Genomic DNA, 56,328 nt, shown 5'->3' on the forward strand with positions numbered 1-56,328 from the left:
CCAACACCTGATCGGTCAGGCCGGTTTCCACCACATGGCCCGATTTCATCACCATCAACCGGTCCGCCAACAGGCGCACAACGGCCAGATCGTGGGTCACGATAATGGCGCTCAGCCCCATCTGACGCACCAGGCCGCGCAGCAGGTCCAAGAGGCGCGCCTGAACCGAAACATCAAGGCCCCCGGTCGGCTCGTCCATGAACACAAGGCGCGGGCCCGTCACAAGGTTGCGGGCGATCTGCAACCGCTGCTGCATGCCGCCGGAAAAGGCGCTGGGGCGGTCATCCACCCGGTCCTCGGCGATCTCGACCCGGTCCAGCCAATCGACGGCCTTGCCGCGAATGTCGCCGTAGTGGCGCGCGCCCACGGCCATCAGCCGCTCGCCCACATTGCCGCCGGCGCTGACGCCCATGCGCAGCCCGTCGCGCGGGTTCTGGTGCACAAAGGCCCAGTCGGTGCGGCCGAGCATCCGGCGTTCCGGCTCGGACATCGACACGGTGTCCTTCATACCCTCGGCGCGGGTGTCGAACATCACCCGGCCGCCATCGGGCTCTAGTTGTCCGGCCAGACAGTTCAGCAGCGTCGACTTGCCCGAGCCACTTTCCCCTACGATCCCCATCACCTCGCCCGGATAAAGCGTGAACGACACATCGGCACAGCCGATCCGCCCGCCGTAGAACTTGTTTATGTTTTCGACTTTCAAAAGAGGTGTCATGCTGCGTTATCCTCCAAAGGCACACCCTGCAGGCCGACATGACCTTGGGCACGCCGCGTGGCGCAATAATCGGTGTCGGAACACACATACATCCGGGTGCCCTGATCATCGGTGATGACCTCGTCCAGATAGCTGTCGGACGCGCCGCAAAGCGCGCAGCTGTGATTGGCCTTGGTGGCTTCGAACGGGTGGTCCTCGAAATCGAGGCTGACCACGTCTGTATAGGGCGGCAGCGCATAGATGCGTTGTTCGCGCCCGGCGCCGAACAGCTGAATGGCGGCCATCTCCATCTTGGGGTTGTCGAATTTCGGGATCGGCGACGGGTCCATCACGTAACGCCCCTGCACCTTCACCGGATAGGCATAGGACGTGGCGATCTGACCGTGGCGCGCGATGTCTTCGTACAGCTTCACATGCATCAGCCCGTATTCCTCGAGGCTGTGCATCTTGCGCGTTTCGGTCTCGCGCGGCTCCAAAAACCGCAGCGGTTCCGGGATCGGCACCTGGTAGACAAGGATCTGCCCCTCGGCAAGCTCCGTCTCGGGGATGCGGTGGCGGGTCTGGATCAATGTGGCGTCGGTTGTATCCTCGGTTACAGCGACGTCTGCGGTGCGCTGAAAGAACTTGCGGATCGACACCGCGTTGGTGGTGTCATCGGCGCCCTGATCGATCACCTTCAGCCGGTCATCCGGCGTCAGGCACGCGGCCGAGACCTGTACCCCGCCTGTGCCCCAGCCATAGGGCATGGGCATCTCGCGGCTGGCAAAGGGTACCTGATAGCCGGGGATCGCCAAGCCTTTCAACAGCGCCCGGCGGATCATCCGCTTGGTCTGCTCGTCCAGATACGCAAAATTATATTGACCAGATTGCGTCATTTTCCCGCCCTATTCATCTGCCAAACACGTCCCAAGTTGCGTGAGGAGTGCATTCTATGGATCTGTTTTCCACCATTACTTTCGATCAACTCGCCTATTCGGCCCTTGCCGTTCTTCTGATCCGCGAAGCCATGGTCGTGCTGTTGCCCGCTCACCTTGTGGACTCCGGCGACAATTAAGCCCATCACTCGGCCGCCTCTCTGGCGGCTTTGGCCTCCATCGCTTCGGTCCGCAACTTCCGCACCAGCTCCAGCTCGGCCTGGAAATCCACGTAATGGGGCAGCTTGATATGCTCCAAAAACCCCGTGGCCTGAATGTTGTCGCAGTGGCTGAGCACAAACTCTTCGTCCTGCGCCGGAGCGCCGACATTGTCTTCGCCCAACTCTTCCACCCGCAACGCCCGGTCCACCAGCGCCATCGAGATCGCCTTGCGCTCCAGATGTCCGAAGGTCAGGCCATAGCCGCGGGTAAACTGCGGCGGTTCGGTCTTTGAGCCGGCAAACTGGTTCACCGTCTCGCATTCGGTCACGGTGATCTCGCCGATATCAATGGCAAAGCCCAGCTCGGGGATGTCCATTTCCACCGCCACCTGGCCGACGCGCAGTTCACCGACAAAGGCGTGGTTGCGGCCATAGCCGCGCTGCGTTGAATAGGCCATCGACAGCACAAAGCCCTCGTCGCCGCGTGTCAGCGATTGCAGGCGCAGCGGGCGGTTGGCCGGAAATTCCAGCGGCTCGCGCGTCAGGTCGGGCGGGGTATCTTCGCCGTCGGGCGTGTCCTCGGTCTGGATCAAGCCGTCGCGGTTCAGGATCGCGGTGATATGCGGCGTGGCAGCGTCGGGCGCTTCGGCGGTTGCGGCCTGAGGCAACTCGCCATCGGCGGCCAGTTTGAAATCCAGCAGACGGTGCGTGTAATCGAAGGTCGGGCCCAGAACCTGCCCGCCCGGCGCGTCCTTGAACGTGGCCGAGATCCGCCGGTCGCACCGCATGTCGCCGGTTTCAATCGGGCTTGAATGGCCAATGCGCGGCAGCGTCGTGCGATAGGCGCGGATCAGAAAAATCGCCTCGATCAGATCACCGCGCGATTGCTTGATCGCCAGCGCGGCCAGATCGGCGTCGTAAAGCGAGCCCTCGGCCATCACCCGGTTCACCGCCAGCGTCATCTGCTCGCGGATCTGCGCCACGCTCAGCTCGGCCACCGACGGGTCGCCTCGGCGTTCCTCGGCCAGCCAGTCGTGGGCGTTTTCAATGGCGCGCTCACCACCCTTGACAGCAACATACATCAGGCACCCTCCACCAGCGTTGTGCGCGGCAGGGCCGCAACCTGCGACCCGGCGCAAAAGAAGAAATCCAGACCCAGCGGGAACATGGATTGATTTGCCTGAAAGGCAGCTGTGTCCGGCAACTGGAACTGGCGCGTGTCCTTGATCCCCGGCCCGCGCAGGGTTGCACCAGAATTCGACAGCTCGGGCATCTCGATAATCAGTGTTGCGGAACGATCCGGATACTCGGGCTCGCCAATGGCAAAGCGCACCGTCGGTTGCAGGGCCGACCAACCACCAATTGCAAACATTGCCTTTTCTGCTGATACGATCGGAGCGCCCGTATGGAACGTGATCCAATCGCGAATATCCTGGTTGTCATGCGTCGGCGCCAGAAAGACCGGTGTTTCGCTATCTGCCAGCGTCAGCAACAGCGTGCCGGCAGCAACAGACATCGGCGCGGGCGGCTCTGCTCCGGACAGTTCGGCAATCTTGCCCGGCTCGGCCATAACCGTCAGCGCTGCACGAAAGGCATGGGCTGCATCGATTGGGGCATCTGTAAAACCACCGGTCAGCGACGTTTCCTGCATCGGTCAGTCCTCCCCTCGGGCCAAAGTGAAGAAGTCCACCTTCGTTGCCGCGGCTTTTGCCGCACGGGTGTTGCGCCGTGTTGTCATGTCGGCCGCAAGCGGCGTCAAAACACTTGCGCGTATGTCAGCAGCCCGCTCGGTCTGCAAAAGCGCATCCACCAACGCAACATTACGTGCGTGGTCCTTGTCCCGCCCTTGCACATAGGCATGACCCACAACACCGCTTTCTTCCAGTTTCAGAGTGCAGCGCGTGATCGTCATTTCACCCATGTTAAACGCTGCGCCGGTGCCACCTGCTCGGCCGCGCACCATGACACCGCCAATCTCGGGCGCACGCAGCCAGCTGAAACTGGGCGCCGCACCCAACGCGTCCACCAACGTTGAAAGTACGCCCTTGGGCGACTTGGCCAGAAGGCTCATCCATTCTTGTCGTGTGTCGATTTTGATCATCTAGACTTCTTGCCGATTTGTCGGTTTAACTATACAACTAGACAAATATTAGCGAATCCACCCTGAGTCGGACAAGCCCCCAGAACGTGAAACTTTGGTGACACATGGCCAACACACCGCTTTGGAAATCTATCGCGATGTCTTTGACCAGCGAGATTGCGAACGGGCATTACAAGCCGGGCGACCGGCTGCCGACCGAGGCAGAATTGTCACGGCGATTTCAGGTTAACCGCCACACGGTGCGCCGCGCATTGCAGGACATGAACGAAAGCGGGCTGGTGCATTCCCGGCGCGGCGCGGGCGTGTTTGTTGCCTCCACCCCCACCGACTACCCGCTGGGGCGTCGTGTGAGGTTTTCGCAGAATATCGCTCAAGCTGGGAAATCTTCCTGGCGCGAAATCTTGCTGCTGGAAAAGCGCGCGCCAAACCGGGCCGAGGCCGAAGCGCTGGAACTTGCAGAAGGAGACCTCGTGCATGTGGCAGAGACGTTGGCCATGCAGCAAGACACGCCAATTGCCTTGTCGCGGCACGTTTTTTCCGCTGAGCGCTTTCCGGATATCCTGCAAAATATCGAAGCAACGGGATCCATTACACAGGCACTTAAGCGCTCAGGTGTAGCAGATTATACCCGCGCCCATACGCGACTGACGGCAAAATCCGCCTCGGCGGCGCAAGCCACGCGCCTGCGCATCCGCGAGGGCGATCCGATTTTACGCACGACTGGCGTGAATATTGATTCTAAAAATCAACCTATAGAATATGGCCGCACTTGGTTTGTCGGCGACCGCATCAGCCTGATTGTTTCGCCAGAATAGGCATTTAAGGCCGAAACTGTCATAAACGCGATACAGAATAGCTTTATCCACAGCAAAAACCCGTATTCAGGTTTCGAGCAGAGCTATGGTTCAGTTTCTCAGCCCTTTGCGCTTTACAGGCGCAAAAATCCTTCGTGACGGCGCGCTTCAACAGCGCTCGCTGTCCGTGGCCGACGGCCGCATCACCAAGGGCCCCCTGCCCGAGGTAGATCTGTCCGGCTACCTGATCCTGCCCGGTATCATTGACCTGCACGGCGACGCATTCGAACGGCATGTCGCGCCGCGACCCACCGCTCCGTTTGACCTGAGCATCGGACTGACATCGACTGACCGCGACGCCGCGACAAACGGTGTTACAACCGCATGGCTGGCACAAAGCTGGTCCTGGGAAGGTGGACACCGTGGCCCGGACCACGCCGAGGCTGTTATGGGGGCGCTGGCCACCTATCGCAGGCATGCCCTGACAGATTTGCGTTTGCAGGTGCGATGCGAAACGCACCTTGTGGACAGCGGCCCGCGTTTGCTGGCGGCCATACGCCAACACGGAATCGACTATGTGGTGTTTAACAACCACTTGGACGAAGCGGTCGAACTGGCGCGCGAAAAACCCGAAAACCTGTACCTGTGGGCCAAGCAAGCTGGCCGCACGCCAGAAGAGCATATGGAGCTCGTCAACGCTGCCCATGCGCGCGCAGGTGATGTGCCACGTCACCTGTGCGATCTGGCCGAAAGCTTTGATACGCTGGGTGTCGTCTATGGCAGCCACGACGATCCTGATGGAGAAACGCGCGAGCGATACTCTATGATCGGGGCGCGAATTGCCGAGTTTCCGACCTCGCGTCGCGCCGCCGCCGCAGCCAAAGCAATGAACGATCCCGTTCTGATGGGCGCGCCCAACGTGGTACGTGGTGGCTCGCAATCGGGCAATGTGGCCGCGATTGACCTCATCTCGCAGGGTCTGTGTGACGCGTTGGTTTCCGACTACTACTATCCCGCCCTTTCGAACGCCGCCTGGTATCTGGTGGATCATGGTTATCTTGACCTGCCCAAAGCCTGGGCTCTGATCTCAGAAAAACCCGCCGAAATCCTGCGTCTGCCGGATCGCGGTCGCCTGGACTATGGCAAGCGGGCCGACCTTTGCGTGGTGAACGAGGAAACGCGTCAGATTGAAATGACAATCTCGGCCGGGCGGCTCAGCTTCCTTGCCGGCGAAGCCGCACATCGGTTTGCCGGACGGATCGCAACCTTGGAAATGGCTGCAGAATAACGCTTTTCCTCGCGCTCGTCACATGCCCGTTACCAAGGTGGGCTAGACAAATCACAAGGTTGTTGTGCCCCTGGGGGTGACCGGATATTTCAAAAGATCGGGGGATGGTTGCCATCCCCTTTTTTGATTCCCGCTTCAGCTTTCGTAGCGGCGCAAAAACTCTTCGGCAGGCAGGCTGCGGAATTCCGGCAGGGCAATGCGCAACTGATCATGCGACCAGTCCCACCAAGCAAGGTCAATCAAACGCTGGGCAATCTCACGCGGCTGCCGTTCGCGCATCGGTTTGGCGGGCAATCCCGTGACAATCGTGTAATCAGGGACGTCCTTTGTGACCACCGCACCGGCGGCCACAACGGCCCCGTGGCCGATAGTCACTTCGGGCCGGATGATGGCGCCGTGGCCGATCCAGGTGTCGTGGCCGATTGTGGTGCGGCGCGAACGGCGATGGTTAAAGAAGCTGTCATCGTGGTCAACATCGTCCCAGTAATCCGAGGACCGATACAGGAAATGGTGCAGCGACGCGGTGTGCAGCGGGTGATCGGTGGGGCCGATGCGGGTGAAGCTGGCGATATTGGCGAACTTGCCGATGGTGGTGTTGGCAATGTCGGCATATTGGTCGCAATAGCTGTAATCGCCAAACGCCGAATAGGCCACGCGCGCGCCTTTGCCGATCTCGACATAGGCACCGCAGGTGGTCTCGGTCAGGCTGACATCGGGGTGCAGAAACGGGGTTTCGGCCGACAGGCGGGGCATGGGTGGGGCTCCTTCGTCCGCCGAAGGGGTCAGCCTTCGGCGGAGATTTCTTCTAGAACGCGAAAGGGCTTAATGGCCCGATTCATCGCCTTTGATCAGGCGGCGGCGCAGCCAGCCCGACACCTGGTCCATCAGCATCACCATCAGCACGACCAGAACGATGTAATAGGTGACCTCTTCCCAGTCTTTCTGGGTGATGATGGCCTGCGTCAGCAACAGCCCGATACCACCGCCGGTAATGGCGCCGATGATCGTGGCCGAGCGGGTGTTGGATTCCAGGAAATACAGCACCTGGCTGAGCAGCACCGGCGTGATCTGCGGGATAACCCCAAAGCGGAAGCGCTGTGCGGGGCGCGCACCGGTCGACTGCAGACCTTCGATCTGCTTGTTGTCGACATTTTCCAGCGCCTCCGAGAACATCTTGCCGAAGGTGCCGGTGTCGGTGATCAGCATCGCCAGCGCGCCGGTCAGCGGCCCAAGGCCAAAGGCGCGGGTCAGGATGATCGTCCAGATCAGGCTGTCGACCCCGCGGATGAAGTCAAAGACGCGGCGGATGGCAAAGCGCACGGCCAGAACCTTGGCAAAGTTCTTGGCGGCCAGAACCGACAGCGGCAGCGCCACCACGGCGGCGCCGAACGTGCCAAGGAACGCCATCAGGATGGTCTCGAAAATCGCCCAGGCCACGTCTTTGTGCAGCCACATCGGGTTGTTCCAGAAATCGCTGAGGATCGCGCCGGCCTCGCCGCTGAAGGCTTTGCCCATCAGCGCGCCGAAACCCAGCCCGTGATAGGGGCTGTCGAGGGTGAAGAAGAACAGCTCCCACCCGGTGAAATAGCGGAAGACCTCGGTCTTGTTGCGGGTGACGGTCAGGCGGCCGGCCTCGGTCTCGATCGCCACGCGGTTCTTCGAGGCGTTGATCCAATTCGGCAGGCGGCCTTCGGGGAAGGTCGCGTTCACGCCCGACGACCGTTTCGGCGTCGCAGTGACAAGACCATAGCCGGGGATATCGTACGAGATCGTTTCGGGGCCGTAGATGACCACATGGCCATCGCCCAGCTCGATCACCGTTTCTTCGCCCAAACTCACCCATTCAGGCGCCGTGCCTTCGGGATAGCGGCCCTTTTTCTCGCCCTCGATGGCGACGCCAACCTCGCCGTTGCGGTTGTCACGGGTCACGTGCACCTTGTGGCTGTACATGTCGGTGACCAAGCTTTTCGCGTTCTGGGCACTGGCCTTTTCGACCAGAGCGGGCACGTCGAACGCAAAGAAGACATAGACCAGATAGGCCAGAACCAAGGCCGGCAGGCCGAAATTCCACATACGCTTGCGCAGGAACAATTTGTCGGCAGCGGTGTAATGTGCGCTGAGATCGGCCATCTTAGTGCCCCCCTGCCGACCCGTGGGTCAGCTTGTTGCGGAAGTGGCTGGACACCTGATCCACCACCACGATGGTGAGAAACAGCAGCAGGAAAATCGCGCCGGCTTCGTCAAACTTGCCCTGCCCCCAGCTGATGGCGTTTTTCAGCTCGTAGCCCAGACCGCCAGCACCCACAAAGCCCAGAATGGCCGAGGCGCGGATGTTGATCTCGAACCGCAGCAAGGCATAGCTCAGCCAGTTCGGCGCGACCTGCGGCACCACGCCCAGCATCATGCGTTGCGTCCAGTTGGCGCCAACCGACGACAACCCGTCCACCGGTTTCAGGTCGGCGTTTTCGTTAACCTCGGAAAACAGTTTGCCCAGCGCACCGGTGGTGTGAAAGGCAATCGCGATCATCGCCGGAACCGGGCCACCGCCCAGCACAAAGATCAGGATCAGCGCAATCACGATCTCGGGGATCGCGCGCATGATGTCCATGACACGGCGGAAAAAGAAGATCATGCGCGGCCAGCGTGCCAAGCCGCGGGTCGACAGCAGCGACAGCATAATCGCCAGCAAAGCGCCGATCAGCGTCGATACGCCGGCAATGTTGATCGTCTCGACCAGCGCCGGAAAGAATGTCTTGAAATGCGCGGGCAGCTCGGCGGCTTTCTCCGCGGCCTCGCCCACCACTTCGGAAGGGTAGTCAAAAAAGTTCTTCAGCCCGCCCCAGAAGGATCCGCCATTGCGGTCCGCGGCCAAGTTGAAGCCGGACACCATGACCAGCACAAAGACCAGCAGGGTCACCCCGGAATAAAGCTGCCGTTGGCGCAGTTGCGCCATATAGCCCTGTTGGACCTGGCCCACAGAAGGTGGGTTTGCCCCTGTCGATTGGGTGATATCTGCCATTTTACTGCCCGGAAAATAAGAAACGCGGGCCCCTGAGCGGGACCCGCGCAAAATCAGCGAAGCTTAGTTCGACTTTGCTTTACGTGCTTCGATAACCGAAACGTAAGCGTCGTGGGTGATCGGGTCGAAGCCCAGCGATTCACCAGCAGCAACGCCATAGGCGCAATCGGCGTCGGCTTCGTGCAGGCCGTCAACCAGGGCGATCATTTTCTCTTTTACGTCAGCCGGCAGCGACTTACGCAGAACGATCGGACCTTCGGGGATCGGCTTCGACTTCCAGATCTGAACCAGGTCGTTCATGTCAACCAGGCCAGCGTCAACAGCGCGACGCAGAGCGCCCGAGTTGTAGCCGTCTTCCCAGTCACCCTGACCGTCGGCCCAGGTTACGCCGCCGTCGATGTCACCGTTGTTTACAGCAACGATGGTCTGCTCGTGGCCACCGGTGAATTTAACTTCACCAAAGTAGTCACCCGATTCCATGGTGATGCCGTCTTTGTACTGCGGGATCTCGATCGAGGGGATCAGGTAGCCCGAGGTCGAGTTGGGGTCGCCAAAGCCGAACACTTTGCCGGCCATTGCGTCGATCGAGTCGATGCCGCTGTCTTTGCGGGCAAAACCGATCGAGTGGTAGCCATACGAACCGTCCAGGTTGATCTTAACCAGTACCGGCTCAACAGCGTCGGGGTTCTGCAGGAAGGTCGCAGCATAGGACGACGCGCCCAGCCATGCCATGTCCAGCGTGCCGCCAACCAGGCCTTGGATAACACCGGCATAGTCGGCCGGAGCGAACAGCTTGGTTTCAACACCCAGCGTTTCTTCGGTGTAAGCGCGCAGGCACTCGTTGTTGTTCAGACGGTCCTGAGCGTTTTCGCCGCCCAGCAGACCGATGCGGAACTCGGTGATGGCGTGGCCGTCGGCAAATGCCGGGGCGGCCAGTGCAGTGGTTGCCAGTGCGGCAGCGATCAATTTTTTCATCGTCTCTCTCTCCAGGTTGGTTATGGCCCCGGAGATTTCTCCCCCCGAGGCTGATGAAAACTCGTGGGGTCAGGCGGGCACGCCTTCCAGCGCGTCGATCGAGGTGGACGTTGCCGCCTCGGAGAACGACGCGTCGGCACCGTAGATGTCGCGTGCTGCGCCGGTTGTCAGCTGATCGGGCGTGCCGTCAAACACGATGCGCCCGTCGCGCATGCCGATCACCCGGTCGCAATAGCGCCGCGCGGTGTCCAACGTGTGCAGGTTGGCGATGACCATGCGGCCGTCTTCCTCGTGGATACGGCGCAGCGCATCCATCACCACCTGCGCGTTCATCGGGTCCAGCGAGGCAATCGGCTCGTCCGCCAGAATGATCTTGGGGTCCTGCATCAGGGCGCGGGCAATCGCGACGCGCTGCTGCTGACCGCCCGACAGGGCTTCGGCCCGCTTCGGCGCCTGCTCGGCGATGCCAAGCCGATCGAGGATCTCGATGGCCATGTGAATGTCTGACTGCGGGAACAGGTTGAACATCGTCGCAACAGTCGAACGCTTGTTCAGCGTGCCGTGCAGAACGTTCGACACCACGTCCATGCGCGGGACAAGGTTGAACTGCTGAAAGATCATCGCGCAGTCCGACTGCCACGCGCGCTTGGCCGCGCCCTTCAGCTGCAAGATATCGCGACCATCAAACTTCAGAACACCAGATGTGGCATCGGTCAGACGGTTCATCATACGCAGGAATGTCGATTTGCCGGCACCCGACCGACCGATGATCCCGATCATTGCCGGTCTTTCGACGGTGAAGGTGGCACTGTCCACCGCATTATTTTGCCCGAAGGTTTTCGTGACGTTCTCGACGCTCAGCAGCATTTGATCCCCATCTCGCAGTCAAATGGCGGATATCGGGTGGCTGCGACGAGTTTGTTGCAGTTTATTGAAGCTTTTGTAACGCCGCGCAGCAGCGGAACCAAAATACCACCGTGCATTTCCGGGTGAAATCTGCATGCTGCTGGGCAAAGCTATTTTGGGGATTTCATGGGCAAATCAACTCCAAATCCGACCGATGCGCGTGCCTTTCGCGACGCGCTTGGCCGCTATGCCACCGGGGTTACCGTGGTGACAACGTTTACCAAGAACGGGCCCTTGGCCATGACCGCCAACAGCTTTGCTTCGGTCTCCATGGATCCGCCTCTGGTGCTTTGGTCCCCCGCCAAAAGCAGCAGCCGCCATGATGATTTTGCCGAGGCTGCGCATTTCTGCATCCACGTGCTGGCGGAATGCCAATCCGAACTTGCAGCACGGTTTGCTCGCGACGGGCGAGATTTCCCACGGGATGCTATACAACCCGGCGACGCGCCAGCCCCCGTTCTGCGAAACTGCAGCGCCCGGTTCGAGTGTATCCGGCACGCCGTGTATCCGGGTGGCGACCATTCGATTATCCTGGGTCGTGTAGAGCGATTGGATGCGTCAACCATGCCACCATTGGTCTTTTTGGGCGGCCGATATGGGTGCTTTGCCTGAGATTCGCTCGACGATTTTCGCGCCAGGGCGGATAAGATTTTCTTCATCCAAACCGATTTGGATGCGGGTTTACTTCGGCGAACTGGCCCGTTCGCGCTGTTTCGCTCAAAAATGACGCGAAAATTTCGATTTTGGACCGGTTGGCCAAAAATTATCGCCAATTTCCACCATGAAGCTTGCGAAATTTTGAACTGTGCCTATAGGCTGAGTGCGGGAGAAATGCTTTCCGGCGCATGTTAGCGCCCCAAATGGGATGCCGTATCGCGGTTTTTGGGGCCAAAATGCCGGCAGAATGGACACAAAGTCTATACGGGCGAAACTGCGGTTTCGACGCGCGGAGAAGTATTGCCTTCCAAAACGACAGTTGGAGGACAAAATGACCATTCAAATCCGCTCGGCCACGTCGCGTCTGCTGCTTGGCAGCGCCGTTGCCCTTGCCCTGGGCGCCGGCGCCGTTTCGGCCGACACCATCCGCTTCTGGACCACCGAAGAACAGCCCGAACGCCTGGCCAAACAGCAAGAGATGGCCGCGCAGTTCCAGGCCGCCACCGGTACCGAGGTCGAAGTGATCCCGGTCACCGAAAGCGATCTGGGGACACGCGCCACCGCCGCCTTTGCCGCCGGCGACCTGCCCGACGTGATCTATCATTCGCTGCAATACGCCCTGCCCTGGGCCGAAGCCGGCATTCTGGACACCGAAGCGGCCACCGAAGTGGTTGAAGAGCTAGGCGAAGGCACTTTTGCACCTGGCGCCGTTGCCATGGCGGCCTTTGACGACGGTGTCGCCTCGGTACCGGTTGATGGCTGGACGCAGATGGTTGTCTATCGCAAAGACCTCTTTGATGCCGAAGGTTTGGCGGCCCCCACGACCTATGCCGCGGTGGAAGCGGCCCTAGCCAAACTGCACAACCCGCCAGAGATGTACGGCTTTGTTGCCGCCACCAAGATCGACGAGAACTTCATGAGCCAGGTTCTGGAACATGTGTTCCTGGCCAATGGTGTGTCGCCGGTTGGTGCCGATGGCTTCAAACCGCTGGAAGTCGGCCCAACCACCGAAGTTCTGGACTTCTACAAAGCCGTTGCAAAAGCGTCGCCTCCGGGTGAGCTGTACTGGAAGCAATCGCGCGAGCTGTATTTTGCCGGCAAGGCCGCTATGATCATCTGGTCGCCCTTCATTCTGGACGAACTGGCCGGTCTGCGCGACAGTGCCCCGCCCACCATCAACGATGACCCGACCAGCCGCGACCTTGCGGCCGCCACGGGTATCGTGACCAACTTTGCCGGCCCGTCGAACGCGGATGGCGCTGCATGGGGTGACGTGCGTTACTTTGGCATCACGTCGGATGCCGACACCGACGCGGCGATCGATTTCGTCAAGTTCTCGATGGACGAAGGCTATACCCAGACCCTGTCGATCGCGCCCGAGGGCAAGTTCCCGGTCCGCAAAGGCACCGCGGATGACGCCGACAAGTTCACCGAAGCCTGGTCGAAGCTGGACGTGGGTGTGGACCGCAAGGCGCCGCTGAGCGAGCTTTATGCGCCCGAGATGATCGGCGAGATCGTCGGTGGTCTGGACGTGGCCCAGCGCTGGGGCGTTGCCGAGGGGCAGCTGTCGCTGGCCTCGAAGATCATCAACGCGCAGGTGATCAACAAGCTGGTGCGCGAGTATATCGACGGGGCCCGTGATGCGGCCGCTACCGTCGAAGCGCTGAACGAAGAGCTTGCCAAGATCAACTGATTGAGCAGCCGTTCAACTCAGTGATGGCCGGGGCGGTCCCTTCATCGCCCCGGCACTTTTGGCCCACGGAGCCCAAGAATGACCAATCCCATGCCGCCCAAAGGAACCGGCCCGCTCGCAAAACGCGAGGCTCGGCTGGCCTGGGGGATGCTGCTGCCCACCATCACGATTGTGTCTCTGGTGGTCATCCTGCCCCTGCTTTCGATTTTCTGGATCAGCTTCAAGCCGGTTGAACTGGCCGACCTTCGTGCCCCGACCCCGGTGGTACGCGAAGCGTTGCGCGGTCGTCCAAAGGTGGATGGCGACGCGGCCACGATCCGGTACCGGATACGCAACTCCAGCCAAGAACGCCCGATCACCGGGATTACTTTGGCCGACACGTTACCACCGGACCTGACAATCAACACGGTTGACGAACGTTGTACGTTAACGAGGCTGGACCTGTTTTGTGACCTGGGCGACTTTGAAGGCGGTCGCCGCGATGACGTGCTAATCGACGTCACGGTGACCCAAGCCTTTTTGGATGCCGACCCCGATCTGGGTGACACAGAGGCCGTTCTGACCGGCAGGTCGCAATCCATCCTTACCAGCGGCACCTTTACCCTGAAGAATTTCGCACGGATCTTCGACAGCTCCGAGTTCTTCGACGTGCTCTACGCCACGTTGTTTTATACCGTGGTCGGCACAATCGGCGCACTTGTGGTTGGGTTGTTCGCCGCCATGTTGCTGAACAAAAGCTTTGCCGGTCAGGGCATTTTGCGGGGGCTTTACCTTTTCCCCTATGTTGCGCCGGTGATTGCCGTGGCCTTCACCTGGGTCACGCTGTTTGATCCGTTCTCGGGCTCGGCCAATGCGTTGTTGATCCAGATGGGCGTGTCCGACGGCCCGATCAACTTTTTTGGCCAACGCCCGCAGGCGCTGATCATGGTGACGGTGTTCGAGATCTGGCGTTATTTCCCGCTGTCCTTCCTGTTCATCCTTGCCCGCATGCAGTCGATCGACACCGATATGTACGAGGCGGCCGACATGGACGGCGCCTCGCCCTTCCAGAAATTCTGGTACCTGTCGCTGCCGCAGCTTTTGGGCATTCTCAGCGTGCTGTTTCTGCTGCGCTTTATCTGGACGTTCAACAAGTTCGACGACATCTTCCTGCTGACCGGCGGCAATGCGGGCACGCGAGTGTTGACGGTCGACGTTTATGACCAGGCCTTTGCGATTTCGAATATCGGGGCGGGCGCGGCCGTGGCGGTGGTGATCTTTTGCTGCTTGCTCGGCTTCTCGGTCCTGTTCTTCAAGTATATCAGTCGGGAGGAAGGGCTGTGAGCGTATTGCGATACGGATATGTAACCGCGCCGGCCCTCGGCGCCTTGTGGGCCTTTGTGATGGCAGTGACGGTGGCGGTGTCGCTGTCCTTTGCCACGGGGCTGCCGGTGCGCCCGGTCTTTCTGGGTTCGGTGGTTCTGGGGGTGGTTGTGGCGCTGGTACAGGTTTACCTGGCCAACCGTTTGGCCAGCATTGGTGCTGGGATCGTCTTGGCGGTGTTGCTGTCCCTCGTAGGGCTTGGGGCGATCACCGGCGATGGTCCGGTTTTGCTGGGCGCCATTTTGACAGGGCTTGTGACAGGATGGCCCATGACACTGATCCTGAAAGACATCCCCGCCGCGGCCTTGACTCGGCACGAGTTTGAAGAGGCCGTAATCCGCTTTTTGACCGGGTTCGGTTACATCTTCTTCACCGCCATCGTGATCATCCCGTTCTATGTGATGGTGATGACCAGCCTGAAATCGCAACAGGCACTGCTGCAAAACCCGCTGGATTTCTCGATCCAGCTATCCAAGGGCGCCGATCTGTTCCGGTCATATTTCGAGCTGTTCGCCGATTTCAACTTTGGCACCTACCTGTGGACATCCTTCATGGTCTCGGTCCTGACCGTGGCCATCACGCTGGCCTTTTCGGTACCGGGCGCTTACGCGGTGGCACGGCTGCGGTTCAAGGGGCGGGCTGCATTTTCGCGGTCGATCCTGCTGATCTACATGGTGCCGATGATCGTTCTGGCCCTGCCGATCTACATCGCCTTTTCGATGACCGGCCTGCGCAACACCATTTTTGGCATCGTGCTGATCTATCCGGTCACCACGATCCCGGTGGCTTTGTACATGTTACAGGGCTATTTCCGCGGCCTTCCGGGCGAGGTGGAAGAGGCCGGCCTGATGGATGGTCTCAGCCGCCTTGCGGTGATCTGGAAGATCACCCTGCCGCTGTCGCTGCCGGCCATGGCCTCGGTATCGCTTTATGTCTTCATGATCGCCTGGAACGAGTTCCTGTTGGCCTTCATGCTGCTGGACGACCCGTCGAAGTTTACCCTGACGCGCGGGGTGGCGATGTTGAACTCGTCCGAGATCCCGCGTCAGCACCTGATGGCGGGCGCGGTGATCGCCACATTGCCGATCATGGTGCTGTTCCTGGGGCTGGAGCGGTTCATGACCAAGGGCCTGACGGCGGGGTCGGTGAAGGGATGAGCGATCTGGATGCCCAGGCCCGCGACATCCTGCGCGGCAATGACAAGGGGGGCTATACCGTGCCCACGCACGGGCTTTACCCCTATCAATGGAACTGGGACAGCGTGTTCGCGGCCTGGGGCTTTGCGGTGGATGACCTGCCGCGCGCCTGGGCCGAGATCGAGACGCTGCTGGCCGGGCAATGGGACAATGGCATGGTGCCGCATATCCTGTTCCACCAGGTGGATCCCAGCTATTTCCCCGGCCCCGACGTGTGGCAGGGCACCGGGCCGGTGCCGTCTTCGGGGATCTCGCAGCCGCCGATTGCCGCGACATTTGTGCGCCAGATCGCGGCGCTGGACGCCGCGAATGGGGCGGCGAAGATGCGGGCGCTTTTCCCTGCGTTGCTGAAATGGCACCGCTGGTTTTACCAATGGCGGTCCGAAGATGGCGCGATTGTCGTCACCCACCCGTGGGAGACCGGCCGTGATAACTCGCCGGATTGGGATCCGCCCTTTGCCGCGATCGACCCGGTGGGGATCGACACCTATCAACGGCGCGATACCGGCCATGTGAACCAGGACGAACGGCCCCGGAAATACGAATACGACCGGTACCTTTACCTGGTCAAACTGGGCGCCGACAGCGGCTGGGACGAGCGCTATTTGCGGCAGGTCACCCCCTTTCGCGTGGCCGACCCCACGATGAGTTTCACCCTGCTGCGCGCCAATCGCGACCTGTTGGCCATGGCCGCCGAACTGGGCGAGCCAACCGACGAGATTGCCACCTGGATTGCCGCGCAAGAGGCCGGCGCGCAGACCTTGTGGAACCCCGACATCGCCGCCTACGATACATGCGACCTTCGCAGCGGTGCGTTTGGCGGCGGAGTGTCAAGCGCGGCATTCTTGTGTTGGTACGCGGGCATCCATGACGACCGGATGCTGGGCCATCTGGAGCGGATCATGTCTGCGGAAACCTATGGCATTGCCTCATATGACCCAGATCATGCGGCCTATGAGCCCAAGCGGTATTGGCGCGGACCGGTCTGGGCGATGATGAACATGTTGATCGCCATGGGCCTGCACGAAGCCGGGCACACAGCGCATGCAGATGCTATCCGTGCGAACACCGCCCGGATGATCACCGAAAATGGCTTTGCCGAATATTTTGATCCGCGCGATGGCGCCCCGGCCGGCGGCCGCTCGTTCACATGGACGGCGGCGGTCTGGCTGGGCTGGGCCTCGCCAACAACAGGGAGGGACCGATGGGCAGCATCGATCTGAAATCCGTAGAGAAATGGTATGGCGAGGTGCAGGTGATCAAGGGGATCGACCTGCAGATCGAAGATGGCGAGTTCATCATCTTCGTTGGCCCGTCGGGCTGCGGCAAGTCGACCCTTTTGCGGATGATCGGCGGGTTAGAGGAAACCTCGCGCGGGGCGATTGTAATCGATGGCAAGGATGTCACCGCGCAACCTCCGGCCAAGCGCGGGCTGACGATGGTGTTTCAAAGCTATGCGCTTTATCCCCACATGTCGGTGCGCGACAATATGGGGTTCTCGCTGAAAACCGCCGGCGCGCCCGAGGCCGAGATCCGCGAGAAGGTGGATGCCGCCGCCAAGGTGCTGAAGCTGGAACCGTTCCTCGAACGCCGCCCCAAGGCCCTGTCGGGCGGCCAGCGTCAGCGCGTGGCCATTGGCCGGTCGATCGTGCGCGACCCCACCGCGTTCCTGTTTGACGAGCCGCTGTCGAACCTCGACGCGGCGCTGCGCGTCGAGATGCGGTACGAGATCGCCAAGCTGCACCAGTCGCTGGAAACCACGATGATCTATGTGACCCATGACCAGGTCGAGGCGATGACGCTGGCTGACCGGATTGTGGTGCTGGATGGCGGCCACATCGCGCAGGTTGGCTCGCCGCGCGAGCTGTATCAGAACCCCGCCAACCTGTTCGTGGCGCAGTTCATCGGCTCGCCCAAGATGAACGTGATGCCCTGCGGGGCTGAAGGTGCGAATTTCACGCTGGATGGCGGCCGCGGCGGTGCGCATGGCAAATCCGGTACACCGACGCAGCTTGGTATCCGGCCCGAACACATTGCCCTGACCGCGCCGGGCAGCGGCAATATCGACGGCACGGTGGACGTGGTGGAGTATCTGGGTGCCGACACCTTTCTGATTGTCGACTGCGCCGCACAAGGCCAGATCACCGTGCGCCTGACCGGCGACAAACCGCACGAGCCGGGTGAAAAGATCGGGCTGCAATTTGCACCCGAGCATCTGCATTTCTTCGGGGGTGACGGTCAGGCGCTTTAGGCGTCAGACCAGCCCCCAAAGGTCAGCCTCGGCGAACCAACTTTGGTCGCCGAGGGCACTCGCGACCGCGTCGCGTCCGGCAATCACTTCGATTACCTCGATCCCGACCGCAGTGATGCCCAGTGCTGCAAGCTCGCCCATCGACACGCTGTCCCCCACAAGGGCTGCCGTGGCCTCGTCCAGCACAAGGTACAGCGTATCGGTGCCGTCACCGCCGATGAACAGATCGCTGTCGGTGCCTGTTCCGCCGATAAGGCTGTTTTGTTGAAAGACAAAAATGTCATCATCTGCGCCACCAAAGGCCAGATCGCTGCCCAGCCCATCGATGATCACATCCTCGCCATCTTGTCCGGCCAGCACATCGTTGCCGCTGCCACCCGACACAATGTCGTTCCCGTTGCCGGCATAGACCTCGTCATCGCCGGACCCGGCGGCCAACAGGTCGTTCCCGTTCAGCCCAACAAGCTCGTCCTCACCCGAACCTCCAAACAATGTGTCGGCCAGACCGCTGCCAAAGATCAGGTCGCTGCCACCAAGACCAAAGGCCAGCGTGCTGCCGCTGGCCACCACGAACGAGCCCAGATCGTCGCCCTGGACCACAGTGTCAACTTGGCCCTGAACCTCTAAGAATTTGGCCATCACTCCATGCAGGGCGGTTGACGGATGGATGTCGTCGTAAAACGCCACCTGATCGGCGTCGAATTCGTCCAGAATTGCACCATCTTCGGCCGTCAGCTCGGCCGTCAACGGGGCAAGGAAACCAAAGCTTTCAGGATCGTCCTGCAAGGCCTGCACCAACGGGTCCAAACTGATCAGCTCAACCGCGCCTCCGAATGCAGGCACCCAGTTTTCAAGGATCGTATTGTGGATTGAAAAGACCAGCTCGGCCAGGAACAGCTCGTTCGGTGCCAGCCCACTGGACGAAGGAAAGAACGAAGCAGGCGGAAGGGCGATGATCTGTACCGCGCCCACGCCGGCCTGAATCAGTTCATTTGCCGCCGACAGGATGGCACCCGTGGTGGCCGACAGACGTGCCAGCACTTCCGGCAGCGCAGAGGCAGGGTTCGACGGGTCGATCCCGGAATAGTCGTTCCCCCCCGCCAACAAGACCGCTGTAAAGTCGTTCAGAGGCAGATGCCCCTGGTCGGCCACAAACCGATCCACCTGCGCGCCAATATTGATGTCGAAATCCAGTGCCGGGTCGGTGATCGGTACCAAAAGATCATCTTCAAATCCGGAACTGATCACCAGATCTTCAATTGTCAGCGTTCCCGCCGCCTCGGCCCCGGCGATGGCATAGTTGAACACCGTGTCGGGCGCCAGAAGGTCAGCAAGGTATTCAGCAAAGACTTCGCCGTCGCTGACGCTTTGCGTCGGGCCCGCAATCGCGTCGCGCAGGTCGTCAGATATCAATCCGGCGCCCAAAGCAAAAAGATTGCCGGGATCGGACAAACTGTCCCCAAAGAACACAAGGGACGACGATCCGGGGGAAATAGGCATGATAACTCCTGACGCTACACGCGCTGCAGTTTGCCCACGACAAGGTGACAATGCAACGACGCGCCGCGATTTACTCGGGACCCGCCGCGCCTATACTGCGCAAAAAGAACGGGAGATTTGCGATGAAAGACGGTCACGGCCCTTCGCTGGCCAGCTTTAGCTGGGACGATCCGCTATTGTTGGACAGCCAACTGACCGAAGACGAGCGGATGCTGCGCGATGCTGCGCACGCCTATGCGCAGGACAAGCTGCAACCGCGTGTAACCCAAGCCTATCGCGACGAGGCGACCGACCCTGCCATTTTCGCCGAAATGGGCGAAATGGGCCTGTTGGGCGCCACCATCCCCGAGGAATTTGGCGGCCTTGGCGCGGGATACGTGGCCTATGGGCTGATCGCGCGCGAGGTGGAGCGGGTTGATAGCGGCTATCGGTCGATGATGTCAGTGCAAAGCTCGTTGGTGATGTACCCGATCCACGCCTACGGCAGCGACGACCAGCGGCGCAAATACCTGCCCGATCTGGCATCGGGCCGCAAGATCGGCTGCTTTGGGCTGACGGAACCCGACGCGGGCTCGGACCCTGCCGGGATGAAGACCACGGCGCGCGAGACGGCAGATGGCTATGTGTTGAACGGAGCCAAGATGTGGATCACCAACGCCCCCATCGCTGATATCTTCGTGGTCTGGGCCAAGTCCGAGGCCCATGGCGGCAAGATCCGCGGTTTTGTGCTGGAAAAAGGCACCCCGGGCCTGAGCGCGCCCAAGATCGAGGGTAAGCTGAGCCTGCGCGCCTCGGTCACCGGCGAAATCGTAATGCGCGAGGTGGCGGTGGGCAAAGACGCGCTGTTGCCGGGGGTTGAGGGGCTGAAAGGCCCGTTTGGCTGCCTGAACCGGGCGAGGTACGGCATTGCCTGGGGCAGCATGGGCGCGGCCGAGTTCTGCTGGCACGCGGCCCGCCAATACGGCTTGGACCGGCATCAATTTGGCCGCCCGCTGGCGCAGACGCAGCTGTTTCAGAAAAAGCTGGCCGACATGCAGACCGAGATCACGCTGGGCCTGCACGCCGCGTTGCAGGTGGGCCGGATGATGGAGGATGGCCGCGCCGCGCCCGAAATGATCAGCCTGATCAAACGCAACAATTGCGGCAAGGCGCTGGAGGTGGCCCGCGCCGCGCGTGACATGCATGGCGGCAATGGCATTTCAGACGAGTTTCAGATCATGCGCCACATGTGCAACCTGGAAACGGTGAACACCTACGAGGGCACCCATGACGTCCACGCCCTTATCCTTGGCCGGGCGCAAACAGGCCTGCAAGCCTTTGCCTGAACTAAGAAAAGGCCCCGCATTCTTGTGCGGGGCCTTGTTGGCTTAGTAGCTGTAATAGCCCGAATTGTAGTAGTAACCGCCGGACCGTCCTGCATCGTGGTTCAGCAGGGCCAGAACCGGCGTTCCCGGGCGCACGCTTTCTTCGGCCCGTTGATGCGCAAGGCGGATATCCTGTTGCGACGTCTCCCCGAAACGGAAGCACAAAAGGGCAACATCAGCGTGCCGAGCCACATACTGCGCATCGACCACGGAATTAAGCGGCGACGTATCGATGATGATCACGTCCATCGCTTTGCGCGCGCTGTTCAGCATCTCGGCAAATTTGGACGACATCAACAATTGGTCCGTCGGCACATCACTGCGGCCTCGTCCGACAATGACACCAACTTTCGACAAAGGATCGGCAACGTAGAATTCCCCGATGTCAGAATGCTCGTCCTCGCTTTTGAGGTACTCCAGCAATCCCCGTTCGGGCTGAACGTCAATGAAGCTGTGGATCGAGGGTTTGCGAAGGTCGCCATCGATCAAAAGGACCGACTTGCCCATCTGCGCATAGGACCGCGCAAGGGCCAAAGAAGTGGTCGACTTGCCTTCCGCTGGGTTGGCCGACGCCACCAGGATCACGAGGCTGTCGCGGTCTTCTGCGCTGATTGCCTGTTCAATGGCCATTCGAATGCGGCGAAACGCTTCGGAATAGGCGGACAACGGCGATGTCACAATCGTATCGGCAATCGTCGAAAGCTCGCGTTTGCGCCGAATGGCCGGGACAGAACCGACAACTTGCGCCGGAAGGATATTGGCAAGCTGTGTCGCCGAAATCACGCCACCGACATAGAACTCGTTCAAAAGCGCCAGGCCAACGCCGACACCCACTGATGCAAACAGGGCAATGGCAAGCAATGTTTTGGTGTTCGGAAACGACGGGCGGCTGGCCTTTAGGGCTTCGGACACGATACGCGAATCTGCAACCTGCACCAACGCCTCGGCATCCAGATCGCGAAGACGGGACAGAACGTTGGTGTATTGGCGTTGCGCGATATCGGCTTCTTGCCGCAGTCCGTACAACTGAGCCAGCGTTGTGGAAGAAAGGTCGCTGGAAACAACTTCGTTACGCAGCTGCTCTCGCAGAGCATCCCCCTGCGCATCTATCCCGTCGACATCTGCACGCAACGATGACAATTGCGAAGTCGCACCAGCTTCGATCGAGTTTTCCAGGCGGGCAAGCTGCGCTTGCAGATCCAGTGCCTGCTGGCTGCCGGACGCAGCAGTGGAAACGCTGGCAACCAATGCCTCGCGTTGTTGCACAAGGGCGGCCAATGCTTCGTCTTCAAGGCTGTTCGCCAATGTCGACCAGTCCCGCGACGTCAACGCATCCTGAGACGCAGAAATCACCAGTTCCGCCTGACTGCGTGCTGCCTCGGACTGCAAAAGTTGATCTTGCAGCGTCAGCAGCCGGGCATTCCCGGTCTCGGACTGCAACCTGTCGATGTTTGCACCGATATAGCTGTCGAAAGAGTCATTTGTATTTGCCAGCGTTTCCCGTGCCGAATTCACTTGGGCAAATAGCAAGTCGCGCGCGCTCTCGACGCTTCGCGTTTTCGACGCGATCTGCAAATCGATATAAACCTGCGCCATGGTATTAGCGATTGTTGCCGCACGTTCAGGGTTCTTGGACGTGACCGTAATTGAAATCAGGTAGGTCAAACCGCGACGCCGAACCTCGGTTGCCCGCGAAAGCCGCTGCAACGTCCCGTTCAGCAGGGCCTCGCTGTTTTGCACGGTCGACAGAGGCAACCCCAGCGCGGCGCGAACCTTGTCACCCATGCTGACTTGCGGGCCAAATTCAGGATCTGTGACCAAAGACAACGTGCGAACCGTTTCCAGCAGAACCGGGCCCGAACGTGCAATCTCAACTTCACTTTCAACCCGCGAGCTTTCGCTGGCGCTTTGCAGCCGTTCAGCATCACCCGGATTAAGCAGGTTCTTTTGCGTTGGATCAACCAGCAGCAGAACCGTTGAACGGTATTCAGGCTGAAGCTGGAACAACACTACCAGCGCGGCCCCCACGCCCAACAAAACAGTAAATAAAATCAAGCGGATACGGCGCCGCAATACGGACAGAAGATCGCGCAAATTAAGGGTATCTTGCGGTGGAATATTAACGTCAGTCATAAGAAATTCTTCCAATCATCTGCGCCGCCGTGTTTCACACCATTTCTTTCACGTCAACCGCTGTGGCACCCTCTGGGGCATTCCCATTTGCAACAAAAATGCGCTCAATACCATGAATGCCTAATTTCACGGCAGATAACCTTCCCGTTGCATACGCTCCGGTGTCAATGGCAATGCGTGATGACGACTCTGTGACATCTCCGACAGGTACATGACCATGCACGCAAACCCAGTCGCTGTCATGCGTATCCAGCTTGGACGGGTCCGACCACATAAAGTCCTTAGCGGTCTGGTTTTCCATAGGTTTTTTAGGATCGAAACCAGCGTGACAAAAGACATACCGGTCAACCGTCAGGCAGACCGGAAGCGATTCAAGAAAAGCCCGGTGACTTGGCGGAAATATGGATGCGACCAGATTTTTCAGCCGCTTCGAATCATTGCTAACGATGGCATCCTCAACCGCACCGTATGAAGCAAGGGTTTCGCGGCCGCCATGCGCAAGCCAGGCCATATTGCCGCGCGGGTCGTCCAGAAACCGCAGCATCATGTCCTCGTGGTTTCCGCGCAGCACGATCCGGGTCACGTTCGGGCGTGTTGGTGACATTAGATGGTCGATCAACTGAGCGGAATGCGGTCCACGGTCGACGATGTCGCCAATCAACAGGATCATCGCAGGGTGGTCAGATCGCAGCGCATCGATATCGGCAAGGATCGCGTCTTCCAGCGCTTTGTATTCCGACAAACACCCATGCACATCGCCAATGGCATAGGTCAGCTTTGGCAGTGTTTGCAGGTTCAGGCGTTTCGCGGCGACAGATGACGGTGCCGATTGCCCCCCGGCGCTGCTTTTCCGAAACCAAGGAAATCGCATCTTCAGTCCTCGTCCATGCGGCGGCGGCGGTCCGCGCTGGCAATCGCCATGACCAACAGGAACAGGAACATATTCGCCTGGATCTCCAACGGGAAATCGACCGCGGAACTGATCAGCATCAGAACTCCAACACCAACACCCGCTGCAGACACCGCAAAATGTGTCCGCGCCTGCCAGGCACGCACTGCAGACCGCCAAATCAGCACCGCCCCTGCGATAATTGGAAGCGATCCAAACAAGATCCCGGCTTCCAACCAAAGCGACAAGTACGAGTTGTGCGCGTAGTCCCAAACCAAAGCTGTGGTCAAAGGTGGTCGGTGGAACAATTCGAACGCAGGATAAAAGCTGTCCAAACCGAAGCCGGTGATTGGGCGTTCGCCGATCATTCCCAGAACCTGCTGCCATAAAACAAGGCGACCGTTCTGCTCGTCACCAATGTCCAGCGACCTTTCCAGAACTCCTGCGCCGCTAAGGGCGAACAATGGCATGGCAACCAACACGACAACCAAAAACGCCTCGGCCGCGGCAAGGACTGCCCGGCGCCCCTGGCGCACCCGCATAATGCCCAATACCGTAACCGAGCCCAGGAATGCAGCGGCCAACCCCATGCGCGATTGCGTGGCCAAAATGGTAACAATCAACAAAGCAATGCCAACAACAGGCACCAAAATCTCGACCAAGGACGCACGAGGATTTCGGGTTGAACCTGCCTTGCGCACACGCGGCACATTTACAAGGTCAGCGACAATCGCGGTGCCCAATACAACCCCGACGCCCAGGAATGCCGCAAAGTTGTTGCGGTTGATGAAGGTGCCGGTTGCAACGCCCTGATAGGCTGTCTTCTCTCCCCACCAATGGATGTCGCCCAGAATTCGTAATGCAACCATTGCCCACAGCGCGTGCAGGCAAATGCCCCAGAACAATAGACGAGTCATGAACTCCACCCGGTCGTTCCTGCCGGCAACTTCCAGAGCCAGCACAAACAAAGCAAGATACCCAAGCTGACGTATCGCACCCAGCAAACTTGCATCGGCCATGACACTGATAGAACTCGGCGTTCCACCGCCGGGCAAACCGGCTGCCAAGCCAATTGGCAACGTCTGGAACAAAACCCACAGCAAGTAGACGCCACAAAGCAACGGGGCCAAACGGTGTCGCGGACGGGTAACCTGTAAAACGCGGTCTGGTTCGATACGCGCCATGATCGCAACATGCGCGGCAAGCATCACGAACAGCATTCCGGACCAAAAGGCCCAAAAAATAGGAACGTTAGACCCGGCCGGAATTGCCGAGGCCAAGGCTAAGGCAACCAGCAATACTCCAAAGACGTTGTTCAGTTTCCGCGCCAGTTTGGAGGGCCCGGCCGATCCATCACTTTGAACTTCTCCAACCTCGATTTCTTCGAATTCAAGTTTAGGCTGGGGCGCCACCTTTTTGGGGGTGCCAAATTCGATGCCGCCATTCCGATTTGCGTCGTTCATTCTTATTGCCCGTCTTTAAGCTGCTTGCGCACTGCGGAAAGAAATCTGCGCTGCATGTCTTCCGGCGTTTCAAGCATGGCCATGCTTATGGCCTCCCGCCATTCGGGAAAGCGGCGATAATCTTTGGCAAGTAAAGTGCGGTGATCGCGGGAAAGGTTCATGACCCGAAAGTCAGCCGCGATTACCTCTGCTAAACCGGGCACGTCCTCAGGCGCGCCATATCTAACAGAAGTACGCACACGCCATGCAGCCTGCCACCCTTCGAATCGAGTTCTCTCCTGCGATTCACGCATAAGCTGCACAAATGCCGCAGTATCGCCAATTTCACCTTCTGATTGCGCCGCGACGAGCTTTGCCAGGCCATAGCTGGGGCTGCGTTCGGCGAATCTCGTGGCCAGGTTTCGGCAATTTTCCGCCAAGTTGACGCGATAGGCCGCCGGGAAAAGCGCCAAGGACTGTTGCCCAGAAGCCTCAAGACAAGCTTTCAGAAGGTAAGATTTTCCACGTTCAGACCACGGAAGATTCTCGGTATTCATGTCTGTTTGCATTTCGCGCGCGGCGACACGCGGCGGCAACAACTGCATGCCAAAGGCGTTCAACTCTGGCGGGACCCGTGAAAAAGCCAATAATGACAACAGCATCAAGATGCCCGCCAAACCATATCGAGGAATCTGCACGCGGCACCTCACAAAGCGATTGCGAATTCAGCGGTGACCGTATGTGGCGCCGCAAAATTTCGCAAGCATTGCTGCAAGTGCAAAAAAAGTCACAAATCCGGCTCGGCCATGCAGCAAAATACGTTGATCTGCGGGGAAAGCTGTGAGAGGTTCCGTTCAACCGCAAAACCTTTTGAGGATCATTATTATGCAGTTTGCAAAAGTAGTTGTCGCTTCTGCTGCGCTCGCTATGACAGTGGGCAGCGTTCCGGCCTTCGCACAATCCGTTAACCTCGCCGCGATCCGCGCACAGTGCGTCAGCGCCGATGCCTGTAAACAAGCCGTTGCTGCAGCAATTCAGGCTTTGAAAGACGCTGGCGCACCGCAAAGCGTAATCAACGAAGCCGTTGGTGAAATCGCAGCCGAAGTTATCGAAATTGCTCAAGAGACCGATGTACTGGACGTCGTAGACGTGGTCGAAGTACTTGAGGAAGTGCAAGAAGAGTCGACTTACGAAGACCAGATTGAAGAGATCGCTGAGATCATCGAGGAAATCGAAGAAGAAGGTCTGGACGAAGTCGAAACTGACGATATCGAAGACTCGGGTTCGAGCGAAGCTGGCTAAGCCAGTCTTCTAACGACAGAATTTGAAAAGCCGGCGCGATCGCGTCGGCTTTTTGCGTTTTTTGGCAGTCTGACCGGAATAGCGCCTTAAACGTCCAGCGCCGCTTGCGCCGCAACAGCATCAAGCCCCTCGTAACCAGCCGGCCCGATCACAACGAAATTTGATTCGTCGCCCCCCCAGGACACAAGGTCAAAGTCCGTGACACTGGCATTGGCCATTTGGGGATGCGGAGTTTCAGACCGGATGAAGCACAAAGCCACTACATTGCCTTCCGCATCGGTGTACATCAACTGCCCCACCGGTTTGCCCGCGGCCGCCAACAGCCTTCCGCCCCGAAATGTCAGGCCCTGCGCCTGCAGGTCAGGAATGGTGATGTTGGTTTGTACGACATTGTTCAGCCACGACTGCAGGTGATCGGCATCACTTGCCGGGACCTCCACCAGGTGGCGGTTTTGTGCGGCATAGATTCCGTGATAGCTCATCACGTCACCCAGCCAACCAGCCAGTTGCACCGTTTCCGGCCCACGGTCCCGCGCCAAGATATCTTCACGCCCTGCGAAATACCCGCCGCCCAGCCCCAGCACCAGGAACACGGCGCTTGCCGCAACCAATCCTGACACCCCGCGTTTCGGCGCCCGAAACTCGTTTGCAATCGGCACAGGAGCCGCGTTCTTAATAGCAGCAGCCAACTCCAGCGGGACCGGATCCGTCAACATGTCGTCGAACCCGACATTGGCCATGGCGTCGGCCTCCATCAGCATTTCCAGCTTGCTGCGCAAGTCCGCGTCATCGGAAAGCCTTCGCTCAATCTCGGCGGCTTCGATGTCGGACAATTCGCCGTCCAGGTAGGCGCTCAATTTTTCTTCGATTTCGCTCACGACGCCTCGCTTTCCAACGCGGAAATCCGCGCGCTCAGCATCTTGCGTGCCCTATGGACGCGACTCATTACCGTGCCAACGGGAATATTCAACAGCTCAGCCGCCTCGGCATAACTGTACCCCTCTACCGACACAACCAGCAAAACTGCGGCCAGATCTTCGGGCAAACCAGACACGGCTTTTCTGACGTCTGCCGCCAAAACGCGCGCTTCGCCGGTTTCTTGAGTAACCAGCTCGGTCGCCTCGTCGGCGGGTACGGTTCCCTGCCCCATGCGCACCTTGCGCTTGCGCAGTTCACTGTACCAAAGGTTGCGCGTGATCCGGAACATCCACCGGTCCAACGGATGGGACGGATCATACAGCTCGGCCCGGCTGATGGCACGAATGCAGGCATCCTGCACAAGGTCATCTGCCTCGGACGCAGTCCCCGTCAACGTTCTTGCGAATCGCCGCAATCGCGGCAGAAGCGAAATCAATTCCTGCGAAAGATCGTGTTCAGCCGTCACGACATCCTCTTTCTGCCCCAAATTGCTTTCTCCGGTTCGGCATGGCGCATCAGACACCATAGGATCCAGAAGCAAACCCATTTCAAAATTGCTTTGGCGCCCCATTGCTGGGGCACGCCGATGAATAGCCCGAACACTAGGGGGCAGTTGTCCAACAACGCAAGTATCCAACAGGCAATTCTTTGCCCAATTGGTTAAATTCCGGCCATTAATTGCCGGTAGTTCAAAGGTTGCCGGATGGCAAAGGGTTTCCGCGCGCATTTCGTTTCTTACCTGGGACATCGTTACACTCATAGAAACTACGCCCAATTAGGCACATTATTCCCGCGCAAGGAATTTTTTTGAACATTTCCTCAAAAAACCTGGCCGGGGGTTGTTCCCCGGGCGGTTCGGCTTCACAAATCCCGAAGGGAGAATTGGGGAAAATCGTCATGGGAATGGGACCGGCACGGGAATTGGCCACGAAACTGTTTCATGCGGCTATCGATCGGGCCGATCCGTATGCGGCGGTAAAGGGTCAGTTGGCGCGCGAGAACAGGGACGTCGTTGGGCGCAACATCGTCATTGCCATTGGCAAGGCCGCAATCCCCATGATGCGTGCCGCGCTGGAAACCGTGCCGGAGCCACGAACCGCTCTGGTCGTGACAAACCCCGAAAACATCTGCGATATCCCCGGAGTGACGGTTCTTGCCGGTGCGCACCCGGTTCCCGACGAATCGAGTCAGGCCGCAGGTCGCGCCATTGTCGACCTTCTCAGCAAAGCCGGGCCAGATGACCACGTAACGGCCCTGATATCCGGCGGCGGCTCTGCCTTGGCGGTTGCGCCCGTGACCGGTGTAAGCCTTCAGAACAAGGCCGATATCAACGCGGCTTTGCTGGCTGGTGGAATTGAAATCAACGAGATGAACCTGGTGCGTCAGCAGTTGTCGGACCTCAAGGGCGGCGGTTTTCTACGTCACGCGTCACCTGCCAAAGTAACAGCATACCTGCTGTCTGACGTTATTGGCGACGACATGCGTGCGATTGCTTCCGGGCCCACTGTTGCGCCGATTGGCACGCGTGCCGATGCGGTAAAAACACTGAAAGACCACGGTATTTGGGATCAGGTACCCGTTTCAGTGCAAAAACACCTTTCTAAACCCAATACGCCAACAACGCACCTTGCCGCGACCAATACGATCGTCGGCAGCAACCGACTGAGCCTCGAAGCGATGTTGGCGGCCGTCCCTGAAGACTGGAACGCCACGATCGCGACAGACACCTTGGTTGGCGATGTTGGGGATGCCGCTGAATTTGTCCTAAACGCAGGACATACCGCGCCCCCAGGCCCGCAAGTCCTGATCTTTGGCGGCGAAACCACCGTAAAGCTGGGCGGAACAGGGCGAGGTGGCCGCAATCAGGAACTTGCACTGCGCGTTGCCTTGGGCGCAGATGGTCGATTGCGCGATGGGTGGACCTTTCTGTCCGGTGGGACCGATGGGCGGGATGGCCCTACCGACGCAGCCGGCGGGCTTGTCGACGCGAATACAATGGGCAGAATGCAGACCAACGGTGCCGACCCCCAGGCTCTTCTACAAAACAATGACAGCTACGCCGCGCTAAGCGCATCCGGGGATCTGTTGGTGATCGGTGGAACGGGAACAAACGTTGCCGATGTGCAGGTGTTGATCCTGCCCTAAACGCAATACAGGCGTCGGCGAATTTTTCTTTTCTACTGAATTATTTAGGAGCCCCCGACAACAAATCGCCGATACGTGAATTCAAGAATTTTTTTCTTTTCTGCAGCGCAGCTAATACTATTGTTGGGACAAGTCACAACCCTTGCTCGAATCCGAGCAACGCAATAACCAAAGACCGTATTCAGATGCTTAGCTTTGCCATCTTTTGCCGACACAAGGACGTCACCATGAAACCAATGCACCTGCTTTCTCTTGCCATCGCTTCGGCAACGGCATTGCCGGCTCAGGCTGAAACCGTGACGGTTGCACCCGGCGATACCCTGGCAACGATTTCGCGAACCATCTATGGTCAGATCAACTACTGGCGCCGAATTTGCGACGAAAACTTCGATCAGCTTCTGGGAGATTGCGACCGTATCAAAGTTGGCATGGTTCTGGCCCTGCCGCCCGACTTGACGCCGCTAGCTCCGTCAGTTGCCGCCGTCGTCCCGCCGGCCAACCCTAATAAGGTCGACGAAGCACCGGCAGTTGAACCCGTTGCAGCAGAGCCCGCGACAAGTGAACCCGACGTAGCCGCTTCACAGTCTCAAGCGATTTGGGCTTGGGCGGATGAAAGGTTCAATAGCGTAGAAGGCTTTGAATTCTCCGCTGACGATCAGGGCGTGTCGATGTCTGGCTACGTTGAGAAAGCCAAATCGTCAGGTCGGCCCGGTATCTGGGTCAGACTGCCAGACGCGATCGAGCAAACGGTTTCCGGAAAAACCGTTGAAATCATTGTGGAATTCAGCAACGCGCCCACAGCACCGATTGCGGTCGCGTACTCTACCAACGATGTTGGGAACAGCAAATGGCGGCAGTTGCTGGGCAATGGCGAGACCTCGGGAAGTTTCGTCTACGAAGTACCGCCTGTGAAGAACGGGAAAGGTGACTTCATCGGTTTCCTACCGAACGTCACGGAGACCGGCCAAACAGTGGTACTGACCAGCCTTGAAGTTGCGCTGAAAAACTGACTAACCAACTGATTACAAACAAAAACAGGGGCCGTTTGGCCCCTGTTTCCGTTGAGCGGTGGTCTGAAGCTTACTTCAGGCCTTCGTTGTTGCCGTCGTCTTCGGAATAGATCGTTGCAAAGATGGCGGCTGCGCGGTCGCTGCCTTTGGTCGAAACAGCGCCCAGCAGGCCGTCGTTGTTGCTGTCATCCTGTGCTTCGATCACGGCGAAAACGGCGTCAGCAGCAGCCGAACCTTTGGTCGAAACAGAAGTCAGCAAGCCTTTGTTATTGCTGCCATCCTGGGCTTCGATCGTGGCGAAAACGTCGGCGGCCGAAGGGGCGGCAAAAGCCGGAGCAGCTGCAGCAAGGATCAGGGCGGTGGCGGTTGCGAATTTGGTCATTTTAGTCTCCATCTGATTTTGGTCTCGCGGGTCTTTCCCGCTTGGATGAGAGACATTTGGGGTGGGGTGTTCCGTTCTTCAATGCGCGGAAGGTGGAATTTCATCGTTTTTCTGCGCACATGTGCACACATACCCGTGAGCCCGTGTGACATTGAAACGTAACCCATTGGAAAGGAACCAAAACTTGCAACTCTTCTTGCAACTTTCCACCGGCGGAATCCGCGAAGTTTAAACTTCTGCCGCCCCGCGCAGCCGCAAATCACAAGTTTTCCGTCCAAAAAGGACCCCCGCAACACAGCACCAACCCGAGCGCAAAGCCGCAAGGCGCCGCGCGAGACATCACTCGCGCCACAAGGCGCACATTTGGGTTACGGTCTGGGCGCGATCATGCGGCTTCGCCGGGAAGGAATTCCATACGATGCCCACTCTCTGGTCTCACACGCATGCAAGACCTGACATCATAATTGCTGCCGGTTCCCTCGTTCCTCGACGATCAGGACCGGTTCAGAGATGAAAGACCCTTGTCCAGCATACTGTTCAACTGAATCTGGTCCGCTTCAGACAACCCCTCGACCAGCCGTTTTTGCACAACAACATGGTCGGTTATGGCCGCGTCGATCTTTTCGATGCCGCGCGGTGTCAGTTTGACATGAACGCTGCGCTTGTCTTCCGGATTTGGAACGCGGGCCACCAGGCCGTCCTTTTCAAGCTGGTCGATGCGGTTGGTCATTGTGCCAGAGGTGACCATCATCGTAGCCAGCAGCTGATTGGGCGACAACGCGTGTGGGGGCCCCGAGCGCAAGAGCGTCGCCAACACATCGAAACTGGCCGCGTTCATCCCGTGCCGGGCAAAGGTCTTGCCCATCTCTTCGCGATAGATGGTTGCCAACCGGACCACCCGGCCAATCAAACCCATTGGCCTTGTGTCGATGTCGGGCCGCTGCCTGGCCCATTGCGCGCGGATATCTTCGATGTCGAACATGTCACGATTTTGGAGTCGAAACTATCTTGACGTCAAGCTAAATGCACCTATCTCGACGTCAAGATAAAAATGGAGACCCCAATGTCACGCCCCTATGATCTTGTCATCACCGCGTTGGCCCCGCTTGTCTGGGGCAGCAGCTATATTGTCACCACGCAATTCCTTCCCAACCTTGACCCGCTGACCGTTTCGGTCTTGCGCGCCTTGCCCGCCGGCCTTCTGCTGATGGTCCTGGTGCGGCAGCTGCCCCGGGGTCATTGGGTATGGAAGATGTTTGTGCTGGGTGCCCTCAACTTTGCGATCTTCTGGTCGCTTCTGTTCTTTTCGGCCTATCGGCTGCCCGGTGGGGTTGCCGCCGTCATGGGCGCGTTGCAGCCCTTTGTTGTGATCTTTGCATCCCGGCTGTTGCTGGACGCGCCCATCCGCCCCCTTTCGCTGGCTGCAGTTGCGGCAGGCATTGTCGGGGTGGCCCTTCTGGTTCTGACACCCGCGGCAAAGCTGGACATGTGGGGCGTTTTGGCCGGGATTGGCGGGTCGGCCTCTATGGCGCTTGGCACCGTTCTGAGCCGCAAGTGGCAGCCGCCGGTCTCGGCGCTGACCTTCACCAGTTGGCAGCTGACCGCCGGTGGGTTGCTGTTGGTACCCTTTGCCATCTTCGCCCCGACCGATTGGTCGACGATCAGCGGTACAAATATTCTGGGCCTTGCCTATCTGGGGCTTATCGGTGCCGCCCTGACCTACATTATCTGGCTGCGCGGCATTCGTTTGATCCAACCCACGGCGGTTTCGATACTGGGTGTTCTGAGCCCGTTGAGCGCGACGCTGCTGGGCTGGTTTGTTCTGAACGAAACGCTGAGCGTGGCGCAAACCGCCGGGATGGTTGTGGTGCTTGGCAGTGTCCTTGTGGGCCAATACGCGCTGCGGTCGAAGCCGGCCGCGACAGCAGCGCCCACGGGGCTGCAAAAAGCCTAGATCGCCGGCACAGGGCAAACAAAAGGGGCGCCCAAACGGACGCCCCTTTTCAATGCAATAGGATGCCGGGTTAGTCGATCATCGTCAGCAGTTTGTCCAGCGAGGCCTTCGCATCGCCGTAGAACATGCGCGTGTTCTCTTTGAAGAACAGCGGGTTTTCGATGCCCGAATAGCCGGTGCCCTGACCACGCTTGGACACAAACACCTGTTTCGCCTTCCAGCACTCCAGCACCGGCATGCCGGCGATGGGGCTGTTGGGGTCTTCCTGGGCCGCGGGGTTCACGATGTCGTTCGACCCGATCACGATGGCGACGTCCGTTTCGGGGAAGTCCTCGTTGATCTCGTCCATCTCCATCACGATGTCATAGGGCACCTTGGCCTCGGCCAAGAGCACGTTCATGTGGCCCGGCAGACGACCAGCAACCGGGTGGATGGCAAACCGCACCTCTTTGCCCTTGGCGCGCAGGCGGCGGGTCAGTTCGGCCACGTTCTGCTGTGCCTGCGCCACGGCCATGCCGTAGCCGGGGATGATGATGACGCTGTCGGCATCTTCGAGCGATGCGGCAACGCCGTCAGCCTCGATCGCGATCTGCTCGCCCTCAACCTCCATCGCGGGACCGGTGGAGCCGCCAAAGCCGCCCAGGATCACGCTGACGAAATGCCGGTTCATCGCCTTACACATGATGTAAGACAGGATCGCCCCCGACGAGCCCACCAGCGCGCCCACAACGATCAGCAGATCGTTGCCGAGGCTGAAACCGATGGCCGCCGCCGCCCAGCCGGAATAGCTGTTCAGCATCGACACAACCACCGGCATGTCGGCGCCGCCAATGCCCATGATCAGGTGATAGCCGATAAAGAGCGCGGCCAGCGTCATGATCGCCAGCGGCAGGAAACCCCCGGTGGTGAAGTACCAGATCAGCGCGATCACCGACACAACCGCAGCCGCAGCGTTCAGTGCGTGCCCACCGGGCAGTTTGGTGGCCGCCGAGGTGACCTTGCCCGCCAGCTTGCCATAGGCAATGACCGAGCCGGTAAAGGTGATGGCCCCGATGAAGATGCCCAGGAACAGCTCAACCCGCAGGATGTTGATCTCGACCGCGTCTTTCTTGGCGATCAGCTGTGCGAAAGTGCCCATATCCTTGGTGCTTTCGCCCGCGGCAAGGGCGGCGGCCACGTTTCCGATCTCGAAATGCGCGATAAAGCCGACAAAGACGGCGGCCAGACCGACAAGCGAGTGCATGGCGGCGACAAGCTGTGGCATCTCGGTCATCTGGACGCGCATGGCGACCATGTAGCCGATGATCCCGCCCGCCGCGATCAGCAGAACCGACAGCAGCCAAAGGCCCGAACCGGGGCCGATCAGCGTGGCAAACACCGCCAGCGCCATACCGGCAATGCCGTACCAAACGGCGCGCTTGGCGCTTTCCTGGCCCGACAGACCACCCAGCGACAGGATGAACAGGACAGCCGCAACAACATAGGCGGCAGTGGTAAATCCGAATTCCATAATCTCTGTCCCCTCTTAGGATTTCTGGAACATGGCGAGCATGCGCCGTGTGACCAGAAAGCCGCCAAAGATGTTGATCCCGGCCATAAAGACCGAAAGCGCCGCCAGCAGGATCACCAAAAAGCTGCCTGATCCGATCTGCATCAGGGCGCCCAGAATGATGATCGAGCTGATCGCGTTCGTAACCGCCATCAGCGGCGTGTGCAGCGAATGGCTGACGTTCCAGATCACCTGGAAACCGACAAAGACCGACAGAACGAACACGATGAAATGCTGCATGAAGCTGGCCGGGGCCACGGTGCCCACCAGCAGCAGCAGCGCCGCACTTACGGTGATCAGCGTCACCTGTTGCTTGGTCTGCGCCTTGAACGCGGCCACTTCGGCGGCGCGTTTTTCCTCGGGCGTCAGCTCCTTGACCTCGGCCTTGGGCTGGGCCGCGATGGCCTGCACCTTGGGCGGGGGCGGCGGGAAGGTGATCTCGCCCTGATAGGCCACGGTGGCACCGCGGATCACGTCATCTTCCATATCATGGTTGACCTGACCGTCCTTCTCGGGCGTCAGATCGGCCATCATGTGGCGGATATTGGTGGCGTAAAGCGACGACGACTGCGACGCCATGCGCGACGGGAAGTCGGTATAGCCGATGATGGTCACGCCGTTTTCGGTGACGATCTTTTCATCCGCCACGGTGCCCTCGGCGTTGCCGCCGCGTTCGGCAGCAAGGTCAACGATGACCGAACCGGGCTTCATCGACGCGATCATATCCTCAAGCCACAGCTTGGGTGCCGGGCGGTTGGGGATCAGCGCGGTGGTGATGACGATGTCAACCTCGGGCGCCAGTTCGCGGAACTTGGCCAGCTGCGCCTCGCGGAACTCGGGGCTGGAGACCGAGGCGTAACCGCCGGTGGCCGCGCCATCCTGCTGTTCCTCTTCGAAATCCAGATAGACGAACTCGGCGCCCATCGATTCCACCTGCTCGGCCACTTCAGGGCGCACATCGAACGCATAGGTGATCGCACCCAGCGAGGTCGAGGTGCCAATGGCGGCCAGACCGGCAACGCCTGCGCCCACAACCAGAACCTTGGCGGGCGGAACTTTACCGGCGGCGGTGATCTGGCCGGTGAAGAAGCGACCAAAGTTGTTGCCGGCCTCGATCACGGCACGATAGCCGGCGATGTTGGCCATCGAGGACAGCGCATCCATCTTTTGCGCGCGGCTGATACGCGGCACCATTTCCATGGCGATCACGTTGCCGCCCTTGGACTTGGCCAGTTCCATCCCCTCTTCGTTCCCGGCGGGGTTGAAGAAGCTGATCAGCGTCTTGTCTTTCGACAGGCGCTTCAGCTCGGTTTCCGATGGTTGGCGCACCTTTGCGATAATGTCGCTGGCTTTCCACAACGCGGCGGGGGTCTTGATGACCTCGACACCGGCGTCGGTATACATGTCGTCCGAGAAGCCCGCGGCAGCGCCTGCCCCGGCCTCGATTGCGCATTCATAACCCAGCTTCTGCAGCTGGCGCGCCGAGTCCGGCGTCATCGCAACACGCGACTCTCCGTCAAAAATCTCTTTTGGCGTACCGATTTTCACCTGCATGGCCCTTTCATGATGTTCATCCCCTTTATCAAAGTGTGCTCTGCCACCCCAGATAGGCAGCCGTGCTCAACTTCAAACTCCTTGCTCCCGCACCGCTTACACGCGGCAGGCGACGGAATTGCAAGAACCCTAGCCGGTGTTTGCGACAAAAAGCCGGGCTTTTCCGTGAAAAACGTTGCGGTATTACTACGCACGCTGCAATTAATTCCACGGATAGCAAATGCCGGAGCGCAACATTTTTCAAACCCGAACGGGCCGTCGCGGCGATGGGACGCAGGCTTTCTCCGTTTTCAAAGATGCGGTTTTGAACGGGGCAGCGGCGTTTTATTCGGACGAACAGCGCCGCGCATGGGCCGGACCGCACACGGTTGCGCCCGACCATTGGGAGGCGCGGCTGCTGGCAGGAACCTGCCGCGTGGCCGTGGATGACACGGGGCAAATGGTCGGCTTTTTCACCATGGGTGACGACGGATACCTGGACTTTGCCTATGTTTCCCCTGCCTGGATGGGAAGCGGCTTGGCCCGAACCCTGCTGTCCGAGGTCGAGGATGCCGCGCGCCAGAAGGGTCAATTCCTGCTATCAACCGAAGCCAGTTTCCTTGCGCAGCGCTTTCTGTTGCGCCACGGGTGGAAAACCGTTGCCTCTCAACACGTTATCCGCGACTCGGTGGCCATTCCGAATTTTCGAATGCAGAAACAATTGACCGCCTGACGGTGCAGTGTTTCCAGATAATTCACCATAAATTTGACACAAAAGCACCCCGCCCTTTCCACCAAGTCCCCCCAACAGCGCCGAGATCGCTTCGTATTCAACGCGATGGAGAACTGTAACCCGTCGCGCTTGTGCGGCGGATGTGTGGGGTACGACCAACCATGCCGACGTATGACGTCAACATTTACGATGCTGATCCGCTGGGGCTGATCCCCCAGACCAATGGCAGCACGTTCACGTGGTCGGGCCCGGCGACGCCGGATGGCACGGCAACCGTCACCGACACCGAGACCGGGATCGAAGGCGAAACGCTGGACGACGATGACGCGGGCGGCGAAACCGCCACCGCCGACGTCACCATTGGCGGCAACAGTTCAACCGGGTCCGACGTGGATGCCGAAGAGGTCTGGACCGTGCAGGACACGGTCACCGGCGAGATCTTTCAGGTCACTACGTTCGAGGTCGAAAACGGCGCCGCCGCCGGCTACTACACGCTGAGCGAACAGGATTTTGTCGCCGGGCGCACCTACGAGGTGCTGGATTACAACTCGAACCCCGATGTCACTTCGGGCGATGCGGTGTTCAGCTTTGTCGACTATGCCGCCGAACAGGCCGAAACCGCACCCGAGCGCATCGTTGACGGCACAAATGGCGATGACACGATCAATTCGGGCACCTCTGACGGCGATGGTGACAGCGTCGATGACGGCGGTGGCAGCGGCACCGGCGGTTTGGGTGACACGATCGACGGGCGCGGCGGCGATGACACGATAGACGCAGGCGACGGCGACGACACGGTTTACGGCGGCGACGGGTCCGACACCATTGATGGCGGCGCGGGTGCCGACACGATTTACGGCGACGGGCCCGAAGCAACCGCCACCAGCGAGACGCTGCATTGGACCGATCTGGGTGGTGACGGCACCGATCTGAGCAACGGGTTCGTGGCCGATCTGGGCGGCATCAATGTGGAAGTGGATTTCACCACCACCGCGCGGTCCGACGAGATCGAGGTGGACACCCGCAATCAATATGTCGACACCGGCGAGGATTTTGACGCCAATTCCGGCCTGTTGCTGGGCGGCGATGGCGGCGTAGGCACCACCACGACGGTGGACCTGAACTTTGCCGCCGATACCGGCAGCGGGCTGACCGACACGGTCGAAAACATCGAATTCCGCATTCAGGACATCGACACGGGCAGCTGGCAGGACCAGATCACCGTGAATGCCTATGACGCCGACGGCAATTTGTTGCCCGCAGGCAATGTGGTGCTGACCCCGGCCGGTAACGAGACGGTTGCAGGGTCAACCGTCACGGCGGGCTCGGGTGGGGACGACCCGGACCAGGCGGACGGTTCGGTCCTTGTGGAAATCGCCGGCCCCGCCGCGCGGGTCGAGATTGTCTATGGCAACCTGGGCACCGGCGGCCAGATCATCATTGTCAGCGACGTTAACTTTGACACGATCCCGATCACCGGCGCAGGTGACATCATCGATGGCGAGGCCGGCGACGACATCATCTATGGCGGCGCGGGCAATGACACGCTGACCGGCGGAACGGGTGACGACACGCTGGAAGGCGGCGACGGCGACGATACGTTCGAACTGGCCGAGGGGGATACGGCTCTTGGCGGCGACGGCGATGATGTGTTCAACATCAACGACCTGTCCGAGGCCGGATCGGGCGCGATCAACATTACCGGTGGCGAAGGCGGCGAAACAGCGGGCGATACGCTGGACTTTCAGGGCCTGATCAACTTCGGCGACGTCACCTATACCAACTCCGATCCCGGCGTGGGTGGTGGGCTTAGCGGATTTGCAACGCTGGCCGATGGCTCGGTCGTGACGTTCTCGGAGATCGAGAATGTCATCATATGTTTCACCCGAGGCACACGGATTGCCACACCACATGGCCAAATCCGCGTGGAACAGTTGCAGGTGGGTGATCTGGTGCTGACGGCGGATCACGGCCCGCAACCGGTGCGCTGGATCGGGAAGAAAACCGTGGCGGCCAAGGGCAAACTTGCCCCGGTTCGCTTTGAAACAGGTGTTTTGGGCAATGATCGCCCGCTGACCGTATCACCGCAGCACCGTATGCTGATGGCGGGGTATCAATCGCAGATGTATTTCGGCGAGAACGAGGTTCTGATCCCTGCCAAGCATATGACGTGGATGGATGGCGCGGAAACCGTGAGCGGGGGCGAGGTGACCTATGTGCACCTGCTGTTTGATCATCACGAGGTGGTGTTTGCCGAAGGGGCGGCCAGCGAAAGCTTTCACCCCGGCCTTTGCGGATTGGAAGCCGTAGAAGGACAGGCGCGGGACGAGCTGTTCAACCTGTTCCCGGAACTCCGCTGGAACCCCGGCGCATATGGCCATTGCGCGCGGCGCAGCCTGCGACAGTTCGAGGCCAAGGCGATGCTAGCGGCTTAGGCCGATTTCAGTTGAGGCGCGCGTCGGCCCGCGGCCCATTCGCGCGCGGCCTGACCCAATGCGGCAAATAGCGGGCGCGACACGGGATCGTTCGCGGCGTTGTATTCAGGGTGCCATTGCACACCCAGCGCAAACCCGGCTGCGTCACGCACAAAGATCGCCTCGGGCGTGCCGTCGGGCGCGGTGCCGTCGATCACGACGCGGGCGCCGGGGCTTTTGATCCCCTGCCCGTGCAGCGTGTTGGTCATCACCTCGGTTGCACCGAAAATCTGCGCGAATGGCCCGTCTTCGGACACGGTCACAACATGACGCAGGGCAAATTTCTCTTCCAAAGTGCCGTCGGGGGGCATGCGGTGATTGTTGCGCCCTGGCAGATCGCGGATCTCGGGATAGAGCGAGCCGCCAAGGGCCACGTTCATTTCTTGAAAGCCGCGGCAGATGCCAAGGATGGGCTGACCCCGTTCAACCGCCATGCGGATCAGCGGCAGGGTAATCGCGTCGCGGGCACGGTCAAAGTCACCATGCGCGTCGGTTGCGGCTTCGCCGTATTCCTCGGGGTGGACGTTGGGGCGTGCGCCAGTGAATACAAAACCGTCGAATGCCTCAAGCAATTCGTTTACCGACACCAAGCGGGGATCTGCGGGAATTATCAGCGGCAGGCATTCCGACACTTCGGCCACTGCGGCAGAGTTCATCGTGCCCCCCGCATGGGTGGGGTATTGATCGTTCACCAAGTATTGGTTGGAAATAATGCCAATTCGCGCGCGCGGCATGAGGGGTCCCTTGTCCTGAGTCCCCCTTACTATAGTTGATACGCGCCAGCGCGAAAGACAGATGTTTTCGCGACGCTTGTGTGCGGTTGCGCGCAGAAATCAGCCTTTGGCGACCAATCCGGCGGCGGTGATACCGGCCTCGCCCGCCTTTAGATCATTGTCGGATGTGTCGCCAGTAACCCCCACGGCGCCCAAAACGGCCCCTGCGTCATCGCACACAAGGATCCCGCCGGGCACCGGCACAACCTGCCCGCCATAGACCCCGTTCACCGCGGCCATGAAATAGGCCTGTTGTTCGGCACGGGCCATCTGCGCACTGCCGGGCATACCCAGCATAATCGCGCCATAAGCCTTGCCCTGCGCGATGCCGAACCGGCCGGGGCTGGCGCCATCTTCACGCTCGAACGCCAGAACGTGGCCGCCCGTATCCAGCACAACAACCGACAAGGGGTTCAGGTTCAGATCGCGACCAGCCGCGCGGGTCGCGGCAATGATCTGCCGCGCCGTATCAAGGGAAATCTTGGTCATTTTAATCTCTTAGCTGTTGGCTTTCAGTTCAAGGCGCCGCGCATGCAGCACCGGCTCGGTATAGCCCGAGGGTTGTACCCGGCCCTTGAACACCAGGTCGCAAGCCGCCTGAAACGCGATGCCGTCAAAGCCCGGCGCCATGGGGCGATAGGCCGGATCGCCAGCGTTCTGCGCATCCACCACGGCGGCCATTTTCTGCATCGCGGCCATCACCATCGGCTGGCTGACCACGTCGTGATGCAACCAATTGGCCAGCGCCTGGCTGGAAATACGGCAGGTCGCACGATCCTCCATCAGGCCCACATCGTTGATGTCGGGCACTTTCGAGCAGCCCACACCCTGATCCACCCAGCGCACCACATAGCCCAGGATGCCCTGGGCGTTGTTCTCTACCTCACGCTGCAGCTCCTCATCCGACCAGTTGCGGCCCGGTTCGGCCACGGGGATGGTCAGCAAATCGTCCAGCGTGCCGCGCGGCCCGCCGGCGGACAGTTCGTCCTGACGGGCCAGCACATCAACATGATGGTAATGCGTGGCATGCAGCGTGGCGGCCGTGGGCGACGGCACCCAGGCGCAAGTGGCGCCCGATTGCGGGTGGCCGATCTTGGCCTCCAGCATATCGGCCATCATGTCGGGCATGGCCCACATGCCCTTGCCGATCTGCGCCTTGCCCTTCAGACCACAGGCCAGCCCGATATCGACATTGCGATCCTCGTAAGACGCAATCCAGGGCTGCGCCTTCATCTCACCCTTGGGGATCATCGGCCCAGCCTCCATCGAGGTATGGATCTCGTCCCCGGTGCGATCAAGGAAGCCGGTGTTGATGAAGGCAACCCGGTGCTTGGCGGCGCGGATACATTCCTTGAGGTTGGCACTGGTGCGCCGTTCCTCGTCCATGATGCCCAGTTTGACGGTATATTGCGGCAGACCCAAAGCGGCCTCGACCTGCGTAAAGATGCGGTCGGCAAAGGCGACCTCTTCGGGGCCGTGCATCTTGGGTTTCACCACATAAACCGAGCCGGTGACCGAATTGCCGCCGTCGCGCTGCAAATCGTGCATGGCGATCAGGGTGGTGATCATGGCGTCCATCAGCCCCTCACCCACCTCATTGCCGTCACGGTCGAGGATCGCGGGGTTGGTCATCAGGTGGCCAACATTACGAACCAGCATCAACGCCCGGCCCTTCAGGGTCAGATCGCCCGTTGGCGTCTGAAAGGTGATGTCCGGGTTCAGCGCGCGGGTGAAGGTATTGCCGCCCTTGGTGACCTTTTCGGTCAGGGTGCCCTGCATCAGGCCCAGCCAGTTGGCATAGGCCAGCACCTTGTCGGCGGCGTCCACGGCGGCGACAGAGTCTTCGCAATCCATGATGGTGCTGACGGCGCTTTCGAGGATGACATCGGCGATATTGGCCGGGTCATCCCGGCCAATCGGGTGATCAGCGTTGATCACCACACGGATGTGCAAGCCGTTCTTTTTGAACAGGATTTCACCGCCGCCTTCGGTTGCGCCAACACGTTGCGCGGGATCAGCCAGCGTTGCCGCGGCAACGTCGGTGACATCCGTCCAGCTGCCCGCGGCCAAGGGAACAGCAGCGTCCAAATGCGCCTTGGCCCAGGCCACAACGCGCGCCCCGCGTTCGGCATCATAACCTATACCGGCCGGCAGATCGCCCATCGCATCGGTCCCGTAAAGCGCGTCGTAGAGGCTGCCCCAACGCGCATTTGCGGCGTTCAGCGCAAAGCGCGCATTCATGATCGGCACCACAAGCTGCGGACCAGGGGTCGAGGCAAACTCTGGGTCGGTGGCGGCGGTTTCAATGGCGAAATCCGGCCCCTCAGGCACCAGATACCCAATCTCGGCCAGGAAGGCCTTGTAGTCGTTGGCATCAAAAGGTTGCCCCTGCCGGGCCTGATGCCAGGCGTCTATTTGCGTCTGAATGGCCTCGCGCTTGACCAGAAGCGCCCGGTTTTCAGGCCCCAGCTCGTGCACCAGGGTCGAGAAACCGTTCCAGAAACTGGCCGGGGTGACGCCGGTGCCCGGCAACGCCCTGCTTTCAACGAACTCCGCCAGTTGCGCGTCAACGGCAAGCCCGTCGCGATCCAAACGATCTGTCATGATGTCTCCCCTTCACTCGGTATGCGCACACACACCGCGGCCTGTTGGCCACGGTTTAACCAATTTGGGCGGAGACTTCAAGGTATTGGTAAAACTATTTTACCAATCAGATCAGCCGCTGATGCACTTCCCGCCGGCACCAACCACTTGCTGATAGTTCCCTTTGGGCAAAATGCTGGCCGTGTACTTCCCGTTCTTTTTGACAAGGGTCACCCCGACGCGGACAATATCGCCACCGCTGGATTCAACGCCAAAGGTCATTTTCACCCGGTTGCCAGTATCCTTGACAGTGCCTTCGCCGTAATAGTCGGACCGAACTTTGTCGCCCTCGATGATGAACACCGAAGATGTCGGAAACCAGCTTTCGGCAGCAGAGCGTGAACCAAACCCGCTGGTGGAAAGACGGCTACGCTCGCATTTCAATGTTTCGGCGGCCGCACCGGTAGCTGCCATACACAGGGCTGAGACAAACAAAAGTTTACGCATTTACACTTCATCTTATAAAAATTGTCACCTTTTTGGGGAATCACTCGGCGGCAATCAATCAAAGGTTAATAAACTTTGAGGTGCAGAATCAACGCGGTATGAGCGCACACTCAAACCTGCGGCATCGGGTTGCGCCCGGCGGCGATGACGGTCAATCTTTGAACAGTGAATTCAGGATTTTTTTGATGACAAACGCCGCCACCTCCCCGACCCTTCTGCGCGACTACACGCCCTTTTCCCATCTGGTTGATCACGTCGATCTGCAGTTCAAACTGCATCCTACGGCCACGCGGGTTACGGCGCGGATCAAATTTCGCCCCAACCCCGTTGCACCAGGCCAGGGGTTCTTTCTGCATGGCGAGCAACTGAAGCTGATCCACGCCACGATCGACGGCACGCCGGTGTCACCCGAGATATCTGACACGGGCCTGACATGCGATGTGCCGGATGGACCGTTCACCTGGGAGGCCGAGGTCGAGATTGCGCCCGAGACCAACACGGCGCTGGAGGGGCTGTATATGTCGAACGGCATGTATTGCACCCAATGCGAGGCCGAGGGGTTCCGCAAGATCACCTACTACCCTGACCGGCCCGACGTGATGGCACCCTTTGACGTGACCATCGAATGCGACCTGCCGGTGCTGCTGTCCAATGGTAACCCCGTGGCATCGGGGCAGTGGTCGGATCCCTGGCCCAAACCGGCTTATCTGTTCGCACTTGTGGCTGGTGATCTGGTTGCAGTCTCAGGCGATTTCACCACGGCATCCGGCCGCGAAGTGAGGCTGAACATCTGGGTGCGGCGCGGTGACGAAGGCAGATGTGACTATGCCCTGGACGCGTTGAAACGGTCTATGCGGTGGGATGAAGAGGTTTATGGCCGCGAATATGACTTGGACGTTTTCAACATCGTGGCCGTTGATGACTTCAATATGGGCGCGATGGAGAACAAAGGGTTGAACATTTTCAACTCCAAGTATGTTTTGGCCAGCCCCGACACCGCGACCGATGGCGACTATGCCAATATCGAGGCCATCATCGCGCATGAGTATTTCCACAACTGGACCGGCAACCGTATCACCTGTCGTGACTGGTTTCAGCTGTGCCTGAAAGAGGGACTGACGGTGTTCCGCGATCAGCAATTCTCGGGCGATATGCGCAGCCAGGCAGTGCAGCGGATCGAGGACGTCCTGACCCTGCGCGCGCGGCAGTTCCGCGAAGATAATGGTCCGCTTGCACACCCTGTTCGGCCCGAGGAATACCAGGAAATCAACAACTTCTACACCGCGACCGTCTATGAGAAGGGTGCCGAGGTTATTGGGATGCTGAAGCGGTTGGTGGGCGATGACGGGTATAAATCCGCGCTGGATTTGTATTTCGACCGCCATGACGGAGACGCCGCGACAATCGAGGACTGGCTGAACGTTTTCGAAGACGCTACGGGCCGCGATCTGGGCCAATTCAAACGCTGGTACCAACAACCCGGCACCCCGCGCCTTTCCGTGAGCGAGACGTTTAACAATGGCACCTATACGCTTCATTTCGAACAGGAAAACCCCAAGGCGCCCCACCCGCAAGTCATTCCGATTGCGGTTGGCCTGCTGTCGCCGAATGGTGACGAGGTTCAGCCGACGGACGTGTTGGAGATGACGGAAACCAGGCAGAGCTTTTCGTTCGAAGGGCTGGCATCGAAACCGGTGCCTTCGCTGCTGCGGGGCTTTTCGGCGCCGGTCATCCTGCAACGCAATGTCACCGCCGCGGACCATGCGTTTCTTTTGACCCATGACACGGATCCGTTCAACAGGTGGGAGGCCGGGCGCGCTTTGGCCAAACACGGGTTGACGGCGATGTTGGTGGACGGCGCGGCGCCGGACCCGCTGTATCTGGATGGCATCGCGACACTGGTGCAGGATGACACGCTGGACCCTGCTTTTCGCGCGCTGACGCTGGGCCTGCCATCGCAGGACGACATGGCGCAAAGCCTGTTTGACGCCGGCGTCACCCCCGATCCGCTGAGCATTTACCGGGCCCGCAAGATGTTGCTGGGTGCGATGGCCGCACGGTTGGGTGAGGTGATCCCTGACCTGCGCGCCGCGCTGACCCCGCATGGCCCCTACAGCCCCGACGCGGAAAACGCTGGCAAGCGCGCGTTGCGCAATGCTCTATTGTCGCTGCAAACACATCTGGATACGGCCCCGGCAAGCCAGCAATTCGCAGCTGCGGACAATATGACGGATCAACTGGCCGCGTTTAGCGCCCTGTTGCAGGTTGGCGCGGGCGCGGATGTGACGGCGGCGTTTTATGACCAGTGGAAGGGCGACCGGCTGGTGTTGGACAAGTGGTTTGCCCTGCAGACCTCGCTTGCCCCGCCGGAACAGGCGGTAGAGATCGCGCGCGATCTGTCGGATCACGCAGATTTCAATTGGAAGAACCCCAACCGGTTCCGCAGTGTCATCGGCGGGTTCGCCATGAATGCGGCGGGGTTCCATGATCCGTCAGGCGCGGGGTACGACTTTGTTGCCGATTGGCTGATCCAGCTGGATGGGTTGAACCCGCAGACGGCGGCGCGGATGTCGACCGCTTTTGACACTATGGCGCGGTATGATGCCGACCGGCAGGCACTGATGCGCGCCGCGTTGGAACGGATTGCCGCGAAACCCGACCTGAGCCGCGACATGGCCGAGATGGTTGGCCGAATGCTGAAAGGATAAAGCATGCGCAAAACTCTATTGATTACCGGTGCCAGCACAGGCATCGGGGCAGAAACCGCGCGCCTGGCAGCACGAGACGGATGGGACGTGGCGTTGAACTATCGCGGCAATACCGAGGCCGCCGAAGGTGTCGCCGCCGAGTTGCGCGCCCTGGGCGCAAAGGCCGGTTTACTGCAGGCAGATATGGGTGACCCGGCACAGGTCGAGGCGATGTTTGCCGCGTTTGATGCCAGGTTCGAGCGGCTGGACGGTTTCGTGAACAACGCCGGTGTCGTCGACACCGCACAACGTCTGGACGAGATGAGCGCCGAGCGTCTGCAACGCATGTTCGCCATCAACACCATCGGTGCACTTTTGGCGGCTGGTCAGGCAGTCAAGCGGATGTCGACGCGCTACGGCCACGCGGGCGGCGTGATCGTCAATGTGTCGTCTGCGGCGGCACGTTTGGGCTCGGGCAATATGTACGTGGATTATGCTGCGTCGAAAGGGGCCATTGATACGATGACCCGCGGCTTGGGTGACGAGGTGGCGCGCGAAGGCATCCGTGTTGTGGGCATTCGGCCCGGGCTGATCGAAACACCGATTCACGCCAAGGGCGGCGCACCGAACAGGGCAGAAAAGCTGAGCTCGACCGTGCCGATGGGACGCACGGGAACGCCGGACGAAGTGGCCGAGGCGATCGTCTGGCTGTTGTCGGATGCGGCGTCTTACATGACTGCCTGCACCATCGACGTGACCGGCGGGCGTTGAGGTTCGGCACATTCTTGCCGGGCGGCAGATGGTGAAGGCTTTGCGCAGGCCCGGTGCTGCGGTAGTATGAAAAGCGTCACGTAACTGTCACAACCATATGGTGACAAGGCGCATGCAGGACAGAATCGACCCTCTTATCGAGGAACGCGCACCCTGGCTTTTTGCCAACTACCCTTGGAGCACACCGTCGCGGCAAGTGCTAACACGGATGCTGGGGTATTCCCGCACCATTGCCATCGGCGAAGCGATTCAGCACCACCCTGCCCCAACCATCATGGACGAGATGGCCCGGTTGCTGGCCAAGGACATTCAGTGGACGGGGCTGGAAAACATTCCGCGCAGTGGTCCGGCGCTGGTGGTGGCGAACCATCCGACGGGTATTGCCGACGGGGTCATGATGTGGGCGTTGCTGTCGCAAACCCGCCCCGATCTGTTCTTTTACGCCAATTCCGACATTCTGCGGGTTCTGCCGCAGATGGACGCGATGATAGCCCCCGTCGAATGGCGCAAGGAAAAGCGCAGCCACGGCAAAACGCGTGAGACAATGGCCTATACGCGGACCGCAATCGACGAGGGTCGTTTGGGCGTCATTTTCCCGTCGGGCCGTTTGGCAAAACGGCGCGGGCTGAAACTGTATGAGCGGCCATGGATGGCCTCGGCCGCGATGATCGCCCGCAAGTTCAACCTGCCGGTGATCCCGGTTAATATCCGCAGCCGCAACTCCGCCCTGTTTTACCTTTTTGACCTGATCCATCCGACGCTGCGCGACATTACGCTGTTCCACGAGACCCTGAACAAGCACCGGCAGCCTTATCGGATGACCGTGGGCAAGCCGATTGATCCCGCGTTGCTGCCTGCCAAGTCCGAAGAAGGGATCGAAGCATTACGGGCCGCGACCCTGGCACTGGGCGGCAAGTTCGCCCCGACTGTCAGCCTTGTCGACAATACCCGCCGCCCCCGCTGGGCGCGCACATTGGTGGGCAATGCCTGAAGCTTGCTGACCGCGCTGCGATGCGGCATATCCCGGGGCCAAGAAAACCCCGGGAGGATCCAAGATGAGAACATTCGTGGCCGCCAAGCTGCACGGCATTCATGTGACCGAAGCTGACCTGAACTATCACGGATCCATCACGCTGGACCCCGAACATTGCGAAGCCGCGGGCATTTTGCCCATGGAGTTTGTCGAGATCTGGAACAAGGCCACCGGCGCGCGGATCAGCACCTATGTGATCTACGGCACACGCGGGGCGCGGCAATGTATTCTGAACGGCGCGGCGGCAAGGACGTGTCAGGTTGGCGATCCATTGATCATCTGCGCGACCGAACAGCGCAAGGCCGAAGAGGTCACCGAGATTTCCCCGAAAGTTCTGACATTTACACCCGGTAACGAGGTGGCGGAGGTGTTGACCTATCGCGCGCAACGCGATGCCCAAGGACGGTTGCAGTTCAACATTCTGAAAGAGGATCAACCGCAGTCGATCCCCTATCGCGCGGCGGGTTCTTAACCTTGGCAGTAAGGCTGAGCGCGCATCCATTCCTGCATGTCTGCGCGTTTACGGCTGCTGTGGAACGGCCCCCAATCGGCGGCCACGCCGCGCATGCCCTGTGACACCACGCCGTCGCGCGGGACGGTATGGGCAAGGATGCGAATGGCACAGCTGAGATTGGCCTCGCCATCTTTCAGGGCCTCGCCTGTGCGCGCTTCGCACCCATAGCCGCGCGCGGTGGCCGGTGCGATCTGAACAAGACCAAACCACTTGCCCCCGCCGCCAACGGCCTGTGGGTTCCAAGTGCTTTCATGCTTGGCCAAAGTGGACAAAAGGCCGGCCCAGAACACCTGACGGTCTGCGAACGTGGCCTTGGGATAGGCCGGGCAATAGGTGTTGATGTCTCCGGGCACGATCATCGGCAGGCTTAGCCCGTGCGAGGACAACGCCGCGATGGTGGCACGGGTCCAGTCATCGGCCTCGGGCCGGTGGTCCCAACGCAGCGCGGGCAGCTCGCCGCGGCTGACAGGCTCGTCCGTAGGCATACAGGCCGCAATGGGCAGCAAAGCGGCGCAAAACAACATCACCCGGAACATGGCGATACCCCCTGTTTCGCTCAAAACAGCGCGCAATCTGCCGAATTGAAATGGAAACAGCAAGTTTCCATTACGTTGACAAGCGAGGTTTCGCCGGAATGGCCTAGGTTGTCCAGGCCTCGCCCCAGGATTTCAGCGCCAGCACGACCGGGCTCAGAGCGGCGCCTTTTTCCGTCAGGCGATAGGCCGCGCGGGGCGGATGGGTCGAATAGATCTCGCGCGTTAACACCCCCGCCTCTTCCAGCTTTTTCAGCCGCGCAGACAGGGTGTTGGGCGAGATGTTCAGGATATCCTGAAGGTCCGAGAACTTGCGCGGGCCTTCCACGAAGAACTCGCGCAGGATCAGGAACGCCCATTGGTCGCCAAGGATCCCCGTGGCGCGTTCGATGCCGCAATTTGAACGATCAATCTCCATCACGAGCAAAGATATAGCACTTAATTTCCAAATGTGAATTGACTATCGTTTTCGTAGTTACTACGTGGACTGCATCAACGAATGGAGAAAAATCGTGTCGCCGTTATTCCTGGAATTCTACGTCATGGGTGTGGGGGTATTACTGGCCACCACCGTCGTGGCCTTCTTTGCCACCAATGCCCAAACGGCGGGGATAGATCCCCCCCGGATCCCCCGAATGCTGTTTGCTGCTGGTGCGCTGCTTGCCGTTTGGTTTGCCGGCATGACCATCCTTGTGCAGGTTGTCGACATGGGCGCAAGCGTTGTGCCCGGCGGGCCGCCGCGCCTTGGCCTTGTGTTCATTGGGGGCGGGCTGTTGCTGTTCTGGCTGGGTCTGACCTCAACTTTGCATCGCTTGGTGATCGACAAGATGGGTCAGAGCTATTTCATGGGCATTCAGACCTTTCGGGTGGCCGGTGGCATCTTCGTCATTGGCATGTTCTATGGCCAAATCCCGGCTTTGTTCGCCATCCCAGCCGGGTTGGGTGACATCGCCGCGGGCCTGATGGGGTGGCGCGCCATGAAGGCGGTGAACAGGGGCGATGCCGACGCGCGGCGCAAGGTTGTGCAAGCGAACTGGGTGGGGCTGAGCGACTTTGCAATTGCTCTGGCGACGGGTCTGATGACCGCCGACACGGTGTTTCAGGTGGTGGCCCATGACAGCCCCAACATCGTCGGCCAATACCCGTTGATCCTGATCCCGACCTTCCTTGTTCCGGTATTCCTGTCGGCGCATTTCTTCTCGATCCGCCTTTTGCGGCAAACCAACTCGAAATCTTCGGAGCCTTCCCATGCTTGATGCCATTTTTGACGCTTACGTAGGTGCATTCGCGATTGGCTTACCTGCCTTTGCCGTGATCCTTCTGACACTGGGTGTAATACGGGCTAGGCTGAGCTTTCGGCCCGCCCTGACCCTGCTGCTGGGTGCGGCGGCGGGCATGGGGCTGTGGTATGCGGGGGCGGTGGCGGCAGGACAGGCCGGGTTGCTGATGCCGCCGCCCACCGTGGCCGATCCGCCCTATGTCCTGATGTTCCTGCTGGGCGGCGCAGCGGTTATGTGGGCGTGGATGTGGCTGCTGCCAGCTGGTCGGCAAGCCACGCAGGCGCTGCCGCTGCACGCCATTGCCGGGTACCAGATCCCGCGTGTGATGGGTGTGCTGTTCCTGATCGGGTGGCTGGCGGGCGAGATTCCGTGGCAATTCGCCATTCCAGCCGGGATCGGCGACATCTGGGCAGGGATCGCGGGCTATCAGGCCTATACCGCGCTGAAAGCCGGAGCGCCGGATGCGCGCAGAAAGCTGGTGCGCGCCAATATCATTGGAATCACGGATTTCGTAGTGGCAGTGGTGACCGGCCTGATCACGTCCGAAGGTTTCCTGCATTTGTTGGCCCATGACGCACCGAACACGATCAATATGTACCCGCTGGTCATGTTCCCGGCCTTCTTTGTTCCGATTTTCCTGGCCTTCCATCTGCTGTCGATCAGCCGGTTGCGGCAGTTGCGTCACACGGGCGAGGAAACAGGTGGTCCAGACAACCTGCAGGCTTTGTCCTAATTTGCAATCATGCATGATGGCGCTGAATTTACGAGCGTCGCGAGTGTCATCATGCATATCATCCTTGGACTTATTGCCATCGCCGGGGCCGCCTATGTCTGGGCCGTGCGCATCCGCAACGCAGCCGACATAGCCGGAGAGCTGACCGATGTTGCCAGCGACGTTCTGTCTGCTGCCCGCCGGTTCGGGTTCCGGCGCGGCCGAAACCAGCACCCGGTTGACGCATTGGAAGACAGCACGGTGGCCATCGCCGGGGCTGGCATTGCCTTTCTCGAACTGGGTGGATTGCCGTCCAAGGAACAGCATCAGGCACTGGTGATTGCGGTGCGAAAGCACCTGAATTTGCAGGCCGAGGACGCCGAGGAGGCGATTGTGCTGGGCCGCTGGCTGATGACGCAATCGGACGGTCCGGCACCGGGGTTCACCCGGCTGGTGCGCCGTCTGCGCAAGCTGGACGCCCTTGGCGGGTTTGAGCCTTTGCTGCAAGTGTTGGGAGACACGGGCAAAGCCTGTGCCCCCCTGTCCGAGGAACAGCGCGAAGCGATTGACGAGGTATCAACAGTCTTTGGCGTACGGTAAGCCTACTTCGCCCAGATCGTGCCAAACATGTTCTTGCGGAACGTTTTCTCGTCGCAACGAATGCGAAAGATCTCGCCCCAGCTGAACAGATCAAAGGTGAATTGCCCGTCATTGGGGCGGGCCTTCTTGCCCGGATCACTGGCATTATCGCCCTCGTACACCACCCAGTGATTGCCGCGCACCTTGTCAGCAAGCGCGTCGAACAACGTGTCATCGTCGTTGGTCTTCCCGGATTTCTTGTCCAGGGCGTCCGCCAACAGGTCGGCATTCACTTCAAGAATGCCCAAGCCCTGCACATGGCGGCCATCGGCAATCTTGTTGAGGCTGTTAAAGGCCGCATCCGCGCTTTCCAACGCCTTGTGCTCGCCCACCACGCGGCTGCGATCAAAGCCGACGGACTGAAAACCCAAAATCTCGGCGCACCAGTTTTGCATGATGCCCTTGCGGGTGCCCGTCTGGTCGTCGCCGTCACCGGTCAGGTCCATCACACCAGCCGCGTCGCGCATCGCGCCCATCACCATCCAGTCGATCTCGGCAATGCGGCGGCGGCCGACCACCGCCAGTTCCGACGTGGCCCCCAGAAATGCATCGCTGGGGTTCACCTGATCGCCATGGGCGCGGAACTTGCCCTCGTTATACAGCTCGGTCACGATCTTGATGTAGACATCTGGCTGCGTTTTCACCAACCAATAGACAATCGAAGCCGGACCGCAAAAGCCGATATTGGATTGGCTGATCAACAACGGTTCTTCCACGCGTGCAATCAACTGATCGGCGATCAGGCCGCGCGGGAATTGCGGAAAAGCCGTGGGGGTGGTTTGCGCGCGGAACCGGGCAATTGTTGCTTCGCGATCGGTGGTCAGGGCCGTGGTCAGATTGTCCCACTGGCTGTCACTGGACAGGGCGGCGCGGTGCGTATTTTGCGGGTTTTGCCGGTCATGGTCGTACACGACGGTTTCGGCCCGGAAATCGACCCGGCTGCTGCGCCATTTTTGCCGGTTATAGTGGATCAGGTACAAGTGGTTCCGTTTGGCATTGCTGCGCAGGGAATCTTCGCCCGCATAGCCTGCTGTCAGCTCTCGCGGATGGTCGTGGCGGCTGCTCAGGACACCGTCGAACCTCTCTGTAATCGGCAAAGAGCCGCCGCGCCGTTTGTCCGTGCGCCCGTCATGTTCACGCGCCAGATCGCGGCGAAAGGCAAATCGCAACGCATCGCGAAAATCGATAACGGCGTCAAAACCGTTATCCCAATGGTCAGCAAATGCGCCTTTGATGAACTTGGGATAGCCCTTGTCGACATGGCCGTAAGACACAATCGCACCTTTGCTGTTGACCTGCGGATCCCATGTCACCCGCCAATACCGCCGCGCCTTGAAGAAATAGATCTTGCCCCGCCGCGTGCCCTGCCCCCGAAAGGCGGCATCCACATTGTCCGGCACTCCCGGCCAATGATCGCGGATCAATTGTGGATGGGTTTGCTGCAACCCGCCATTCAGCTCGTCAAAATCCCAAAACACATCGCCGCGAAAGCAATACAGCACGCCAGACGGCGCACGCACGGTGGCATCAAACATCTTTGGTCCAATTCACTTTCAAAATATCGGGTCACAACCCTGGGACGTATCAAACCTTGGATTTGGATGGGTTTTCCGGGGAAAATTGGGCGCGATGTCCCCCATTGCCGCGGAACGCCACTTGCCCCTGCCCGCGCCCTGTCCTAGAACCGCAAACGACCGTTTTAAGGACGCCAGACGCCATGCTTGACCATCTCAGCTTCGAAACGCCGAAACCAAAAACCATTGCCGGGGCCAAATACGATTGGGAACTGGTGATCGGGATGGAGGTGCATGCGCAGGTGGCCTCGAACGCGAAACTGTTTTCGGGTGCGTCGACCACTTTCGGGGCCGAGCCGAATTCGAACGTGGCCTTCGTGGACGCGGCGATGCCCGGCATGCTGCCGGTGATCAACGAATTTTGCGTGGCCCAGGCGGTGCGCACCGGGCTGGGCATGAAGGCGGCGATCAACCTGAAATCGGCCTTTGACCGCAAGAACTATTTCTACCCCGACCTGCCGCAGGGCTATCAGATCAGCCAGCTTTATCACCCCATCGTGGGCGAGGGCGAGGTGATCGTGGATATGGGCCCCGGTGTGGCGCGCAAGGTGCGCATCGAACGCATTCACCTGGAACAGGACGCCGGCAAATCGATCCACGATATGGACCCGAACATGTCGTTTGTCGACCTGAACCGCACCGGCGTGGCCCTGATGGAGATTGTCAGCCGCCCCGACATTCGCGGCCCAGAAGAGGCCGCCGCTTACGTTGCCAAGATGCGCCAGCTGCTGCGCTATCTGGGCACCTGCGATGGCAATATGCAGAACGGCAATCTTCGGGCCGACGTGAACGTGTCGGTCTGCCGTCCGGGCCAGTACGAGAAATACCAGGAAAGCCAGGATTTCAGCCATCTGGGCACGCGGTGCGAGATCAAGAACATGAACTCCATGCGGTTCATTCAGCAGGCCATCGATTACGAGGCCCGCCGCCAGATCGCCATTCTGGAAGATGGCGGCGCAGTGGATCAGGAAACCCGCCTCTATGACGCCGACAAGGGTGAAACGCGCAGCATGCGGTCCAAGGAAGAGGCGCATGATTACCGCTATTTCCCCTGCCCCGACCTGCTGCCGTTGGAGATCGAACAGGGCTGGGTTGACGATATCGAAGCCACCCTGCCCGAACTGCCGGATGCCAAAAAGGCGCGGTTCGTGAACGATTTCGGCCTGTCGGAATACGATGCCGGCGTTCTGACCGCCGAGGTTGAGAATGCCGATTATTTCGAAAAGGTCGCCGAGGGCAATGACGGCAAGCTGGCCGCGAACTGGGTGATTAACGAGCTCTTTGGCCGCCTGAAGAAGGACGACGACAAAGACATCACCGACAGCCCCGTCAGCCCCGAACAGCTGGGCGGCATCATCGCGCTGATCGCCAAGGGCGATATCAGCGGCAAGATCGCCAAGGACCTGTTCGAGATCGTCTATACCGAAGGCGGCGACCCGGCCCAGATCGTCGAGGCGCGCGGTATGAAGCAGGTCACCGACACCGGCGCGATCGAGGCCGCGGTGGACCAGGTGATCGCCGACAACCCCGCGCAGGTGGAAAAGGCCAAGCAGAACCCCAAACTGGCGGGCTGGTTCGTGGGCCAGGTGATGAAAGCCACCGGCGGCAAGGCCAACCCGAAGGCAGTCAACCAGATCGTTGCCGCAAAACTGGGCATTTGATCGAGGATCACCGGTCGCGACGTTTTGCAGCGTTGCGGCGCCACCGGGCCGCATCTAAGCCTTTTGCATGCGGGATAAGCACCACCAGATCGCGATGATTGCCAAGGGCCTGTTTCTGGCCCTTTTCGTGGTGGCGGTGTCGCTGGCAGGGGGCACGCACCGGATCAGCCTGACCCAGCAGGACCCCGAGATCGCAGCCTATGTCGCGGCCGGGGGATCGATCCACGATCTGTGCCTTGGGCTGGACAGCGACGAGGCCGCCATCGCGAGCGGCTGCCCGTTCTGCATTCTGGCCGCTGGCGCGGTTCTGCCCGCGATCACGCACTCGGCGCCGCTGGCTGTTGCCCCCGCAACGCGGCTGCGCCGCCCCCTTGCGCGTCGAACGCAAAGCGGTGCACCGCGCCACATCCGGCCCCCGGTCCGCGCCCCTCCGCTGGCCTGATATCCTTTCTTTTCCAATCGCTTACACTTTACACCACCCGCCGCACCATTGGTGCGCGCGGTGCCAAGGATATCGCTATGAAAACTCTGATCCAATCAACCCTGATCGCCCTCACCCTGGCCAGCCCGGCCCTGTCGCATGCCACGCTGGAGCAACAAGAAGTGGCCCCCAACACCACCTATAAAGGCGTGATGCGCATCGGCCATGGCTGCGAGGGGCAGGCCACGCTGAAGGTCACAATCACCATCCCCGAAGGTGTGATCAACGCCAAGCCGATGCCCAAACCGGGCTGGGTGCTGGAAACGGTGCGCGGCGATTATGCCAGGACCTATGATTATCACGGGCCGCGCAGCGAAGGCGTGCAGCAGATCACCTGGAGCGGCGGCGTGCTGGACGATCAGCATTACGACGAGTTCATCTTCCGCGCCCGGATCACCGACGCGTTTGAACCCGGTTCAACGGTGTATTTCCCCACGGTGCAGGATTGCGCCGACGGCCAGCAGCCCTGGGTGCAAATCCCCGCGGCCGGTCAGGATCCGCACGATCTGAAGAAGCCGGCCCCGGGTCTGAAGATCATCGCCCCCGATCACGCCCATCACGGCCACTGACCCCCTCGCCCCCGGCTGGCGCAAAACGGCCGGGGGCCCCGTCGGCAGATGCGCAACAATTGCACCCTGTCCGCCACCCCCCTTTTACACCCCCGCCCCGAATCGGGTACAAGGTTGCGGTGATTTCGGGGGAAGCGGTTGATGCCGACATTTGAATACAAGGTTGTTCCGGCGCCGGTGAAGGGCACCAAGGCCAAGGGCGCCAAAACAACCCAGGCGCGGTTTGCCGTGGCCTTGGGGGACCTTATGAACGATCTGGGTGCCGCCGGGTGGGAATACCTGCGGGCGGACACGCTGCCATGTGAGACCCGTCAGGGGCTGACCGGCAAAACAACGGTGTTCCAGAACATGTTGGTGTTCCGTCGCGTTGTCGAAGCCGGCGAGTTGCCCATGGCCCCGGCACCGGTCACCGAAGAGGTTGAGGTCGAGGACACGCCGGAGGAGATCGCGAGCGCCGCGGTTGCCTCGTTGACGGTACAGGCCCCCGAGGGCGAAGCGCCCGCGGTATCCGCCATTCGCGATCCGCGTGAAACGGTACCCGCACAGCGCGATCTGGCCGCCGAGTAAGCCCCAAAAAGCGCCGTCATAATGCCGCGTTTCGCGCGGTGTTTGGGCGTGTTCCGTTGTGGGGCAAATCCGGTTGGCAAAAAT

The 56,328-nt window shown here is 60.0% G+C and carries 55 protein-coding genes (1 of these 55 only partly in view); 27 read left to right on the plus strand and 28 right to left on the minus strand.

All coding sequences use genetic code 11. The annotated features are described in order from the left end of the window. Together phnK and ACMU_RS11505 are read right to left on the minus strand one after the other, a co-directional pair. Positions 1-715, minus strand: the 5' portion of a protein-coding gene (gene phnK / locus ACMU_RS11500) for a phosphonate C-P lyase system protein PhnK (protein ID WP_035259564.1). Its footprint begins 56 nt before the window's first position; 715 of the gene's 771 nt are visible here — the first part of the coding sequence; its start codon is at positions 713-715; its stop codon lies off the left edge, out of view. Continuing rightward, on the minus strand, positions 712-1,590 hold the full coding sequence (locus ACMU_RS11505; protein ID WP_035259566.1) for an alpha-D-ribose 1-methylphosphonate 5-phosphate C-P-lyase PhnJ: 879 nt from the start codon (positions 1,588-1,590) through the stop codon (positions 712-714). Before ACMU_RS11505 ends, phnK begins: the two co-directional genes overlap by 4 nt. A 56-nt stretch (positions 1,591-1,646) precedes the next feature. Here ACMU_RS11505 and ACMU_RS19885 point away from each other — a divergent pair, with 56 nt between their 5' ends. Next, positions 1,647-1,769: a hypothetical protein gene (locus tag ACMU_RS19885; RefSeq protein WP_268870868.1), complete on the plus strand. Its 123-nt coding sequence runs from the start codon at positions 1,647-1,649 to the stop codon at positions 1,767-1,769. Positions 1,770-1,774: 5 nt separating this feature from the next. Here ACMU_RS19885 and ACMU_RS11510 read toward each other — a convergent pair whose 3' ends face one another. Genes ACMU_RS11510 through phnG form a run of 3 tightly spaced genes read right to left on the minus strand, consistent with a single transcriptional unit; the run spans position 1,775 to position 3,891 of the window. Beyond that, on the minus strand, positions 1,775-2,872 hold the full coding sequence (locus ACMU_RS11510) for a carbon-phosphorus lyase complex subunit PhnI (RefSeq protein WP_035259568.1): 1,098 nt from the start codon (positions 2,870-2,872) through the stop codon (positions 1,775-1,777). After that, positions 2,872-3,441: a phosphonate C-P lyase system protein PhnH gene (gene phnH, locus ACMU_RS11515; RefSeq protein ID WP_035259569.1), complete on the minus strand. Its 570-nt coding sequence runs from the start codon at positions 3,439-3,441 to the stop codon at positions 2,872-2,874. The genes ACMU_RS11510 and phnH overlap by 1 nt, the downstream gene beginning before the upstream one ends. A 3-nt stretch (positions 3,442-3,444) precedes the next feature. After that, a complete protein-coding gene (gene phnG, locus ACMU_RS11520; protein ID WP_035259570.1) occupies positions 3,445-3,891 on the minus strand; it encodes a phosphonate C-P lyase system protein PhnG in 447 nt (148 codons plus the stop codon). Between the two features lie 104 nt (positions 3,892-3,995). Between phnG and phnF the strand changes: the two genes are divergently transcribed. Together phnF and ACMU_RS11530 are read left to right on the plus strand one after the other, a co-directional pair. Next, complete coding sequence (gene phnF / locus ACMU_RS11525; protein ID WP_035259572.1) at positions 3,996-4,706, plus strand: phosphonate metabolism transcriptional regulator PhnF; 711 nt, start codon at positions 3,996-3,998, stop codon at positions 4,704-4,706. Positions 4,707-4,791: 85 nt separating this feature from the next. Beyond that, a complete protein-coding gene (locus ACMU_RS11530; protein WP_035259574.1) occupies positions 4,792-5,973 on the plus strand; it encodes an alpha-D-ribose 1-methylphosphonate 5-triphosphate diphosphatase in 1,182 nt (393 codons plus the stop codon). Between the two features lie 135 nt (positions 5,974-6,108). On the opposite strand, the gene ACMU_RS11535 is transcribed toward ACMU_RS11530, so the two are convergent. The 5 genes from ACMU_RS11535 to phnC all read right to left on the minus strand — a co-directional run bounded on the left by ACMU_RS11535 (position 6,109) and on the right by phnC (position 10,834). Next, entirely contained in the window at positions 6,109-6,726 is a 618-nt protein-coding gene (locus ACMU_RS11535; RefSeq protein ID WP_035259575.1) for an LbetaH domain-containing protein, read from the minus strand. A gap of 69 nt (positions 6,727-6,795) precedes the next feature. Beyond that, entirely contained in the window at positions 6,796-8,103 is a 1,308-nt protein-coding gene (gene phnE, locus ACMU_RS11540) for a phosphonate ABC transporter, permease protein PhnE (RefSeq protein ID WP_035259576.1), read from the minus strand. 1 nt (position 8,104) lies between these two features. Then, a complete protein-coding gene (phnE, locus tag ACMU_RS11545; protein WP_035259578.1) occupies positions 8,105-8,992 on the minus strand; it encodes a phosphonate ABC transporter, permease protein PhnE in 888 nt (295 codons plus the stop codon). A gap of 63 nt (positions 8,993-9,055) precedes the next feature. Further along, positions 9,056-9,967: a phosphonate ABC transporter substrate-binding protein gene (gene phnD, locus ACMU_RS11550; protein ID WP_035259579.1), complete on the minus strand. Its 912-nt coding sequence runs from the start codon at positions 9,965-9,967 to the stop codon at positions 9,056-9,058. A gap of 69 nt (positions 9,968-10,036) precedes the next feature. Next, entirely contained in the window at positions 10,037-10,834 is a 798-nt protein-coding gene (gene phnC / locus ACMU_RS11555) for a phosphonate ABC transporter ATP-binding protein (protein ID WP_407636995.1), read from the minus strand. A gap of 165 nt (positions 10,835-10,999) precedes the next feature. Between phnC and ACMU_RS11560 the strand changes: the two genes are divergently transcribed. The 6 genes from ACMU_RS11560 (at position 11,000) to ACMU_RS11585 (ending at position 18,032) form a co-directional block, all read left to right on the plus strand. After that, entirely contained in the window at positions 11,000-11,485 is a 486-nt protein-coding gene (locus tag ACMU_RS11560; protein ID WP_035259580.1) for a flavin reductase family protein, read from the plus strand. Positions 11,486-11,861: 376 nt separating this feature from the next. Further along, positions 11,862-13,223 carry an ABC transporter substrate-binding protein gene (locus tag ACMU_RS11565; protein WP_035259851.1) on the plus strand — a complete coding sequence of 454 codons (1,362 nt, stop codon included), beginning with the start codon at positions 11,862-11,864 and terminating at the stop codon, positions 13,221-13,223. A gap of 78 nt (positions 13,224-13,301) precedes the next feature. Next, complete coding sequence (locus tag ACMU_RS11570) at positions 13,302-14,546, plus strand: carbohydrate ABC transporter permease (protein WP_035259582.1); 1,245 nt, start codon at positions 13,302-13,304, stop codon at positions 14,544-14,546. After that, the gene (locus ACMU_RS11575) at positions 14,543-15,742 is read left to right on the plus strand and encodes a carbohydrate ABC transporter permease (RefSeq protein WP_035259583.1); all 1,200 of its coding nucleotides are present in this window, start codon (positions 14,543-14,545) and stop codon (positions 15,740-15,742) included. The genes ACMU_RS11570 and ACMU_RS11575 overlap by 4 nt, the downstream gene beginning before the upstream one ends. Continuing rightward, positions 15,739-17,004 carry an MGH1-like glycoside hydrolase domain-containing protein gene (locus ACMU_RS11580; RefSeq protein WP_035259584.1) on the plus strand — a complete coding sequence of 422 codons (1,266 nt, stop codon included), beginning with the start codon at positions 15,739-15,741 and terminating at the stop codon, positions 17,002-17,004. The genes ACMU_RS11575 and ACMU_RS11580 overlap by 4 nt, the downstream gene beginning before the upstream one ends. After that, complete coding sequence (locus tag ACMU_RS11585; protein ID WP_035259854.1) at positions 16,986-18,032, plus strand: ABC transporter ATP-binding protein; 1,047 nt, start codon at positions 16,986-16,988, stop codon at positions 18,030-18,032. Before ACMU_RS11580 ends, ACMU_RS11585 begins: the two co-directional genes overlap by 19 nt. Before the next feature lie 3 nt (positions 18,033-18,035). On the opposite strand, the gene ACMU_RS18820 is transcribed toward ACMU_RS11585, so the two are convergent. Then, a complete protein-coding gene (locus ACMU_RS18820) occupies positions 18,036-19,532 on the minus strand; it encodes an SGNH/GDSL hydrolase family protein (protein WP_152544594.1) in 1,497 nt (498 codons plus the stop codon). A 122-nt stretch (positions 19,533-19,654) separates the two neighbouring features. Here ACMU_RS18820 and ACMU_RS11595 point away from each other — a divergent pair, with 122 nt between their 5' ends. Then, positions 19,655-20,857: an acyl-CoA dehydrogenase gene (locus tag ACMU_RS11595; RefSeq protein ID WP_035259585.1), complete on the plus strand. Its 1,203-nt coding sequence runs from the start codon at positions 19,655-19,657 to the stop codon at positions 20,855-20,857. 42 nt (positions 20,858-20,899) lie between these two features. On the opposite strand, the gene ACMU_RS11600 is transcribed toward ACMU_RS11595, so the two are convergent. From ACMU_RS11600 to ACMU_RS11615, 4 genes are all read right to left on the minus strand, one after another. Next, positions 20,900-23,029, minus strand: coding sequence for a GumC family protein (locus tag ACMU_RS11600; RefSeq protein ID WP_035259587.1), 2,130 nt, complete (start codon positions 23,027-23,029; stop codon positions 20,900-20,902). Positions 23,030-23,063: 34 nt separating this feature from the next. Further along, positions 23,064-23,900, minus strand: a complete 837-nt coding sequence (locus ACMU_RS11605; protein WP_051588290.1) for a metallophosphoesterase family protein — start codon at positions 23,898-23,900, stop codon at positions 23,064-23,066. Between the two features lie 2 nt (positions 23,901-23,902). Beyond that, entirely contained in the window at positions 23,903-24,937 is a 1,035-nt protein-coding gene (locus ACMU_RS11610; protein WP_161635670.1) for an O-antigen ligase family protein, read from the minus strand. Positions 24,938-25,383: 446 nt separating this feature from the next. Beyond that, positions 25,384-26,037 carry a hypothetical protein gene (locus ACMU_RS11615; RefSeq protein WP_035259589.1) on the minus strand — a complete coding sequence of 218 codons (654 nt, stop codon included), beginning with the start codon at positions 26,035-26,037 and terminating at the stop codon, positions 25,384-25,386. A gap of 208 nt (positions 26,038-26,245) precedes the next feature. Here ACMU_RS11615 and ACMU_RS11620 point away from each other — a divergent pair, with 208 nt between their 5' ends. Further along, positions 26,246-26,662, plus strand: a complete 417-nt coding sequence (locus ACMU_RS11620) for a hypothetical protein (protein ID WP_152544595.1) — start codon at positions 26,246-26,248, stop codon at positions 26,660-26,662. A gap of 86 nt (positions 26,663-26,748) precedes the next feature. Here ACMU_RS11620 and ACMU_RS11625 read toward each other — a convergent pair whose 3' ends face one another. Both ACMU_RS11625 and ACMU_RS11630 read right to left on the minus strand, forming a co-directional pair. After that, complete coding sequence (locus ACMU_RS11625) at positions 26,749-27,540, minus strand: anti-sigma factor family protein (RefSeq protein ID WP_035259592.1); 792 nt, start codon at positions 27,538-27,540, stop codon at positions 26,749-26,751. Beyond that, positions 27,537-28,046, minus strand: a complete 510-nt coding sequence (locus ACMU_RS11630) for an RNA polymerase sigma factor (RefSeq protein ID WP_035259860.1) — start codon at positions 28,044-28,046, stop codon at positions 27,537-27,539. Before ACMU_RS11630 ends, ACMU_RS11625 begins: the two co-directional genes overlap by 4 nt. 431 nt (positions 28,047-28,477) lie before the next feature. On the opposite strand from ACMU_RS11630, the gene ACMU_RS11635 reads away from it, so the two are divergent. Both ACMU_RS11635 and ACMU_RS19650 read left to right on the plus strand, forming a co-directional pair. Then, positions 28,478-29,725 (plus strand): glycerate kinase type-2 family protein, encoded by a 1,248-nt coding sequence (locus tag ACMU_RS11635; RefSeq protein ID WP_328286658.1) that lies wholly within the window; start codon positions 28,478-28,480, stop codon positions 29,723-29,725. Positions 29,726-29,952: 227 nt separating this feature from the next. Beyond that, complete coding sequence (locus ACMU_RS19650; RefSeq protein WP_201769885.1) at positions 29,953-30,735, plus strand: hypothetical protein; 783 nt, start codon at positions 29,953-29,955, stop codon at positions 30,733-30,735. A gap of 70 nt (positions 30,736-30,805) precedes the next feature. Here the strand turns inward: ACMU_RS19650 and ACMU_RS11645 are convergent, their stop codons facing one another. Together ACMU_RS11645 and ACMU_RS11650 are read right to left on the minus strand one after the other, a co-directional pair. Further along, positions 30,806-31,117, minus strand: coding sequence for a hypothetical protein (locus ACMU_RS11645; protein ID WP_035259596.1), 312 nt, complete (start codon positions 31,115-31,117; stop codon positions 30,806-30,808). A 493-nt stretch (positions 31,118-31,610) separates the two neighbouring features. Beyond that, complete coding sequence (locus tag ACMU_RS11650; RefSeq protein ID WP_035259597.1) at positions 31,611-32,099, minus strand: MarR family winged helix-turn-helix transcriptional regulator; 489 nt, start codon at positions 32,097-32,099, stop codon at positions 31,611-31,613. Positions 32,100-32,180: 81 nt separating this feature from the next. Here ACMU_RS11650 and ACMU_RS11655 point away from each other — a divergent pair, with 81 nt between their 5' ends. Further along, complete coding sequence (locus ACMU_RS11655; protein ID WP_035259599.1) at positions 32,181-33,071, plus strand: EamA family transporter; 891 nt, start codon at positions 32,181-32,183, stop codon at positions 33,069-33,071. Positions 33,072-33,141: 70 nt separating this feature from the next. Here ACMU_RS11655 and ACMU_RS11660 read toward each other — a convergent pair whose 3' ends face one another. After that, on the minus strand, positions 33,142-34,581 hold the full coding sequence (locus ACMU_RS11660) for an NAD(P)(+) transhydrogenase (Re/Si-specific) subunit beta (protein ID WP_035259600.1): 1,440 nt from the start codon (positions 34,579-34,581) through the stop codon (positions 33,142-33,144). A gap of 15 nt (positions 34,582-34,596) precedes the next feature. Further along, complete coding sequence (locus ACMU_RS11665; RefSeq protein ID WP_035259864.1) at positions 34,597-36,168, minus strand: Re/Si-specific NAD(P)(+) transhydrogenase subunit alpha; 1,572 nt, start codon at positions 36,166-36,168, stop codon at positions 34,597-34,599. A gap of 310 nt (positions 36,169-36,478) precedes the next feature. Between ACMU_RS11665 and ACMU_RS11670 the strand changes: the two genes are divergently transcribed. Both ACMU_RS11670 and ACMU_RS19890 read left to right on the plus strand, forming a co-directional pair. Further along, positions 36,479-36,886, plus strand: a complete 408-nt coding sequence (locus ACMU_RS11670; RefSeq protein WP_161635672.1) for a GNAT family N-acetyltransferase — start codon at positions 36,479-36,481, stop codon at positions 36,884-36,886. A gap of 161 nt (positions 36,887-37,047) precedes the next feature. After that, positions 37,048-39,321, plus strand: a complete 2,274-nt coding sequence (locus tag ACMU_RS19890) for a Hint domain-containing protein (RefSeq protein WP_051588292.1) — start codon at positions 37,048-37,050, stop codon at positions 39,319-39,321. Here the strand turns inward: ACMU_RS19890 and ACMU_RS11680 are convergent. The 4 genes from ACMU_RS11680 to ACMU_RS11695 all read right to left on the minus strand — a co-directional run bounded on the left by ACMU_RS11680 (position 39,318) and on the right by ACMU_RS11695 (position 43,190). Beyond that, a complete protein-coding gene (locus tag ACMU_RS11680) occupies positions 39,318-40,094 on the minus strand; it encodes a gamma-glutamyl-gamma-aminobutyrate hydrolase family protein (RefSeq protein WP_035259602.1) in 777 nt (258 codons plus the stop codon). The genes ACMU_RS19890 and ACMU_RS11680 overlap by 4 nt on opposite strands. A gap of 99 nt (positions 40,095-40,193) precedes the next feature. After that, positions 40,194-40,622 (minus strand): GlcG/HbpS family heme-binding protein, encoded by a 429-nt coding sequence (locus ACMU_RS11685; protein WP_035259603.1) that lies wholly within the window; start codon positions 40,620-40,622, stop codon positions 40,194-40,196. A gap of 9 nt (positions 40,623-40,631) precedes the next feature. Next, on the minus strand, positions 40,632-42,737 hold the full coding sequence (locus ACMU_RS11690; protein WP_035259605.1) for a malate synthase G: 2,106 nt from the start codon (positions 42,735-42,737) through the stop codon (positions 40,632-40,634). A 111-nt stretch (positions 42,738-42,848) separates the two neighbouring features. Continuing rightward, entirely contained in the window at positions 42,849-43,190 is a 342-nt protein-coding gene (locus ACMU_RS11695) for a hypothetical protein (protein WP_035259606.1), read from the minus strand. A gap of 218 nt (positions 43,191-43,408) precedes the next feature. Between ACMU_RS11695 and pepN the strand changes: the two genes are divergently transcribed. The 4 genes from pepN (at position 43,409) to panD (ending at position 48,186) form a co-directional block, all read left to right on the plus strand. Continuing rightward, positions 43,409-45,931, plus strand: a complete 2,523-nt coding sequence (pepN, locus tag ACMU_RS11700) for an aminopeptidase N (RefSeq protein WP_035259871.1) — start codon at positions 43,409-43,411, stop codon at positions 45,929-45,931. A gap of 3 nt (positions 45,932-45,934) precedes the next feature. Next, the gene (locus tag ACMU_RS11705; protein WP_035259608.1) at positions 45,935-46,681 is read left to right on the plus strand and encodes an SDR family oxidoreductase; all 747 of its coding nucleotides are present in this window, start codon (positions 45,935-45,937) and stop codon (positions 46,679-46,681) included. A 112-nt stretch (positions 46,682-46,793) separates the two neighbouring features. After that, a complete protein-coding gene (locus ACMU_RS11710; protein ID WP_081805505.1) occupies positions 46,794-47,672 on the plus strand; it encodes a lysophospholipid acyltransferase family protein in 879 nt (292 codons plus the stop codon). A gap of 64 nt (positions 47,673-47,736) precedes the next feature. After that, a complete protein-coding gene (panD, locus tag ACMU_RS11715) occupies positions 47,737-48,186 on the plus strand; it encodes an aspartate 1-decarboxylase (protein ID WP_035259611.1) in 450 nt (149 codons plus the stop codon). Here panD and ACMU_RS11720 read toward each other — a convergent pair. Together ACMU_RS11720 and ACMU_RS11725 are read right to left on the minus strand one after the other, a co-directional pair. Continuing rightward, positions 48,183-48,764 (minus strand): transglycosylase SLT domain-containing protein, encoded by a 582-nt coding sequence (locus ACMU_RS11720; protein WP_035259873.1) that lies wholly within the window; start codon positions 48,762-48,764, stop codon positions 48,183-48,185. The genes panD and ACMU_RS11720 overlap by 4 nt on opposite strands. A 103-nt stretch (positions 48,765-48,867) precedes the next feature. Further along, entirely contained in the window at positions 48,868-49,179 is a 312-nt protein-coding gene (locus ACMU_RS11725) for a winged helix-turn-helix transcriptional regulator (RefSeq protein WP_035259612.1), read from the minus strand. Positions 49,180-49,273: 94 nt separating this feature from the next. Here ACMU_RS11725 and ACMU_RS11730 point away from each other — a divergent pair, with 94 nt between their 5' ends. The 3 genes from ACMU_RS11730 to ACMU_RS11740 are packed head-to-tail and all read left to right on the plus strand — an operon-like array spanning position 49,274 to position 51,353. Next, a complete protein-coding gene (locus tag ACMU_RS11730; RefSeq protein WP_152544596.1) occupies positions 49,274-50,017 on the plus strand; it encodes a hypothetical protein in 744 nt (247 codons plus the stop codon). Next, positions 50,010-50,774, plus strand: a complete 765-nt coding sequence (locus ACMU_RS18825) for a hypothetical protein (protein WP_051588293.1) — start codon at positions 50,010-50,012, stop codon at positions 50,772-50,774. Before ACMU_RS11730 ends, ACMU_RS18825 begins: the two co-directional genes overlap by 8 nt. Positions 50,775-50,825: 51 nt before the next feature. Beyond that, a complete protein-coding gene (locus ACMU_RS11740; protein ID WP_035259614.1) occupies positions 50,826-51,353 on the plus strand; it encodes a hypothetical protein in 528 nt (175 codons plus the stop codon). A 2-nt stretch (positions 51,354-51,355) separates the two neighbouring features. On the opposite strand, the gene ACMU_RS11745 is transcribed toward ACMU_RS11740, so the two are convergent. After that, on the minus strand, positions 51,356-52,927 hold the full coding sequence (locus ACMU_RS11745) for a hemopexin repeat-containing protein (protein ID WP_035259616.1): 1,572 nt from the start codon (positions 52,925-52,927) through the stop codon (positions 51,356-51,358). Between the two features lie 182 nt (positions 52,928-53,109). On the opposite strand from ACMU_RS11745, the gene gatB reads away from it, so the two are divergent. The 4 genes from gatB (at position 53,110) to ACMU_RS11765 (ending at position 56,244) form a co-directional block, all read left to right on the plus strand. Beyond that, positions 53,110-54,627, plus strand: a complete 1,518-nt coding sequence (gene gatB, locus ACMU_RS11750) for an Asp-tRNA(Asn)/Glu-tRNA(Gln) amidotransferase subunit GatB (protein WP_035259617.1) — start codon at positions 53,110-53,112, stop codon at positions 54,625-54,627. Positions 54,628-54,694: 67 nt separating this feature from the next. Continuing rightward, positions 54,695-55,069, plus strand: a complete 375-nt coding sequence (locus ACMU_RS11755) for a hypothetical protein (RefSeq protein ID WP_035259618.1) — start codon at positions 54,695-54,697, stop codon at positions 55,067-55,069. A gap of 77 nt (positions 55,070-55,146) precedes the next feature. Next, positions 55,147-55,677, plus strand: a complete 531-nt coding sequence (locus ACMU_RS11760; RefSeq protein WP_035259620.1) for a YcnI family copper-binding membrane protein — start codon at positions 55,147-55,149, stop codon at positions 55,675-55,677. 141 nt (positions 55,678-55,818) lie between these two features. After that, on the plus strand, positions 55,819-56,244 hold the full coding sequence (locus ACMU_RS11765) for a hypothetical protein (RefSeq protein ID WP_035259622.1): 426 nt from the start codon (positions 55,819-55,821) through the stop codon (positions 56,242-56,244). Positions 56,245-56,328 lie beyond the last annotated feature (84 nt).

Origin of the sequence: Actibacterium mucosum KCTC 23349 (genome assembly GCF_000647975.1) — a bacterium.
Taxonomy (GTDB): Bacteria; Pseudomonadota; Alphaproteobacteria; order Rhodobacterales; family Rhodobacteraceae; genus Actibacterium; species Actibacterium mucosum.

What these genes read in the sequence shown, in the direction of transcription:
- ACMU_RS11505 (WP_035259566.1), bottom strand. Translation starts at nt 1,590, where the DNA reads ATGACGCAATCTGGTCAATATAATTTTGCGTATCTGGACGAGCAGACC.
- ACMU_RS19885 (WP_268870868.1), top strand. Translation starts at nt 1,647, where the DNA reads ATGGATCTGTTTTCCACCATTACTTTCGATCAACTCGCCTATTCGGCC.
- ACMU_RS11510 (WP_035259568.1), bottom strand. Translation starts at nt 2,872, where the DNA reads ATGTATGTTGCTGTCAAGGGTGGTGAGCGCGCCATTGAAAACGCCCAC.
- phnH (WP_035259569.1), bottom strand. Translation starts at nt 3,441, where the DNA reads ATGCAGGAAACGTCGCTGACCGGTGGTTTTACAGATGCCCCAATCGAT.
- phnG (WP_035259570.1), bottom strand. Translation starts at nt 3,891, where the DNA reads ATGATCAAAATCGACACACGACAAGAATGGATGAGCCTTCTGGCCAAG.
- phnF (WP_035259572.1), top strand. Translation starts at nt 3,996, where the DNA reads ATGGCCAACACACCGCTTTGGAAATCTATCGCGATGTCTTTGACCAGC.
- ACMU_RS11530 (WP_035259574.1), top strand. Translation starts at nt 4,792, where the DNA reads ATGGTTCAGTTTCTCAGCCCTTTGCGCTTTACAGGCGCAAAAATCCTT.
- ACMU_RS11535 (WP_035259575.1), bottom strand. Translation starts at nt 6,726, where the DNA reads ATGCCCCGCCTGTCGGCCGAAACCCCGTTTCTGCACCCCGATGTCAGC.
- phnE (WP_035259576.1), bottom strand. Translation starts at nt 8,103, where the DNA reads ATGGCCGATCTCAGCGCACATTACACCGCTGCCGACAAATTGTTCCTG.
- phnE (WP_035259578.1), bottom strand. Translation starts at nt 8,992, where the DNA reads ATGGCAGATATCACCCAATCGACAGGGGCAAACCCACCTTCTGTGGGC.
- phnD (WP_035259579.1), bottom strand. Translation starts at nt 9,967, where the DNA reads ATGAAAAAATTGATCGCTGCCGCACTGGCAACCACTGCACTGGCCGCC.
- phnC (WP_407636995.1), bottom strand. Translation starts at nt 10,834, where the DNA reads ATGCTGCTGAGCGTCGAGAACGTCACGAAAACCTTCGGGCAAAATAAT.
- ACMU_RS11560 (WP_035259580.1), top strand. Translation starts at nt 11,000, where the DNA reads ATGGGCAAATCAACTCCAAATCCGACCGATGCGCGTGCCTTTCGCGAC.
- ACMU_RS11565 (WP_035259851.1), top strand. Translation starts at nt 11,862, where the DNA reads ATGACCATTCAAATCCGCTCGGCCACGTCGCGTCTGCTGCTTGGCAGC.
- ACMU_RS11570 (WP_035259582.1), top strand. Translation starts at nt 13,302, where the DNA reads ATGACCAATCCCATGCCGCCCAAAGGAACCGGCCCGCTCGCAAAACGC.
- ACMU_RS11580 (WP_035259584.1), top strand. Translation starts at nt 15,739, where the DNA reads ATGAGCGATCTGGATGCCCAGGCCCGCGACATCCTGCGCGGCAATGAC.
- ACMU_RS11585 (WP_035259854.1), top strand. Translation starts at nt 16,986, where the DNA reads ATGGGCAGCATCGATCTGAAATCCGTAGAGAAATGGTATGGCGAGGTG.
- ACMU_RS18820 (WP_152544594.1), bottom strand. Translation starts at nt 19,532, where the DNA reads ATGCCTATTTCCCCCGGATCGTCGTCCCTTGTGTTCTTTGGGGACAGT.
- ACMU_RS11595 (WP_035259585.1), top strand. Translation starts at nt 19,655, where the DNA reads ATGAAAGACGGTCACGGCCCTTCGCTGGCCAGCTTTAGCTGGGACGAT.
- ACMU_RS11600 (WP_035259587.1), bottom strand. Translation starts at nt 23,029, where the DNA reads ATGACTGACGTTAATATTCCACCGCAAGATACCCTTAATTTGCGCGAT.
- ACMU_RS11605 (WP_051588290.1), bottom strand. Translation starts at nt 23,900, where the DNA reads ATGCGATTTCCTTGGTTTCGGAAAAGCAGCGCCGGGGGGCAATCGGCA.
- ACMU_RS11610 (WP_161635670.1), bottom strand. Translation starts at nt 24,937, where the DNA reads ATGGCCGATGCAAGTTTGCTGGGTGCGATACGTCAGCTTGGGTATCTT.
- ACMU_RS11620 (WP_152544595.1), top strand. Translation starts at nt 26,246, where the DNA reads ATGCAGTTTGCAAAAGTAGTTGTCGCTTCTGCTGCGCTCGCTATGACA.
- ACMU_RS11635 (WP_328286658.1), top strand. Translation starts at nt 28,478, where the DNA reads ATGGGAATGGGACCGGCACGGGAATTGGCCACGAAACTGTTTCATGCG.
- ACMU_RS19650 (WP_201769885.1), top strand. Translation starts at nt 29,953, where the DNA reads ATGAAACCAATGCACCTGCTTTCTCTTGCCATCGCTTCGGCAACGGCA.
- ACMU_RS11645 (WP_035259596.1), bottom strand. Translation starts at nt 31,117, where the DNA reads ATGACCAAATTCGCAACCGCCACCGCCCTGATCCTTGCTGCAGCTGCT.
- ACMU_RS11650 (WP_035259597.1), bottom strand. Translation starts at nt 32,099, where the DNA reads ATGTTCGACATCGAAGATATCCGCGCGCAATGGGCCAGGCAGCGGCCC.
- ACMU_RS11655 (WP_035259599.1), top strand. Translation starts at nt 32,181, where the DNA reads ATGTCACGCCCCTATGATCTTGTCATCACCGCGTTGGCCCCGCTTGTC.
- ACMU_RS11660 (WP_035259600.1), bottom strand. Translation starts at nt 34,581, where the DNA reads ATGGAATTCGGATTTACCACTGCCGCCTATGTTGTTGCGGCTGTCCTG.
- ACMU_RS19890 (WP_051588292.1), top strand. Translation starts at nt 37,048, where the DNA reads ATGCCGACGTATGACGTCAACATTTACGATGCTGATCCGCTGGGGCTG.
- ACMU_RS11680 (WP_035259602.1), bottom strand. Translation starts at nt 40,094, where the DNA reads ATGCCGCGCGCGCGAATTGGCATTATTTCCAACCAATACTTGGTGAAC.
- ACMU_RS11685 (WP_035259603.1), bottom strand. Translation starts at nt 40,622, where the DNA reads ATGACCAAGATTTCCCTTGATACGGCGCGGCAGATCATTGCCGCGACC.
- ACMU_RS11690 (WP_035259605.1), bottom strand. Translation starts at nt 42,737, where the DNA reads ATGACAGATCGTTTGGATCGCGACGGGCTTGCCGTTGACGCGCAACTG.
- ACMU_RS11695 (WP_035259606.1), bottom strand. Translation starts at nt 43,190, where the DNA reads ATGGCAGCTACCGGTGCGGCCGCCGAAACATTGAAATGCGAGCGTAGC.
- pepN (WP_035259871.1), top strand. Translation starts at nt 43,409, where the DNA reads ATGACAAACGCCGCCACCTCCCCGACCCTTCTGCGCGACTACACGCCC.
- ACMU_RS11705 (WP_035259608.1), top strand. Translation starts at nt 45,935, where the DNA reads ATGCGCAAAACTCTATTGATTACCGGTGCCAGCACAGGCATCGGGGCA.
- ACMU_RS11710 (WP_081805505.1), top strand. Translation starts at nt 46,794, where the DNA reads ATGCAGGACAGAATCGACCCTCTTATCGAGGAACGCGCACCCTGGCTT.
- panD (WP_035259611.1), top strand. Translation starts at nt 47,737, where the DNA reads ATGAGAACATTCGTGGCCGCCAAGCTGCACGGCATTCATGTGACCGAA.
- ACMU_RS11720 (WP_035259873.1), bottom strand. Translation starts at nt 48,764, where the DNA reads ATGTTCCGGGTGATGTTGTTTTGCGCCGCTTTGCTGCCCATTGCGGCC.
- ACMU_RS11725 (WP_035259612.1), bottom strand. Translation starts at nt 49,179, where the DNA reads ATGGAGATTGATCGTTCAAATTGCGGCATCGAACGCGCCACGGGGATC.
- ACMU_RS18825 (WP_051588293.1), top strand. Translation starts at nt 50,010, where the DNA reads ATGCTTGATGCCATTTTTGACGCTTACGTAGGTGCATTCGCGATTGGC.
- ACMU_RS11740 (WP_035259614.1), top strand. Translation starts at nt 50,826, where the DNA reads ATGCATATCATCCTTGGACTTATTGCCATCGCCGGGGCCGCCTATGTC.
- ACMU_RS11745 (WP_035259616.1), bottom strand. Translation starts at nt 52,927, where the DNA reads ATGTTTGATGCCACCGTGCGTGCGCCGTCTGGCGTGCTGTATTGCTTT.
- gatB (WP_035259617.1), top strand. Translation starts at nt 53,110, where the DNA reads ATGCTTGACCATCTCAGCTTCGAAACGCCGAAACCAAAAACCATTGCC.
- ACMU_RS11755 (WP_035259618.1), top strand. Translation starts at nt 54,695, where the DNA reads ATGCGGGATAAGCACCACCAGATCGCGATGATTGCCAAGGGCCTGTTT.
- ACMU_RS11760 (WP_035259620.1), top strand. Translation starts at nt 55,147, where the DNA reads ATGAAAACTCTGATCCAATCAACCCTGATCGCCCTCACCCTGGCCAGC.
- ACMU_RS11765 (WP_035259622.1), top strand. Translation starts at nt 55,819, where the DNA reads ATGCCGACATTTGAATACAAGGTTGTTCCGGCGCCGGTGAAGGGCACC.